This window comes from Burkholderia sp. Leaf177 (genome assembly GCF_001424345.1).
Taxonomy (GTDB): Bacteria; Pseudomonadota; Gammaproteobacteria; order Burkholderiales; family Burkholderiaceae; genus Caballeronia.
In genome coordinates, this window is sequence record NZ_LMPF01000010.1 from 1 (window position 1) to 57,671 (window position 57,671).

Genomic DNA, 57,671 nt, shown 5'->3' on the forward strand with positions numbered 1-57,671 from the left:
CCGACACATTGCATGCAACCGGAAGCTGCCTGAGCGCAGTCGCGGGAGACCTGCCGGACATCAACGCTTCGTCGGCTTTCAGGCCTCCTTCAAGCGCGATGGTGCCCGATCGGATAAGCCGGCCATTCGTGGCTTTGAACAGCGCTCGCATCTCGTTACCGTGGACACGTTGTAGAAGCGTGTCATTGGCACTTAAATTGGTGAAGCTCTCAAAGCTGAACCAGACATCGGGCTTGTCCGCGATAACAAAGGACGAGTTAATTTCCTCATCGCCGGATGCCTTTCCCTTCAAAAAGCCMCCGAAAAAGCATGCACCTGGCTCGCCTGGCACCACGTCATCGGGACGTCCTTGAAGCCGCGCTATCAGGTCGAATGCAATACGCGCCTTTTCAGGAAGATCGTTTTGAACCGGCAACTGCTCCAACGGCACAACGTCACGCACGAACGAATGAGTAAAGTCTAAAGCTTCAAGTCTCAACGTAAGCTGATATCCATCGTCCCACTTGTAAGCCTCGATTATTCGGGTAGCGTCGCTCGATGATCCATAGTCGCCTAGCGACACAAAATACTGCGTTCGTTTAACGTTCGGTACTTCTCCATAGTCATAGAGAAACCGAAATCCCATTACGCTTTTCGTACCCGTCATCTTGGCCGCGCGCTCTTCCACGGCGGTGTTGAATTCTTCCAATGTCATAGCCTGAGCTTGTACGCTCGCATCACCAAACTTGGCCGTCCCAGCGGGCAAAAAAACTGCGGGCATATCGATCACATACCGTCCTACGCAGCGCGTCTTCATATCCATGGTCATTTCATTCACCCGCTTCTTCTCCTGTTCCGTGAGAGGCGCAGCGCGTCCGCACGCGCTGGCTAACAAGACAAAGCCAACAATCAACGCAGTTACTTTCACGCCGTGTATTCCATGTTGGCCGTACCTTTGANGTCATTTCATTCACCCGCTTCTTCTCCTGTTCCGTGAGAGGCGCAGCGCGTCCGCACGCGCTGGCTAACAAGACAAAGCCAACAATCAACGCAGTTACTTTCACGCCGTGTATTCCATGTTGGCCGTACCTTTGACTTTGCTTACGAGTTTGGTAATGGCCCACAGTGTGAAGAGTTGCGGCGGACGCGGACGGGGCAAAGGGTTATATGCGCCTTCATGCTCCACGCCTTGAAAAGCAACACAGGCTTTCACATATGGCGCTGGCGCATAACCTGACCTTACCGGCACGGTTCCGTCGCCGCTTTCGCGCGCGGGCTGAATCTGGAATGATTTTTGAACTGAAACGACACCAAGCTTGCCTGCAGCCAGATCGATAATGCCGGTTCGAGTGTCGTTCAAAGGACGCGCACTCATCACGTTGTATTTGTGGTCATTCAAGTAGGCCGGATACTGCAAGCGTTTCCATACTACGTCGCCCCAAGTTTTGTACGTTTGATCGTCACCATAAAATGCATAAGAATCTGCGTGGTACTTGTTAGCGATGGCGTTATGAAACGGTATTACAGCGTTTGCGATCAATGCGGCGAACGATTTCCAATCTTGATCGACTGTTTTTTTAAGTGTGTCGAGCGGATTAATAATTTGTTCGTCTATCAATCCCCACCACTCCTCGCGTTTTAAGTAGATCTCCTGATAAGGATTGCCGTGTTGCGGCAGAGACACCAATTGATTGCCGTCGCTTATCCTGAGCCATCCATTGCCATAGTCGGCACTGGGCAACAATTGCAAGGCACCCGGCGATTGCGCAAACACAGCGGTGATTTCTTTAGCTGTTGCGCCGAGTACATGCCTTGCGATTTCGCCTACGACGGTGCCGTCAGATTCCCAACCCGCCTTGACGCGCTTGTAAGCGGTCGCAGACCCGGTTGCTGGCATCACGCCATGTACGATGCCAAAAATTTTGTCCTTGTATCCAAGCGCTTCCGAACAGTGACGCGCGACAAGTCCGCCCATGGAATGAGTAACGAGAATGACCTTTTCACAGTGATACGTTTCACGGTACTCGCCTATGATTCTGTCAATTTCGTTCGCCAGATGTTTAGACGCTTCTTCGTTCGACCTTAGCCAGTTGTAGCCGACCGCGTGAACCGGCATCTGATACCGGTACGACAAGCTGACCTCTTCTTCAGTCAGCGCGCTTAGGCCTGGCGCAACCGAACCCTGCTTGAGGCTACAGCGCAACCCGTCTCGGCCGTAACTGTTTTCTGCAGTGCAGTCGTCCAAAGCGTTTTGAAGCCACACAAGCCAGTTGCCGTAACTTTTTTTTGCGACTGTGCCCCAGCCGCGGGCTTTCTTTGTGGCGGTGGAAAGCGAGGTGCCGACAGGCAATTCCCCCCCGTCAAAGACCATCGTGCTTGCGGGGTTTAAGCTTCGCTTGCGATAAGTAGCGGATTTCGGGGCCCAACCCGCCATGGCTTCCGGGCTGTTTACGACCCAAACCGGGTCCTCTTGCAAGTTTTGCAAATTGCTCCCCATTATCCCGGGGACAAAGATCACTGGAATGATCCGGTCGGGAACCATATAGCAGACAGCGATGCTGTCATCGGACGGTGACGTGACAGAGGTGTAGTAGACCGATCCGTTGTCACGAACTACGCCCGGAATTCTTCGTTCAATAGTGGCCAAAAGACCACGCTCCAGAAAGCCCTACAGGTTTCGTTCAAAGGCTGGCGGCACTGACAAAGCTGCACTACCTGTCGGCGCCAGCATGGCTTTATTGGTTCGGATCACGGTATAGGTTCAGGAGCGTTTCAGGACATTGCCCTCGCGAACGTAGCGGGGCAAATGCCCCCGACGTTTCAGGCGGAACAATCGACTCGATCGTTGCAAAAACCTATGGAGTTGTGAATCATCGGCTAGCTTTGAGCGAAGGAGCAAGCAACGGGACGAGTGGGACACGATATTTCGGAGTTATCTGAGATGCTTGGCGCTGGGTCGGGACGGCTTATCGCTGACATTTAGGGGAGGATTGAAACGGATCAACCGCGGCGATTACCGCCTTCGACCTTGATCCGGGGACACACGTCGGACGATGTCCTGCCAGTGCGCACATTGCCAATTTTTGAATACATCGCCGGTCCTCATTCCCCGAATTACCCTACTTTCCCCACCCTGATCAGCCGATGGTCACGCGCCTCTTTTCGCAATAATCGCTTCACTGGATCAGATCGTCAGGTCTTCATCGAAGACCGGCTGGACCGGAGTGCAGCAACGTGGCCGAAGAAAGCGATCTCGAAAAGACCGAATCAGCAACTCCCAAGCGCCTCGAAAAGGCGCGGGAGGAAGGCCAGGTCGCGCGCTCGCGGGAATTGGCGTCGTTTGCGCTGTTGTCGGCGGGATTCTTCGGCATCTGGGGCATGTCCGGACCCATCAACCAACACCTGCAATCCATCCTGCGCGGCGCGTTCACGTTCAATCACAACACCGTTCTCGATACAAACCAGATGCTGATCGGCGCGGCCGCCGCGAGCAAAGAGGGTTTCTTTGCGCTGTTTCCAGTGCTTGCGTTGACTGGGCTCGCCGCCGTCATCGCGCCCATGGCTCTCGGCGGCTGGCTGCTCACTACCAAACCGCTCTCGCCGAATTTCGGCCGGCTCAATCCCATCAGCGGACTCGGCAAGATCTTTTCGTCGCAAGGGCCTATCGCGCTCGGCATGTCGATCCTGAAAACGCTCGTGGTCGGCGGTCTGGCCGGATGGGCGATCTGGCATCGCAAGGAAGAAGTGCTTGGCCTCGTGACGAAACCGCTGAGTCTCGCGCTCGCCGATGCCATGCATCTGATCGTGGTCTGCTGCGGCATGGCGATCGCGGGCTTGTTCCTGGTCGCCGCGCTCGATGTCCCCTATCAGCTCTGGACGCACGCTAAAAAGCTGCGCATGAGCAAAGAGGAAGTGAAGCGCGAACATCGTGAAAGCGACGGCGATCCGCACGTCAAGGGCCGCATCCGCGCGCAACAACGTGCAGCCGCGCGGCGCCGGATGATGACCGCGATCCCGACGGCCGATGTCATCGTTACGAACCCGACGCACTTTGCCGTCGCGCTCAAATATGCCGATGGCGAAATGCGCGCGCCAAAAGTTGTCGCGAAGGGTGTGAACCTGGTCGCCGCACGCATCCGCGAACTCGGGCGCGAGCACAACATTCCGCTGCTCGAAGCGCCGCCGCTCGCACGGGCGCTTTATCACAACGTCGAGATCAATCGCGAGATTCCGGGCGCGCTCTACGGCGCGGTCGCGCAAGTGCTGGCGTGGGTTTATCAGCTGCGCAAATTCAAGGAAGACGGCGGCGAACGGCCGGAAGAACCGGACAACCTCGACGTCCCGCCGGAACTCGATAAAGGCAGTGTCCCCGAATCCGAAGCCGATCAGGAAGCCGCAGAAGCGCTGGCCGACGAAGCCGCTAAAAACGAATCAGCAAAAGGAAGCAAAGCATGAACGCGCGCGCCGGATTTTTCTCGAAGCGCCCTGAGGCGTTGGGAACGCAGAATCTGAGAGCACTGGCCGGACCGGTGCTGATCTGCATGATTCTCGGCATGATGATCTTGCCGTTGCCGGCATTTTTGCTCGACCTGTTGTTCACGTTCAACATCGCGCTCTCCGTGATGGTGCTGCTTGTCAGCATGTACACGCAAAAGCCGCTCGATTTCGCCGCGTTCCCCGCCGTGCTGCTGTTCTCCACGTTGCTGCGTTTGTCGCTGAACGTGGCATCGACGCGAATCGTCTTACTCGAAGGCCATACCGGTCCCGACGCCGCCGGCCAGGTCATCGAATCGTTCGGCCACTTTCTCGTCGGCGGCAACTTCGCGGTCGGGATCGTAGTGTTCGTGATCCTGATGATCATCAACTTCATGGTGATCACGAAGGGCGCGGGGCGGATCGCGGAAGTCGGCGCGCGCTTTACGCTCGATGCAATGCCAGGCAAGCAGATGGCAATCGATGCCGACCTGAACGCCGGTCTTATCAACGAAGATCAGGCAAGAAAACGCCGCGTGCAGGTTGCGCAGGAAGCCGAGTTCTACGGCTCGATGGACGGCGCGAGCAAGTTCGTGCGCGGCGATGCGATCGCCGGTTTGCTGATCATGGTGATCAACATCGTGGGCGGGTTGATTGTCGGGATGTTGCAGCACGACATGGACTTCGCGCACGCGGCCACGAACTACACGTTGCTGACCATCGGCGATGGTCTCGTGGCGCAGATTCCGTCGCTGATCATTTCGACGGCAGCCGGCGTGATCGTGTCGCGTGTGGCGACCGAAGAGGACATTGGCACGCAGTTGACCGGGCAGTTGTTCAGCAATCCGCGCGTGTTGATGATCACGGGCGTGATCATCGGCATCATGGGTTTGATTCCGGGCATGCCGCACTTCGCGTTCCTGTTGCTTGGCGGCGGCCTCGTCTACGCAGCGCGCACGATGAACCAGCGCGCGCAGGCGAAGAAGAAAGCGGCGGCCGTGACCGATCTCGTCGCGCCGACGGCCACGCCCGTCGAAAACAGCGAAGCAAGCTGGGACGACGTCGCGATGATCGATCCGCTCGGGCTTGAAGTGGGATATCGGCTGATTCCGCTCGTCGATCGCAATACCGATGGCGAGCTGCTCAAGCGCATCAAGGGCATCCGGAAGAAGTTCGCGCAGGAGATCGGTTTCCTGCCGCCGGTAATTCATATTCGCGACAACCTCGAATTGCGGCCGAATGGCTACCGGATCGCGCTGAAGGGCGTGGAAGTCGGCGTGGGCGAGGCGTTTCCGGGGCAATGGCTCGCGATCAATCCCGGGCAAGTCACCGCGACGTTGCCGGGCAGTCCGACGCAAGATCCGGCGTTTGGTTTGCCGGCTGTTTGGATCGATACGAATTTGCGCGAGCAGGCGCAGGTTTATGGTTATACGGTCGTTGACGCCAGCACGGTTGTCGCGACGCATTTGAATCATCTGGTCGTGACGCACGCCGCCGAATTGCTTGGGCGGCAGGAAGTTCAGGCGTTGCTGGAACGCGTTGGCAAGGACACGCCGACGTTGATCGATGATCTGGTGCCGAAGGTCATGGCGCTGACCACGCTGCAAAAGGTGCTGCAGAACTTGCTGGAAGAAGGCGTGCCTATTCGCGATATGCGCACGATTATCGATGCGTTGCAGGAGCATGCACCCAAGATCTCCGATGCCCACGATCTGACCGCGGCCGTTCGTTTGGCGCTTGGCCGCGCGATTACGCAGCAGTGGTATCCGGGGAGTGGCGAATTGCAGGTGATGGGGCTGGATCCATCGCTTGAGCGGGTGTTGTCGCAGGCTTTATCGACGGGGGCGAATCCCGGGCTCGAGCCGGGGTTGGCGCAGACGCTTTTGAACTCGACGCAGAACGCGATCATGCGTCAGCAGAATATTGGTCTTCCGCCGGTTTTGCTTGTGCAGCATTCGTTGCGGGCGATGCTGGCGAGGTTTCTGCGCAGGAGTTTGCCGCAGTTGAAGGTGTTGTCGTATGCCGAGGTTCCGGATACGCGTGGGATCAAGGTGGTGAATTTGATTGGAGGGTAGGTTTGGCTAGCGCCGAGGGGGGCGATGGCGATTGGGGGTTCGTAGCGGTCGGGGTCGGTGATGGGTTGTTGCTGTTTAGGTCTTCGCGAGGTCTGTCTTAGCTGTTCTCTTTATCACTATTAGCCACTGTGCGTGGCGAGCTTCATTTCACATGGTTTGACGCTGACGCTCGGGCGAGTGTCTTGTGGCGGTCGGGGTTTTATGCCGGGTTGTTGCTGCCTGGGCCTTCGCGGGTTCTGTCCTAGCTAATTTCTCTATCACCGTTAGCCACTGTCCGTGGCGGGACTTCATTTCTTTGTCCAACGGCGACAAAGAAACGAAGCAAAGAAAACGCCTCTCAACCGCTAATTCTTAAGTGTCAAGCACCCTCAGCGCATAACCACGTCCTCCTGAAACCCTCCCCTTCCGGCAACAGATACCCACACGCTTCGCCGCCAGTGTCGGAATCCATCAATACGGGAACCCGTCCAACGCATAACGAAGGGGCGGCCCCATAACAGGCCAAAGCATTTTGAACTGCAGACTTCGCCACCGGTACTCGCGGCCTTCCATTTGGGCGCCAGCGCGCAGCGCGGAGGCTTGGTTAGTGGATTCCCACACTGGTGGCGAAGCGTGTGGGTATCCGCGAACGGAGGGGGAGGGTTTCAAGTGTTCGGGGTTATGCGCTGAGGGTGCTTCTTGCGTGCCACACAGTTGAAACCGCACGCTGTGGACACTTAAGAATTAGCGGTTGGGAGGCGTTTTCTTTGCTTCGTTTCTTTGTCGCCGTTGGACAAAGAAATGAAGTCCCGCCACGGACGTGGACACTTAAGAATTAGCGGTTGGGAGGCGTTTTCTTTGCTTCGTTTCTTTGTCGCCGTTGGACAAAGAAATGAAGTCCCGCCACGGACAGTGGCTAATAGTGATAAAGAGAACCGCCAAGACAGAACCTGCGAAGGCCTAAAGAGCAGCAACCCAGCCCAAACCCCGACCACAAAACCCAAAACCCCCGACCAAGCGCCAGCGCGAAAACCCCGCCTAGCGTCAGCACCCCGCCCAAGCGTAAGCTACGAGATCAAAACCTCGCTCGCGAACCTTCCGGGAGATCCCATCGAATGGCTTCTGCTGTCACCGCTTCCCATCCCCTGCCCACAACCGGCGCGCGGCTCGTCGTCGACGCCCTGCTGACCCACGGCGTCGATCGCGTCTTCTGCGTCCCGGGCGAAAGCTTCCTCGCCATCCTCGATTCCCTCCACGATGAAACCAGCCACATCCAGACCATCGTCTGCCGCCACGAAGCCGCCGCGGCAAACATGGCCGAAGCCGTCGGCAAACTGACCGGCCGCCCCGGCATCGCACTCGTCACTCGCGGTCCGGGCGCCACGCACGCGTCCATCGGCGTCCATACGGCCTTCCAGGACTCCACGCCGATGATCCTGCTCATCGGCCAGTGCGCGCGCGAACACATGGATCGAGAGGCATTCCAGGAGATCGACTACCGGCGCATGTTCGGGCAAATGGCGAAATGGGTCGCGCAAATCGATGACCCCAGGCGCATTCCCGAATACCTCAGCCACGCATTTCACACGGCGACGTCCGGCCGTCCAGGTCCGGTCGTGCTTGCGTTGCCCGAAGACGTGCTCAGCGACGCATGCGAAGCCGTTCCCGGCGCGCCGCGTTATCAGCGCGTTGCCGCAGCGCCCGCGCCCGCACAGATCGAGCGCGTGCGCGAGCTGCTGGCGGCATCGAAGAAACCATTCGTGATTGCCGGCGGCAGCGGTTGGACCGAAGAAGCCACGGCCGATTTCGCGCGCTTCGCCGAGACGTGGCAATTGCCGGTCGGCTGCGCGTTCCGCTTCCAGGACACGCTCGATAACAACCATCCGAACTACGCGGGCGACGTCGGCCTCGGCATCAATCCGGCGCTCGCCGCGCGCATCCGCGACGCCGATCTGCTGCTCGTGCTCGGACCGCGAATGGGTGAATCGACGACAGGCGGCTACACGCTCCTCGATATCCCGAAGACAAAGCAGACGCTGATCCACGTTCATCAAGGCGCAGAGGAACTCGGGCGCGTGTATTCGGCGGATTTGCCGATCGTATCGGGCATGCCGGAAATGGCGGCGGCGCTGGCCGCGTTGCAACCGCCGGCGAACGTGGCGTGGAGTGGCGCAATCGAAGAAGCGCACGATGCCTATCTCGCGTGGCGAGAACCCCGTCCCATGCTCGGCGATGTCCAGCTCGGCGAGATCATGGAGCAACTCAGCGCGCGCCTTCCCGCCGATTCCATCGTGACGAACGGTGCGGGAAATTACGCGACTTGGCTGCACAGGCACTACGCGTATCGCCATTTCAGGTCGCAAGTTGCGCCGACCAGCGGCGCGATGGGTTACGGCGTGCCCGCAGCGATTGCGGCGAAGTCGTTGTACCCGGAGCGCGTGGTCGTGGCGTTCGCCGGCGACGGCTGTTTCATGATGTCGAGCCAGGAACTGGCGACGGCCATGCAATACCAGCTCGCGGTGATATTCGTGGTCGTGAACAACCAGCAATACGGCACGATCCGCATGCATCAGGAACGGCATTATCCGAATCGCGTGCATGGAACCGCGCTCACGAATCCCGACTTCGCGGCCTACGCGCGCGCGTTCGGCGCACATGGCGAGCTCGTCGAAACCACCGCGCAATTCATGCCGGCATTCGAGCGCGCCTTGAAAAGCGGGCTGCCATCGGTGATAGAAATCAGGATTCCGCAAGATGCGAGCACGCCTGCCGCGACGCTCGATCAAGTCCGTCAGCAAGGAGAAAAGTTGCGGCAGAAGTGAAAAACCAAACAAGACTGAAGGAGACAAAAAATCATGGCATCGCAAGCATTTTTGCAGGCACGAGACTTCCTGCTGCGTCATCGCGACGACTACGAAACCGCGTACAGGGACTTTGCGTGGCCGGAACTCGCGGAGTTCAACTGGGCGCTCGACTGGTTCGATGAATACGCGCGCAGCAACCTGAACCCGGCGCTCTGGGTCGTGGAAGAAAACGGCGACGAGACCAAGCTGTCGTACGCGGAGTTATCGGCGAGATCGAATCAGCTTGCGAACTGGCTGAGGCAGCAAGGCGTAGCGCGCGGCGACCGGATCTTGCTGATGCTGCCGAACCAGCCCGCGCTCTGGGAAACCATGCTCGCGGCCATGAAACTCGGCGCCGTCACCATTCCCGCGACCATGTTGCTGACGCCGGCGGACATAGCCGATCGCATCACGCGCGGCGATGTGAAGCACGTGATCGTGGCGTCGAATGAAACGTCGAAATTCGATGCCATCGATAAAACCAAAACCCGCATCGCGGTTGCGATTCCAACGAGCGCGCCGTTGCCCGAAGGCTGGCTGAATTTCGCCGATGCCTTCAACGAAAGTCCATCGTTCGAACCCGAAGGCCGGACGCTCGCAACCGATCCGCTTCTGCTGTATTTCACGAGCGGCACCACAAGCCGGCCGAAGCTCGTCTTGCATAGCCATCAAAGTTATCCGGTCGGACATCTCTCGACCATGTACTGGATCGGTTTGAAACCCGGCGACGTTCACCTGAACATCAGCTCGCCCGGCTGGGCGAAACACGCGTGGAGCTGCGTGTTCGCGCCATGGAACGCGGGCGCGACGGTGTTCATCCACAACACGCCGCGCTTCAGCGCAAAGTCCACGCTCGAGGCGCTGGTCAAGCATCAGATCACGACGCTCTGCGCGCCGCCGACCGTCTGGCGAATGATGATCCAGGAGGATTTATCGGCGTATAAGGTCCATTTGCGCGAGGTCGTGGGCGCGGGCGAACCGCTGAATCCGGAGATCATCGACCGCGTCAAGAAGGCCTGGAATCTCCCGTTACGCGATGGTTTCGGCCAGACCGAAACCACGGCACAAATTGCAAATTCACCCGGCCAGCCGATGAAACCCGGATCGATGGGACGTCCATTGCCAGGTTACAAGATCACACTCCTCGATCACGACGACAACCCCGCGCCGGAAGGCGAGCTCGCGCTGATCCTCGACCCGAAACCGCTCGGCTTGATGGACGGCTACGTGGACGACCCGTCGAAGACGCAGGACGCCATGCGCGGCGGGCATTATCGAACGGGCGATGTTGCCTCCATCGACTCCGATGGTTACTTCACTTACGTTGGCCGTGCCGACGACGTTTTCAAAGCCGCCGATTACCGCATCAGCCCGTTTGAACTGGAAAGCGTGTTGATTGAACATCCGGCGGTGGGCGAAGCGGCCGTGGTGCCGAGCCCTGATCCGCTGCGGTTGTCGGTACCGAAGGCGTTCGTCGCATTGCGCAATGGCTACGAACCGACGAAGGAAACCGCTGGCGAGATACTCAAGTTCGCGGCGCAAAAACTCGCGGCCTACAAGCGCATCCGACGCATCGAGTTCTACGAATTGCCGAAAACCATCTCGGGAAAAATTCGTCGCGTGGAACTCAGGAAAACTGAAGAAGCGCGCGGCAGCGACGCACGTCGAGACAACGAATATTGGGAAGACGATTTCGGCGCGTAGCCATTAAAAAACCCCGCAACGCATGACGCGTGCGGGGTTTATCGGAGCACAGAAAACTTACTTTCCGCCCACGCTTTGCAGCGTCGTCCACTTGCCGCCGACGACCTTGTACAGCGTGATGCCGCCGTTCTTCAGGTCGCCCTTCGCGTCGTACGCGAGTTGCTTCGACGTCACGCCAGGCATGTCGGTTTTAGCAAGCATCGGCAGGTACTTGGCCGGATCGGTGGAATTCGCCGTCTTCATTGCCGTGAACATGGCCATTGCGCCGTCGTACGCGTACGGCGAGTACGTTTGCACGTCTTCGTTGAAACGCTTCTTGTACTTCGCAACGTACGCCGCGCCGCCCGGCATTTCGTCCAGCGGCAAGCCAGCCAGCGAGGCCACCGTGCCGTCGGCTGCATCGCCGGCGATCTTCAGGAACGTGTCCGTCTTGACCATCTCGCCTGCCATCAACGGCGCGCGCAGACCCAGCGTCTTCATCTGCTTGACCATTGGGCCGGCTTGCGAATCGGCGCCGCCGTAATACACGAGGTCGGGGTTCATCGACTTGATCTTGGTCAGGATGGCCTTGAAGTCGACGGCTTTGTCGTTGCCATATTCACGATCCACAATCGTCGCGCCGGCAGCTTTCGCGGCCTTTTCGAACTGATCGGCGAGACCTTGGCCGTAAGCCGTGCGGTCATCGACGATCGCGATCTTCTTCACCTTCAGCGTCTTCACCGCGAACTCGCCGGCAACCGATCCTTGCTGCGTGTCGGACGTCATCATGCGGAACGTGGTCTTGTAGCCTTGCGTGGTGTATTCCGGAGCGGTCGCCATCGCGATTTCGGGAATGCCGGCGTTCGCGTAGATGCGCGAAGCGGGAATGGTCGTGCCCGAGTTGAAGTGGCCGAGCATGCCTTTGATGTTGTCATCCACCAGCTTTTGCGCGACGGTCGTGCCGGTGCGCGGGTCGGCCTGGTCATCGGCGGAATCGAGCACGATGCGAACCGGCTTGCCGCCAATCACGGGCTTCGTTGCGTTGAAGTCTTCGACCGCGAGCACGATGCCGTTCTGGAAATCCTTGCCGTAGTGCGCCTGCGCGCCGGTCATCGGACCTGCGAAACCTACTTTTACGTCTTCAGCCGTTTGCGCCTGAGCCGTTGCAGCGACCGACAAACCCGTCACCAACATTGCTGCTGCCAGCTTCTTCATCGTGTAATCCATAAACTCTCCTGATTCCCATGTGAGTGGCAGCGCGTGCCGGTGTCGCCGTGCCCGCTGCCGTTTGTTTGAGCCGATCTGCCGCTCTGAATTGTGTTCAGCCGATCGTCATCAAATTCGCATTGCCGCCCGCGGCCGCCGTGTTCACGCTCACCGAGCGTTCCGTCAGCAACCGTTCGAGCGCATATTCCTGCTCGCCGTCGTGGGCTTCGTCGGCAAACGCTCCCGCCGATACACCCTGCACCGAGACAATCGGTCCCGGGCGTTTTGCAACGTCCTTCACCAGCGCCATCAGTTCGTCGCTGTCGCCTTCGAACAGAACGGCGTCGAAAAGGACGTCCTGATTCTTGCGCACCGAAGCCCGCGCTTTAAGCGATGCCGGCAGCGCCGCCACGAGCTGCTCGCCGGCCGCGCCCGAGAACAGCGCCTTGTTGCCCGTCGCGAGCACCGCGGCGAATTGCGCGCGCGCGCCGCTTGCCGTCGATGCCACGCACAAGACCGTGCCGCGTGCGCCGAGCGTGTACGTGTTGCGCTCGCCGGTCGGGCCGGGCAGCACGGCGGTCGCGCCGGCCATGACGTGCTGCAAGTGGCCGTCGCAACGTGCTGCCGTTTGCGGGTCGCGCTCGGCGATGGCCCAGTCGCGCAATGCGGTGAGCGCGGCGGGTGTATCGTTCGATGCCGTCTGGTCAGCGATCAACGCGCTCTCCAGCGACTTCGGCAACCCTGTAGGACGCTTCGCGAGAAGGCGTTGCAAGTACAGCGCGCCGCCCGCTTTCGGCCCCGTGCCCGACAAACCTTCGCCGCCGAACGGTTGCACGCCGACCACGGCGCCAATCACGTTCCGGTTCACGTAGATGTTGCCAACATGCGCGCGGCTGACCACGTGCGCGATGGTTTCGTCGATACGCGTATGGATTCCCAGCGTCAGCCCGTAACCCGTCGCCTTGATTTGGTCGAGCAGTTTATCAAGTTGCGCGCGCCGATACCGAACCACATGCAGCACCGGGCCGAACACTTCGCGCTTGAGTTCATCGATTGAATCCAGTTCGATCAACGTCGGCGGCACGAACGTGCCTTGCGCGCAACTATCGGGCGTTGGCAATTGCACGACGTTGCGGCCTTTTTCTCGCATCGATGCCACGTGGCCGTCAATGCTTTGCTTGGCCTCGGCATCGATCACCGGACCCACATCCGTGGACAAACGGTCGGGGTTGCCCATTGCGAGTTGCTGCATGGCGCCCGTCAGCATTTCGAGCGTGCGATCGGCGACATCGTCTTGCAGGCACAGCACGCGCAGCGCGGAACAGCGTTGACCGGCGGAATCGAAGGACGATTGCAACACGTCCGCGACCACTTGCTCGGCGAGCGCCGACGAATCGACGATCATCGCGTTCTGTCCACCCGTTTCCGCGATGAGCGGGATCGGCCGGCCATCCGGATCGAGACGTTCGGACAAGGTCTTGTTGATGAGGCGCGCGACGTCCGTGGAACCGGTGAACATCACGGCGCGTGTGCGCGGATCGGCGACAAGCGCCGCGCCCACGGTTTCACCGTTGCCCGGCAAGAGTTGCACCGCGCCCGCCGGCACGCCGGCTTCGCGCAAGATTCGCACGGCTTGGGCCGCGATCAGCGGCGTTTGTTCGGCGGGTTTCGCGAGCACGGGATTGCCGGCGGCGAGCGCGGCGGCAACTTGTCCCATGAAGATTGCGAGCGGGAAATTCCACGGGCTGATACAGACGACCGGACCGAGCGGACGATGGGTATCGTTGGAAAATTCGCCGCGAATCTGCGTCGAGTAATAACGCAGGAAATCGATTGCTTCACGAATTTCCGATACCGCGTTCGCAAGCGACTTTCCTGCTTCGCGCACGACCAAACCCATCAGCGTATGCATTTGCGCTTCGAGCAGATCGGCGGCACGGGCGAGACAATCGGCGCGTTCATCGACAGGCGTCGATTGCCAGATCGGCGCGGCGGCGACCGCGTTGTTCATCGCCAAGGCGACCTGTTCCGGCGATGCATCCGTCACCGTTCCAACGAGATCGCGCAGATCGGCGGGGTTGCGTACGTCGCGTGCGACGCCTTCGACCACGTCTGTGGATTCGAGCATCGGCGCCGCGCGCCACGGATGATTCGCGCTTGCAAGCAAAGCCGACGACAACGACGCCAGCCGATGCTCGTTCGACAAATCGAAGCCCATCGAATTGAGGCGTTCGCCGCCGTACAACTGACGCGGCAACGGGATCTTTGCGTGCGGCAAACCGAGCGGCGTGAGCTTCGACGCTTCTTCAATTGGATCCTGCACGAGTTCGCTGACCGGAATGTTTTTATCCGCGATGCGATTCACGAACGACGTGTTCGCGCCGTTCTCGAGCAAGCGCCGCACGAGATACGCGAGCAACGTTTCGTGCGTGCCGACGGGCGCATACACGCGGCACGGCCGGTTGAGCTTGTCGCGGCCGGTAACCTCTTCGTACAACGGTTCGCCCATGCCGTGCAGGCACTGGAATTCGTACTGCCCGGGATAATAATTTCCCCCGGCCAGGTGATAAATCGCCGACAGCGTGAACGCGTTGTGCGTAGCGAATTGCGGATAAACGGCATCGGGCGCGCCGAGCAGTTTCTTCGCGCACGCCACGTACGAGATGTCCGTGTAGATCTTGCGCGTATAGACGGGATACCCTTCGAGGCCATCGACTTGAGCGCGCTTGATTTCCGAATCCCAGTACGCGCCTTTCACCAGCCGAACCATGATCCGATGCCGGCTGCGACGCGCCAGATCAATCAAATAGTCGATGACAAACGGGCAGCGCTTTTGATAAGCCTGCACCACGAAGCCAATGCCATTCCATCCGGCCAGTTCAGGATCGAAGCAAAGCGCTTCGAGCAGATCGAGCGAAATTTCGAGCCGATCGGCTTCTTCCGCGTCGATGTTCAAGCCAATGTCGTAACGCCGCGCGAGCAACGCCAACGCCTTCACGCGCGGCAACAACTCGGTCATCGTGCGCTCTTGTTGCGAGCGCGAATATCGCGGATGCAACGCCGAGAGCTTGATCGAAATGCCCGGGCCTTCATAAATGCCGCGCGATCCCGCCGCCTTGCCGATTGCGTGAATCGCCTGTTCGTACGACGCGTAATAGCGCAGCGCGTCTTCTTCTGTCGTCGCGGCTTCGCCGAGCATGTCGTACGAGTAGCGGAAACCGCGCGCTTCGAACTTGCGGCTGTTCGCAAGCGCTTCCGAGATTGTCTCGCCCGTGACGAACTGCTCGCCCATCAGACGCATGGCCATATCCACGCCTTTTCTGATCAGCGGTTCGCCGCCGCGTCCGATCAAGCGCGTCAACGCCGACGACAATCCGGCTTCGCTGTTCGTGGTCACGAGCTTGCCGGTGATCATCAAGCCCCACGTCGCCGCGTTCACGAACAGCGACGGCGCCTGGCCCATATGCGAGCGCCAGTCGCCCTTGCTGATCTTGTCGCGGATAAGCGCGTCGCGCGTTGCACGATCGGGAATGCGCAACAACGCTTCGGCGAGGCACATCAGCGCGACGCCTTCTTGGCTCGACAACGAAAATTCATGGATCAAGCCTTCAACGCCGCCGCCCGTCTGCTTTTTACGCAGCGCTTCGACGAGCTTTGTCGCCATTGCGTTGGTCTCGTTGGCAACACTCGCAGGCAAACGCGCTTGGCCGATCAGGAACGGCACGCATTCCGGCTCTGGCCGCCGATAAGCCGCCGTGATCGCCGCGCGCAACACGGATTGCGGCTGCACGTTCTGCGCGAAATCAAGGAAGGGATGCGGTACGCCGTCTTCGTCGGAATCGACGTGTGCGGAGGATTCGAGCGAATCGGCGGCGCCAAGTGCACCGGAAAGTTCCGGCGGCAATTGTCCATGTTCGATACGTTCCAGGTACGCGAAGATCGCCTGCTTGATAAGCCAGTGCGGCGTGCGTTCGAGGCGCGTGGCGGCGTCTCTCAGGCGGCTGCGCAGCAGATCATCGACTTTGACGCCCAGGGTGGTGCTCGCCATATCTCGTTCCTTGCCGACGCGGAAAGCCGGCGATAGCTTAAAAGTGGCCGAATCGTAACTCGCACATAAAAAAGGTGCAACCAACATTTAGAGATGGGTTGCACCTGTGGAAACCCTTATACGCCAAGGGATTAGGGGTAATTGAGGATGGCGGCGTTGGCGGCCGATGCCTACGATTCTCGCGACTGGTGATTTTTTCAGCACCACCCTAATTAATTCCTCTGCTCTGCCGATAACTGGGGTACGGCCAAAGTTACGACGAATCCAGTAGCGGCCGAACTTCAATCAGCCGCGGTTTCGGGGAGCAGGGGAAATGAGCAACTGGATGGTTTTCATGATCGTATGGGCGATGGTTGCAATGTGCGTGGTCTTGTTCATCCGGGGAGCACACCCGCACGTAGAACGTCCGGACGGTGAAAACCGTGGCGGGAATCGCGATCGGAAAGCGGGCGGGTTTGCGGCCAGCGCGGACGCGGCACGTTAAACCGGCGTTAAAGCGGTAAGCAGGAGAAGGCCTAGATATCCAGTGGATCGACTTCAACGTTCCATCGGATCAGGCCTTTGACCTTTATCGCTCGCAACATGGGCTGCCAGGCCCTGAGCGCATTTTGCAGGACCGCTCGCGAAGCGCATTCGAGCAGCAATTGCGCGCGATGCACATTGAATACTTTCACGATGGTCAGCGGCACCGCGTCGTACACCGTCACCCTCTCGGCCCCGGCCACCGTAGCAAACTCCGCCGCAGCAGCGCCTAAAAAGTCCAGCGCGACTTCGAGCGTGCGCCCTTCCGCACGCAACATCGCTTGATAAACGAATGGCGGCAAATGCGCGTCGCGCCGTTCAGCCAAAGTCGAATTCGCAAAACCAACGTAATCGTGGCGCGCCAGCGCGTGATAAAGCGCGTGCCGTGCATAACGCGTCTGGATCATCACTTCGCCAGGCAATCCCGCGCGGCCCGCGCGTCCGCTCACTTGCATCAGTTGCGCGAACAGCCGCTCGCTCGCGCGGAAATCGTGCGAGAACAGCGCGGTATCGGCGTTCAGAACACCGACCAGCGTCACGCGCTGAAAATCGTGTCCCTTCGCGATCATCTGCGTGCCGACGAGGATATCGACTTCGCCCGCGTGGACATCGGAGAAAAGCGCCTGCGCGCTGCCTTTGCGCCGCGTGCTGTCGGCATCGATACGTAACACTCGCGCGCCGGGCACCGCCGTCGCCAGCGTTTCCTCGACGCGTTGCGTGCCGCGGCCCATCGGTGCAATGTCCACGTTGCCGCAATCCGGGCAGGACTTCGGGATGCGCGATTCCCAGCCGCAATGGTGGCAGCGCAATGCGCGCTCGGGCTTGTGGAGCACCACGTATGCGCTGCATCGCGGACAGCCGGCGACCCAACCGCAGGCGTCGCAGGAAAGAATCGGCGCGTAGCCGCGGCGGTTGAGGAACACGAGGCTTTGCTCGCCGCGCTCAAGGCGTGTTTTCATCGCGGCAATCAAAGGCCCGCACAAGCCTTCCACGGACGCCCGCCCGCGTTGCCTTTCCTCTTCCAGATCGATCAGCCGCACGCTCGGCAGAACAGCCGTCGCCACTGCCCGGCGCGTCAGCGTGAGCTTGGTGTATCGGCCCTGCTCGGCTTGCCACCAGCTTTCCAGCGATGGCGTGGCCGACCCGAGCACGACCGGAATCTCGATTTCCTTCGCCCGATACACCGCCAGATCCCGCGCCGAATACCGCAAACCTTCCTGCTGCTTGTACGCGGGATCGTGTTCTTCATCGACCACGATCAACGCCAGTTTCGGCATCGACGCCAATATCGCCAATCGCGTCCCGAGCACGAGCCGCGCGCGGCCGGTATGCGCCGCGAGCCAGTTGCGCGCGCGTTCGCCTTCGGCCAGGCCGCTGTGCATCGTGACGATCGCGCCTTCCGGCAACGCCGCGAAGCGCGTGCGGAACGCGGCTTCGAATTGCGGCGTGAGGTTGATTTCGGGAACGAGCACGAGCGCTTGCGCATCCGGGCGCGCGGCGAGCAAATCCGCCAACGCGTGCAGATAAACCTCCGTCTTGCCGCTGCCGGTGACGCCGTGCAGCAGGAACGCGGCGAAACCTTGCGCGTGGCGGATGGCATCGACGGCTTCAGCTTGTTCGGCGGTGAGCTGCGGCAAAAGCGCATCGCCGGCGTGGAGCAATGCCGCCTTTTCCAACGATGGTTCGAGCGCGACGTCCACGGCAGGAACATCGCCTGTTTCCATCGATACCCATCCGAGCGCTTGCCATTCATCGAGCGTCGCGCGGGCTTTCGGATGCAGCGCACGGGTTGCGGCGGCGGGAAGCGTTGGATGTGCGGCGAGAGCATCGGCGAGGCGGCGCAGCGCGGTTGCGCGCGCGGGCAAGCCATCGGGCAAATTCGCGCGGCCTTCGGCGGTCAACCTGTAACGCTCTTCTGGCGCGAGCAACTTCGCCCAGCGCGAGCTATCGCGCAAAACCTGCGGCAACGCGGGCAACGCGACTTCGCCTAAACCGCGCTGATAATAATCGGCTGCGAACAGCGTCAGCGCCCGCCATTCTTGTGCGAGCGGCGCGAGCGTGCTGCAAATCGCGGTTACGTCGCGCAACTTGTCCACAGGAACATCGCTGTGATCCGTGACTTCGCAAATCATGCCAACGGCATCACGCCGTCCGAACGGAATCTGCACCAGCATGCCGGGTAGCGGCGTGGGCGCGAGGTTGTATCGATAATCGAAAAGTGTCGCCAGCGGATGATCCAGCGCGACCCGAACGAATAGGCTCAATTGCCGCACCGCCCGCGAACCGCATCGCCGCAATGCTTCCACCTGACGGTCAGGCGGAGCGCGACGAAGTTAAAGTGAAACATCACAATCGCTGCTAAGCCGTGGATTATTTTTGAGATTTCTCAGCTTTCCACAGCCCTGTGGATAACTTTGTTGAGAACTTTGGTTGACAGGGGCAAAAACTCGCGATCTCGCTGCTTGTGTGCGGTAACCCACATAGCGGGCGAATTCTGAATTTCTCTTATTAATCATGCATTTGAGTGGACAATTCGCAGGTCTGAAAGGCGCTTTTGGTCTGAGTTGAGGATTGCGCGCCGCAACGTACAAAATGTGCATAAGTCAACTCTTGACATTGGCGAAATGGCCGAAGCACGGGCATCTCAAGGCAACATTGCCACTCCACGAAACGGCTCGCGTAAGCTTTTCATGACGCAAAGCAGCAATCTTTTTTGACCAAACGTCAGCTTTTTAACCGTATTGCGCGACTGTGCCGATGCACTTCATCGACCAGTTCGGCGACGTTTTCCGGCCGCGTGAATTGCGAGATTCCATGGCCGAGATTGAAAACGTGACCGGGATGATTGCCGAAGCTGTCGAGCACGGCGCGCGCTTCGGTGCGAATCACCGCCGGCGACGCAAACAGCACAGTTGGATCGATATTCCCCTGCAACGCGACTTTATCGCCCACCTTCTCGCGCGCCTGGCCGAGATTCACGGTCCAGTCGAGACCAACCGCGTCCACGCCAATCGATGCAATCTGTTCCAGCCACAAGCCGCCGCCCTTCGTGAACGTGATGACCGGCACTTTGACGCCATCGTGCTCGCGCTTCAGACCCGCGACGACCTTCGCGATGTATGCCAGCGAGAAGCGCTGATACGCGCCGTCTGCAAGAGCGCCGCCCCACGTATCGAAAATCATCACGGCTTGCGCGCCCGCTTCAATCTGCGCGTTCAGGTACGCAGTCACGGCTTGAGCGTTGATATCGAGAATCCGATGCATCAGGTCCGGCCGCGTATAAGCCATGGCCTTGACCGTATGGTGATCGGGCGATCCGCCGCCTTCCACCATGTAGCAGGCGAGCGTCCACGGGCTGCCCGAAAAGCCGATCAGCGGCACTTTCTGGCGGCCTTGAGCGTCGGTCAGTGCGCGGCGAATCTGCGATACCGCGTCGGTCACGTAACGCAAGGTGGCATCGATATCCGGCACAGCGAGCTTCGCCACGTCTTCTTCGGTGCGTACGGTGCGCTCGAACTTGGGACCTTCGCCCTGCACGAAATTCAGGCCGAGCCCCATGGCGTCGGGGATGGTCAGGATGTCCGAGAAGAGAATGGCGGCGTCGAGCGGAAAGCGTTCAAGCGGTTGCAGCGTGACTTCCGTGGCGTAATCCGGATTCGTCGCGAGGCCGAGGAAACTGCCGGCGCGCGAACGCGTGGCGTTGTACTCGGGCAAGTAGCGGCCCGCCTGACGCATCAGCCAGATCGGCGTGTAGTCGGTCGGCTGGCGCTGGAGCGCGCGCAGGAAGGTATCGTTCAGAAGTGTGGAAGGCACGTGATTCGAGCTTTAGCGTTAGGCAAAAAGGCATTCTACCGGACGCAGCCACGGGATTTCGGCGGGCTTCTCACGTGCTGCAAGCCCGGGGCATCGCCAATATCCAACCCGTCGTTGCACCGATATGATCGGCCGCTCAAAACGTACAACAAGGATCACTGATGAAAGCCTTCGCCTTCTGCGCCGCCGTATTCGCCTTGTCGATAGGCTTTGCCACCAGCGCAAATGCGCAGACTGTGCAGGCCGGCAGCATCACCGGCAAGGCCACGCCCGTGGCGAGCGCGCCTTTGGCGGCGGCGTCGTCCACCTCCCGGCTCGATGAAATCCTCGCGCGCGGCACCTTGCGCATCTGCACGACGGGCGACTACAAGCCGCACTCGTTCCTGCGGCCGGACGGACAGTTCGAAGGCATCGATATCGACATGGTGCAAAACCTTGCGCGCTCGCTGAACGTGAAACCGGAGTTCGTGAAGACATCGTGGTCGAACCTGATGAGCGATTTCACGGCGAAGTGCGACATTGCCGTCGGCGGGGTTTCCGTGACGCTCGAGCGCCAAAAGCGTGCGTTTTTCACGCAGCCGTATATGGTCGATGGCAAGACGCCAATCGTGCGTTGCGCCGACGCCGATAAATACCAGACCGTCGAACAAATCGATCAACCCGGCGTGCGCACCATCGTGAATCCGGGCGGCACGAACGAGAAGTACGCGAAGCAGTTCCTCACGCATTCACATTTGATCGAGTACCCGGACAACGTGACGATCTTCAAAGAGATCCTCGATGGCCGCGCCGATGTCATGGTCACCGACGCATCCGAGACGCTGCTCCAGCAAAAACTCAATCCCGGCTTATGTTCGGTGCATCCGGACAAGCCGTTTCAGTTCGCCGAAAAAGCGTATTTGCTGCCGCGCGGCGACGTGGTGTTCCAGCAGTACGTGGATCAATGGCTGCATTTGTCGCAATCGACAGGCGAGTACCAGTCGATCTTCGACAAATGGCTTAAATGAACCGCCGTGGACGCTTCAAAATAAGCGCGTAAGCGCCGCGTAATCCAATGGCGCTGGCCACTCAAAAGTCAACGCGGTGCGTGTAACAATTCACCAAGCCGCTTCGACGTTTTTTCCATCCATGCTTCCGCGGATTTCGAGTGCGCCTGAATTCGTCCGAAGCCGTGCGTCATGTCTTTTGCATCGATAACTTCAACGCGGCCGCCATTAGCTTCCAGAAAGCGAGCGAATTCGTGGGCATCGTCGTAAAGCGGATCGTAGGCCGCGCCCACAATCAACGCCCGCGCCGGCGTCCGGTCGTACGACTCGGCGAGCGGAAACGCGCGGACGTCGTCGTCGGCAGGCGGTTCGGTAGTCAGGAATTGCGCCCAGTACCACTTCATCTCTTCGGTGGAAAGGCCCGGCCCTTCGGCGTTTGCGGTGAAACTGCCGCCCTCGAAGCGGCATCGCGCAACCGGATAAATCAGCAATTGCACGCTGACCAAGCCCGCCACGCGATCGTTCGCCGCGCGCGCAGCCACGGCTGCCAGATGTCCACCGGCGCTGTCTCCCGCCACGCCGAGACGGTTCGTGGCGAAACCCAACCTCGACCGATGTTCGGCGAGCCACAACAGCGCATCGAGCGCATCGTCCACGGGCGCGGGAAACGCAAACTCGGGCGCAAGCCGATAATCCACGCTGACCACCGCGCAATGCGAGTCGAGCGCGAGCCGCGCCACCATCAGATCGTGCGTATCCAGGTCGCCGAGAACCCAGCCGCCGCCATGAAAATAAACGACGAGCGGCAATGGGCCGCTGGCTGCATCCGGCCGATAAACCCGCGCGCGCAGATCGCGTCCTTCCAGCGGTAACTGGATTTCCTCGACCTTGACTTCGCTTGAGCGCGGCGTTGCGAACGCACGCGACACATCCTGGAAGTGTTGCCGCATGGCTTGTGCGCTGGCGTCGGCGGGGAGTTTGGGAAAAGCTTCAGCGACCTTGGCGTAATACGCGAGCAGGTCTGCGTCGATGGTCATGCGTTTTGTCTCCGTTCAATGCGCCGTTTGATCAAGCCGGCTGGGGATCCGATTGTGCTCAATATTATGAGAATGCGCTTGAGCCCGGTTGTCGTTAAGACGACGCAAACATCGCTTAAATGGACAAATTTTTGACAGAATTTGACGCAAATCCTTGTGCTTCAAGGGTTACAACCTGAAACACTTTGTTACGGTGACGCCCGGATTATTCGCCCACAATCACTTCAACGGTCTCAACACATATGTGACTCGGTTCAACGTGGGAAAAGAGCAACAGTACCCACTTGCGCTGGTCGGTCGGAACGGTTCCGAAACCCATTTTCTGGGACATGTCTGTTGGGCTCGTTGGTCGATAAAACAGGTAATCGACCCTTTCCCACCTTTGGTCTCCTCGCGCTAACCCCGTAGCGTGTGGTTTTTAGCGGGCTCCAGGCCCGCTTTTTTTTCGTCTGGACAAACGTTTGCGTAAGATTGAAATGGTCGCCGTGATTATTCCGGCGACCATTTTTTACTTCCGGATTAAGCATTTCAAGCAGTTTTCGCTTCCGGCAGCTTTAGCTCGTCAATCATCTTCGCCCGCATGATGAACTTCTGAACCTTGCCGGTGACGGTCATTGGAAGTTCATCGACAAAGCGGATATGCCGCGGGATCTTGTAGTGCGCGATCTGCCCTTGGCAAAACTCGCGGATCTCTTCGGGCGTTGCGAGCTCTCCTTGCCGCAAAACGATCCACGCGCAAACTTCCTCGCCGTACTTACTGTCTGGAACGCCGAAAACTTGCGCGGATTGGATCTTCGGATGGCGAAACAGGAATTCCTCGATCTCACGCGGATAAATGTTTTCGCCGCCGCGAATCAGCATGTCCTTCAGGCGTCCGACAATGTTGCAATATCCTTCTGCGTCGAGCGTGGCGAGATCGCCGGTATGCATCCAGCCATCGACAATCGCTTCCCGCGTCTTCGCGTCGTCGCCCCAATAGCCTTTCATGACCGAATAGCCACGCGTGCAAAGCTCGCCCGTCTCGCCGACCGGGACAATCGCGCCCAGCGGATCGACCAGTTTTACTTCTAGATGCGGCTGGATCTGGCCGACGGTCGTCGTGCGTTTATCTAGAGGATCGGTGGTCGAGCTTTGGAAAGACACGGGACTCGTCTCCGTCATTCCATACGCAATCGTGATCTCGCGCAGGTTCATCTTCGCGACCACGCGTTTCATGGTTTCAATAGGACACGGCGAGCCCGCCATGATCCCGGTGCGCAATCGGCTCAGGTCGTATTTATCGAAGTCGGGAAGATCCAGCTCGGCGATGAACATCGTCGGAACGCCGTGCAGCGCGGTGCAACGTTCAGCATCGACGGCGGTGAGCGTCGCGGCCGGATCGAAGGCTTCGCCAGGAAACACCATTGTCGTTCCCGCTGATACGCACGCCAGCACCGCCAGCACCATGCCGAAACAGTGATACAGCGGCACCGGAATGCACAGCGAGTCCTGCTCGGTGAGCAACATGCAATGCGCGATGTAGCGCCCGTTGTTCAGCACGTTGTGATGCGTGAGCGTGGCGCCTTTCGGATTACCCGTGGTTCCGCTCGTGAACTGGATGTTGATGGGATCGAACGCGCTGAGGTTGGATTCCAGTGCGTCGAGCTGGGCTGTGTCCAGGCGATCGCGGCCGCGAGACATGACATCGGGGAAACGCAGCATGCCAGGCGTCGTGCCTTCGCCCATGCGGATCACCGCTTTCAACTCCGGAAAACGCGCCGCGCTTAGTTCGCCGGGCTCGGACGTCGCAAGTTCGGGCGCGAGCGTTTGCAGCATCTCGAGATACTTCGACGACTTGAACTGTTCCGCCGCGATCACCGCCTTGCAGCCGACCTTGTTCAATGCATATTCGAGTTCAGCCAGCCGATACGCCGGGTTGATGTTCACCAGAATTGCGCCGATGCGCGCGGTCGCGAATTGCGTCAACAACCACTCCGCGCGGTTCGGCGACCAGATACCCACGCGATCGCCTTTTACGACGCCAAGCGCTTGCAATCCGGACGCCAATACATCGACTTCATCGGTGAATTCACGCCACGTCCAGCGGATGTTCTGCTCGCGGAAAATCACTGCGGGACGGGCGGGAAACCGCGCGACGGTATCGAGGAGAAAGCGTGAAACGGTGGCGTCGCTGAGCGGAATCTCTGTCGAGCCGCGAACGTAGGACAGGCCGTCGAGTGGTTCGATCTGTGGCCCGGCGTGCGTCGATGGGGTAGCCATATCGAAGATCTCTTCCATGTAGTGTGGAATGCTGCACGGCGCAGCGCCGTGAAAGCCATTCGGAAGGCTAATTGTGCATCGACGGAACGAGGCGCGGCATTGAGTGTTACCCGCAACCGGCAGCGAAAGCGCGCTTGTTGGATGTGCAGAAATGCACGGAAGCTTGCCTCGCGGCAGCAATAAAAAAAGCAGCCCGAAGGCTGCTTTTTCCTGAAGCTAAAGCTAAAGCTGAAACGAGTGAACCGCTTAGTGCTGACCGCGAATTTTCCGCAGCCGCTGAATCGCCGCGATCTGAGCCGTCGCATACGCCAGTTCCGCTTGCGCGGTTGCGTACTCGAGGTTCGAACCCGTGTTCTGCAGCGCCTCTTCCGCGCGCTTCTTGGCTTCCACTGCCTTCGCCTCATCGAGATCCTGACCACGGATCGCGGTATCGGCGAGAACCGTCACCACGCCCGGCTGAATCTCGAGAATCCCGCCCGCGACGAACACGAACTCTTCCTCGCCGTTCTCCGCTTCAATGCGCACCGCACCCGGACGAATCCGCGTAATCAGCGGCGTGTGCCCCGGCAAAATGCCGAGTTCACCCGCTTCGCCCGGCAGCGCAACGAACTTCGCCCGGCCCGAGAAGATCTGCTCTTCCGCGCTGACGACGTCTACTTGAATTGTTGCCATATCGACTCCGGTCCCATGCGTATCAAGAGGCGCGGTTTTCTTTCAAAATTCCGCGCCCACCCAGACCCTTACTGGATCTTCTTGGCTTTCTCGAACGCTTCGTCGATCGTGCCGACCATGTAGAACGCCTGCTCCGGCAGATGATCGCACTCACCTTCAACGATCATCTTGAAGCCGCGGATGGTTTCCTTCAGCGGCACGTACTTGCCCGGCGAGCCCGTGAAGACTTCCGCGACGTGGAACGGCTGCGACAGGAAACGCTGAATCTTACGAGCGCGCGCAACGGCGAGCTTGTCTTCCGGCGCGAGTTCGTCCATGCCCAGAATCGCGATGATGTCGCGCAATTCCTTGTAGCGCTGCAGCGTTTGCTGCACGCCGCGCGTGATGGCGTAATGCTCTTCGCCAATCACGTTCGGGTCGATCTGACGCGAGGTCGAATCGAGCGGATCCACAGCCGGATAAATACCCAACGAAGCAATATCACGCGACAACACGACGGTTGCGTCCAAGTGACCAAACGTGGTCGCCGGCGACGGGTCGGTCAAGTCATCGGCAGGAACGTACACGGCTTGCACCGAGGTGATCGAGCCGGTTTTCGTCGATGTAATCCGTTCTTGCAGACGGCCCATTTCTTCAGCCAGCGTAGGCTGATAACCCACTGCCGAAGGCATACGTCCCAAGAGAGCCGACACTTCCGTACCAGCCAGCGTGAAACGGTAGATGTTGTCCACGAAGAACAGCACGTCCAGACCTTCGTCGCGGAAATGCTCGGCCATGGTCAGGCCGGTCAGCGCCACGCGCAGACGGTTGCCCGGCGGCTCGTTCATCTGGCCGTACACCAGCGCAACCTTGTCCAGAACGTTCGAATCCTTCATTTCATGATAGAAGTCGTTCCCTTCGCGGGTACGCTCGCCGACACCGGCGAACACGGAATAACCGCCGTGCTCCTTCGCGATGTTGTTGATCAATTCCATCATGTTCACGGTCTTGCCCACGCCGGCGCCGCCGAACAGGCCAACCTTGCCGCCCTTTGCAAACGGGCAGATCAGGTCAATAACCTTGATGCCGGTTTCGAGCAGTTCCGTTGAAGGCGACAGTTCGTCGAACTTCGGCGCCTTTTGGTGAATCCCGCGCGTGACGTCCGTGTTGATCGGGCCGGCTTCGTCGATAGGACGACCCAGCACGTCCATGATGCGGCCAAGCGTCGGCTTGCCGACCGGCACGCTGATGGGCTTGCCCGTGTTCTTCACGATCGTGCCGCGGCGCAATCCGTCCGATGCACCCAGACAAATGGTCCGGACCACGCCGTCGCCCAGCTGTTGCTGGACTTCAAGCGTCAGTTCCGAGCCTTCCAAAACGAGCGCGTCGTAAATCCTCGGCATGTCGGAACGCGGGAATTCCACGTCGATAACTGCGCCGATGCACTGTACGATCTTGCCTTCTACCAAAGCAGTAGTACTCATCGCATTTCCTTTAGATACTTGATTCTTCACGCGCGCGACAGGCGCAGTTCGATTCGACGCCGACGATCAACCGACCGCTGCAGCGCCACCGACGATCTCTGACAATTCCTTCGTAATCGCTGCTTGCCGGCTCTTGTTGTACACGAGCTGCAATTCGCCGATCACAGTCTTCGCGTTATCCGACGCGGCCTTCATGGCGACCATGCGAGCCGATTGCTCCGATGCCATGTTTTCCGCCACTGCCTGATACACGAGCGCTTCGACATAACGCACGAGCAGTTCGTCGACAACAGTCTGCGCATCCGGCTCGTAGATGTAATCCCACGAGCTCTTCGGCGTGACCGCTTCGCTGTTTTTATCGAGGCCGTCCTTGCGCGCGAAATCGCTTGCCGACAACGGCAGCAATTGTTCGATCACGGCTTCCTGCTTCATCGTGTTGACGAAGCGGGTGAACGCCAGATAAACCGCGCTGATCTTGCCTTCCGAATACAGGTCGAGCTGAACCTTGATCGCGCCGATCAGCTTTTCCAGATGCGGCGTGTCACCCAGATGCGTGACTTGCGACACGGTCTTGGCCTTCAGCCGGTTCAGGAAGCCCAAACCTTTGCTGCCGATCGCGGAAGCTTCGATAGTCTGGCCTTGCTGCTCGAACTCCTTGAACTTCAGGAGCGCGGCGCGAAGGATGTTCGTGTTCATGCCGCCGCACAGACCTTTATCGGTCGTGACGAGGATCATGCCGGCCGCTTTCGCGCCCTTGTTCTCGACCATGAACGGATGGCGATACTCAGGCGTCGCAGCGCTCATGTGCGCGGCGACTTCGCGGATCTTGTCGGCATACGGGCGAGCGGAACGCATGCGTTCCTGCGCGCGGCGCATTTTCGACGCAGCCACCATTTCCATAGCCTTGGTGATCTTGCGCGTGTTTTGCACGCTCTTGATCTTGCCGCGGATTTCCTTCATTCCAGCCATTGCTTACTCCTCGATCGAAGTGGCGCGGGATGCTTCGTTTGTTCCAGAAGCGGCCCGCGCCGCTTCAAATTTCGACCAAATCCGAAGATCAGAACCGAAATCAATAAGCGCCCGACTTCTTGAAGTCCTTGAGCGCGGCATGCAATGCGCCTTCGTCGTCCTTCGACAAGTCCTTGTTATCTTCGATGCGCTTGATCATGTCCGCTTGCTTCGTCTTCAAGTAGTCGCGAAGACCCTTTTCGAACGGCAGGACCTGAGCAACTTCGAGATCGTCGAGGTAGCCGTTGTTGGCCGCGAACAGCGAAATCGCCAGTTCCCACACTTGCAGCGGCTGATATTGCGGCTGCTTGAGCAGTTCCGTCACGCGGCGGCCGCGTTCCAGCTGCTTGCGGGTCGCTTCGTCGAGGTCGGATGCGAACTGCGAGAACGCCGCCAATTCACGATACTGCGCCAAGTCGGTACGAATACCGCCCGACAGCTTCTTGATGACCTTGGTCTGCGCTGCACCGCCCACTCGCGACACCGACACGCCCGCGTTAATAGCAGGACGGATACCGGCGTTGAACAGGTCGGTTTCCAGGAAGATCTGGCCGTCGGTAATCGAGATCACGTTCGTCGGAACGAATGCGGTCACGTCGCCGGCTTGCGTTTCAATGACCGGCAATGCCGTCAGCGATCCGCTCTTGCCCTTCACTTCGCCGTTCGTGAACTTCTCGACGTAGTCTTCCGACACGCGAGCAGCACGTTCCAGCAGACGCGAGTGCAGATAAAACACGTCGCCCGGATACGCTTCGCGGCCCGGCGGACGGCGCAGCAGCAACGAAATCTGGCGGTACGCCCAAGCTTGCTTGGTCAAATCGTCATAGACGATCAGCGCATCCTGACCGCGATCGCGGAAATATTCGCCCATCGTGCAGCCGGCGTACGGTGCCAGATATTGCATGGCTGCCGATTCCGAAGCCGAAGCCGCGACCACGATCGTGTATTCCAGCGCGCCGGTTTCTTCCAGCTTGCGGACCACGTTCATGATCGACGAAGCCTTCTGGCCGATCGCAACGTAGATACAGAAGAGGTTCTTGCCCTTCTGGTTGATGATCGCGTCAATGGCCACAGCGGTCTTGCCGCACTGACGGTCGCCAATGATCAGCTCGCGCTGGCCACGGCCAACCGGCACCATTGCGTCGATGGATTTCAGACCCGTTTGAACTGGCTCCGAAACCGACTTACGCCAGATCACGCCCGGCGCGATCTTTTCGACAGCGTCGGTCATCTTTGCGTTGACCGGACCCTTGCCGTCGATCGGGTTGCCCAGAGCGTCGACCACGCGGCCGAGCAGTTCCGGACCCACCGGCACTTCGAGAATGCGGCCCGTCGTCTTGACGATGTCGCCTTCCGAAATGTGTTCGTATTCGCCCAGAATCACGGCGCCAACCGAATCGCGCTCGAGGTTCAGCGCGAGGCCGAAGGTGTTGCCCGGGAATTCGAGCATTTCGCCCTGCATCACGTCCGACAAACCGTGAATACGCACGATACCGTCGGTCACGGAAATCACAGTGCCTTGGTTGCGAACATCGGAGCTCGCTTCCAGGCCCTGGATCCGGCTCTTGATCAGCTCGCTGATCTCAGAGGGATTGAGTTGCATTAGTCACTCCAGATAGTCAATTCTTAACCGCGCCGGCGCATGAAGCGTCAGGCGGACAGCGCCGTCTGCATGCTCGCGAGGCGCGCGCGGACCGAGGTATCGAGTACTTCGTCGCCTACCGTCACGCGAACGCCGCCAATCAGCGACTTGTCGACTTCAACAGTAGGTTTCAGCTTGCAGTGGAACTTGCGTTCGAGATTCGCGATCAGGTCGGTCAACTGTGCGCCTTCCAGCGGAAATGCGCTGACAATCAGCGCATCGGCCGCACCTTCGCGGGAATTCTTCAGCTCGTCGAACTGCACGGCAATTTCCGGCATCAGCGTCAGCCGGTGGTTATCCACCAGCATCTGCACAAAGTTCTTCGCTTCAGGCTGCTTTGCCAGCGGCGATTTGACCGCCGACAACAACAGCTCGCCGACCTGGTCGCGGCTCACTTTCGGGCTCGTCGCGATGGACAGCACTTCAGGCAAACGCGCAACCTGAGCCAGCTCCTCGACGAAGTCAGACCAGGCGGCGAGCTCACCCGCTTCGGCCACGCGGAACAAAGCTTCAGCGTACGGTCGGGCGATGGTTGCAAGTTCGGCCATGATCAGAGCTCGGTTTTGAGTTGATTCAGCATCTCGGCGTGAGCCGATTGATCGACTTCGCGCTTCAGGATCTGCTCGGCGCCCTTCACGGCCAATGCCGCGACTTCGCCGCGCAATGCTTCGCGCGCTTTCACGATTTGCTGTTCTGCGTCGGCCTTCGCTTGCGCAATGATGCGCGCAGCTTCGGCTTGAGCGTTAGCCTTGATTTCGTCGGCGACAGCCACTGCGCGCTTTTCGGCGTCCGCAATGCGCTGCTGGCCGTCGTTACGGGCTTGCGCGAGTTCCTGGTCGACGCGCTTATGTGCGGCTTCGAGTTCGGCCTTGCCCTTTTCGGCGGCTGACAAGCCGTCGGCGATCTTCTTCGAGCGCTCATCCAGGGCGTTGATCAACGGCGGCCACACGAATTTCATCGTGAACCACGCGAGGATCAGAAACACGACCATTTGCGCAAACAGGGTTGCGTTGAGATTCACGGTGTTTCCTTAAACGTTGCTAATCCGGAGAGTGAAACGGCAAGGCGCTTGATCGAGGGTTGCATCGATTAAGCGCCGTCACCCGTTCCGTCCTGCACTTGTCGCCAGAGGCTCAAGCGCACACTTCCGAGGAAACTCAGCCTGCGGCGAGCTTCGACAGCAGCGGGTTTGCGAACGCAAACAGCATTGCCACACCAACGCCGATCAGGAACGCCGCGTCAATCAGACCAGCCAAGAGAAACATCTTGGTTTGCAGCGGGTTCATCAGTTCCGGCTGGCGAGCACATGCTTCGATGTACTTGCCGCCCATCAGGCCGATACCGATACAGGCGCCGATTGCACCCAGGCCGATGATGATGCCGATACCGATGGCGGTCAGACCCTGGATGTTGGCGATGAAAGCGTTCATGACTACTCCTATGTGAAAAGACTTTGGAACTTAGATTTATAAAAAATTGAAACTCGATACGATTCTGCTGATTCTTGGTTTGCCGCTGCGCTGTTCCGCAGCGTTTTACCGAACTACTGTGCGTCTTCCTGCTTAGTGCGAGTCATGCGCCTGGCCGAGATACACCAGCGTCAGCATCATGAAAATAAACGCCTGCAGCAGCACGATCAGAATGTGGAAGATCGCCCAGACCGTTCCTGCAACCACGTGGCCCAGGAAGCCGAGGACAGAAGCGTCCGCGCCGAAGTGCCACATGCTGCCGAGCAGGGCGATCAGCAGGAACAACAGTTCGCCTGCGTACATGTTGCCGAACAGCCGCATGCCGAGGGAAACCGTCTTGGCGACGAACTCGATGATGTTGAGTGCAAGGTTCGGAATCCACAGCAACGGATGCGCGCCGAACGGAGCCGACAGCAGTTCATGCACGAAGCCGCCTGCGCCCTTGATCTTGAAGTTGTAGTAAATCATCAGTACGAACACGCCGATCGCGATACCCAGCGTGCCGTTCAGGTCGGCCGTCGGAACCACGCGCATATGCGGGAACGTTTCGGTCAGGCCGAGCCAGCCGATCACGCGCGTAGGCAGGTCCACCGGGATGAAGTCGAGCGAGTTCATGAGCGCGACCCACACGAAAACCGTGAGCGCGAGCGGTGCGATGAAGCGGCGATTGCCGTGGATCATCGACTTGGACTGGTCTTCGACCATCTCGACCAGCATCTCGATGGCGCACTGGAAACGTCCCGGTACGCCAGACGTAGCCTTGCGTGCTGCCAGACCGAGAATGATGATCGTGACGATGCCGCAGAGAATCGACCAGAACAGCGTGTCGAGATTCCAGACGTGGATATCGAAAATCGACGTCTGCGACGAAGTGGAGAGATTCTGCAAATGGTGCGCGATGTACTCCGACGGATCCATCGCGTGCGTTCCTTCGCTAGCTGCCATAACTTTAAAGCCACCCAAATTGTCGAAAATCTTCCGCCGCCCGTGTGATCCTCGAACCGCCATTCATGGGCGATCAGCAGGGCACGGACCCGCGTGCAGGAGATGATGCATTCCGCACGTATTAATCTGCTCTATTGCTGCTAGTAAGTCACTTACCTGGCACGTCATGGTCGTCAGTCGCGCAACGCTCCGCGCCTCTACTTCCACGCCATTGCAATCCAGTACGTCTTTAATGCGATCAGGTACGTCACCAGCAGCGGTATCCAAAGAACGCCTTTGAATCCGTAGGCAATGCCGACGAACATCGCAATCGTCGCGCCCATCTTCATGGCTTCGCCGATCACCCAGCTCGCGATGGTCTCAGCGCCGCTTTTTGCCTTCAGCCGTGCTGCGAACAACGCGCTCGGCACCCAGCAAATGGCGCCCCCGAGGAACGCCGATAACGCCACATCTCCCGGCACAGCAGTACCCGGCGGGCTGTAAAACAGCCACCAGACCAACGTCGCAACCAGGGACAAAACCATTTGCGCCGCCACGACCTTAAACGGCGTGACACGCGATGACCGACTCACCTCGGGACCAAACAGCGTCTCCGCCTCTGCCCGCGTCAGCGGAACAGTATTGTTATCTTTCGCTTCAGCGTCCCACGAATCATCGAAAGGATGATTCGACGTCTGGCGTTCCTGACCCGGAGAAACGGCTGTGGGATTCGAACCGGCTGGACCTCGGCTAGTCAAATCTGCGGCAGGGCCTGAAACGTGCCCGACTTTTCCGCCTTCCGGCGCTCGATCCTGCTCTCGCACCGCCATCACACATCTCACTAAAGTCAGTCACAACCGGCGCATTAACCGTCAGTTTGCCGCTGGATTCAGCAACATCTTACGCCGCGCTTTCGGTGTCGCTAAGCTGTTAAATCCGGGCGATTGTAAGCGATTGTTGTCACGGATTCAATAGCTTAGGGTCATCAAAAAACAACCGGCGACGCCTTAAAAAGACGTCTCAAATCAGAGATTTCGCTTGTACCGACAACGACCGTCGGCACGACTGAAAGGTAGTACGCCATGCCGAGTTTTTAAGGCTATACGAGCCACGCGCCGACGGCGCCTGCGACGATCCAGAATAGGATCGAGATGAGATGGAATGGACCCCACATGCCGCGTTCGCCCGATAAACGCACCGCGATCAGATTCGCGAGCGAACCGATCGCGATGCCAAATCCGCCGACGCTCACGCCGAATGCCAACGCGCGCCAGTCCTTCGAGAACTCGGCGAGCATGATCGCGGCGGGCACGTTGCTGATCCCCTGCGATAACACCGCGCCAGCGGCGTAGGCTTTAAGCGGCGTATCGAGGCCGAGACTTGCGATTGCGTGATGAACCCACGGAAGCGCAGCCACGCTGCGCAGCACGATGAACATCAGCACGAAGATCAGCAGCAGCAACCAGTCGATTTTCAGCACGACTTGACGACGCCACAAAAGAAACCCGATTGCAACGGCGGCGAGGCCCGGGCCGGCGTGATGGGCATCGGCGAGAACAACGAACGCCACGAAAGCAACGCCCGCAACCGCGCACAAGGGGATATCGATTCCGTGGGCTTCTTTATCGGCGGAAAGATCCAGCGGCCGGTTGCGAAACATCACGGCGGCGAGCGCGTACAGCATGACCATGAGCGCCGCGCACAGCGGCAGCAGCGCCGACACGAATGCGCCAAATGAAACGCCGCTCGTTTGCCAGAGAAACAGGTTTTGGGGATTGCCGAGCGGCGTCAGGATCGAGCCGGCGTTCACCGCGATCGCGATGAAAATGATCAGGCGCTTGATAGGAAGCGGTGCGAGTTTATGCAGCGACAACGTCAGCGGAACGACGGCGAAGAGCGCGACATCGTTGGTGAGTAAGGTCGAGAGCGCTGCGGCCAGGCCGATAAGCAGGAAAGCCAGCCCGCGCTCGCCATGTATCCGATGCACGACGCGGTGCGCCATCCACATCAAAAACCCCGAAAGCTCGACGGCTTTCGTGAGCATCAGCAAACCGGCGAGCGTCAACACGGTCTGCCAGTCGATCAACGCCGGCAACTGCGCCCAAGGCTTCGGATGCAGAACCTGAAGCGCGATCAACGCCACGACGAGGATGGCCAGGACGGGCTCCTTGGCAACGGACGCCCACGCTTTTGCTGCCAAATTCAGCCGCGCTGGCTTGGCTTCCGCCGGCAAACTCACGGCTTACGCCTGCGTGGCGGACGCGCTGTCCGTAGCCGGCGCTTTGTCAGTTACGACGCCCGTGCGCAAGCGGCCCAGGATGCCTTCAAGTGCATCGAGATCGCCGAAATCGATCTGCAGCTTGCCGCGCCCGCGTCCGCCCATCTTGATTTTGACGTTCGCTGACAACAGGTCCGACAATTCTTCTTCGAGACGGCGTGTATCGCGGCCGCCATCGTTAGCGACGCGCGCTTTCGTGGCAGGCGTCTCTTTCGTCGTCGATGAAACCAGCTTCTCGGTTTCACGCACCGACATGCGCTTGTTCACGACTTGGTTCGCGAGCTGGATCTGCGTGGCGGCATCGACGGCGAGAAGCGCGCGCGCGTGGCCCATGTCGAGGTCACCGGCGAGCAGCATGGTTTGAACCGGCGTCGCGAGGTTCAGCAAACGCAGCAAATTCGACACCGCGCTACGCGAACGCCCAACCGACTCGGCAGCCTGTTCGTGCGTGAAGTTGAAATCATCGAGCAAACGCTGGATGCCCTGCGCCTCTTCCAGCGGGTTCAGATCTTCGCGCTGAATGTTCTCGATCAGCGCCATTGCCGCGGCGGCCTGATCTGGCACGTTTTTCACGAGCACCGGGACTTCCTCGAGGCCAGCCAGCTTCGCCGCGCGGAATCGTCTTTCACCCGCGATGATTTCATACCGGTCATCGCCAATGGAACGCACGAGAATTGGCTGCATCACGCCCTGCGAGCGAATGCTCGACGCAAGTTCCTGCAGCGCGCCCTCGTCCATGCGGGTACGCGGCTGATACTTGCCGGCCTGCATGGAATCGAGGCGCAGCACGCTCGGCAATCCCTCGCTGCGCACGGCTTCCGTAATGTCCGAACTACCGCCCAGCAGAGCTTCGAGCCCGCGCCCAAGACCCTTCTTCTTCATTGTCGCGTTCATCTTGCTTCCTCGTTCTGCCATCTTGCCAATCCGTCCATTAAAGCGCGCGCACGCGCTCGATCATTTCAGTGCCGAACTGGATATACGCCTGCGCGCCGCGCGACGCCCGATCGAACACGACACCTGGCAGTCCATAGCTCGGCGCTTCGGCCAGACGGACGTTTCGCGGAATGACCACATCGAAAAGTTTGTCGCCGAAATGCTGTTTCAGTTGATCCGATACCTGTTGTTGCAACGTGATCCGCGGATCGAACATTACCCGCAACAATCCGATGACCTTCAAGTCGCGGTTCAGATTTGCGTGAACCTGCTTGATGGTGTTGACCAGGTCCGACAACCCTTCGAGCGCAAAGTATTCGCATTGCATCGGGATGACGACGCCATGCGCGGCGCACAAACCGTTGAGCGTCAGCAAGGACAAAGCCGGCGGGCAATCGATCAGGATAAAGTCGTAATCAGCTTCGACTTCAGCCAACGCGTGGCGCAGCACACGCTCGCGGTTTTCGACGCCAACCAGTTCGACTTCCGCACCCGCCAGTTCGCGATTTGCGGGCAGAACATCGTATTTGACGGCATCGGTGCGTGTCCGGGCTTCCCGCACGGTCACGCCGTTCACCAGCACTTCGTAGACTGTGTTTTCCACGGCGGCTTTGTCGATACCGCTTCCCATGGTGGCGTTACCTTGCGGATCGAGGTCGATCAACAAAACCCGTTGATCGAGCGCCGCGAGGCTAGCTGCAAGGTTGACCGCCGTGGTGGTCTTTCCAACGCCGCCCTTCTGATTCGCGACGCAGAAGATCTTCGCCATCGTGATATGTCCCTTCTTTTCGGGCCGGATTTCAGGCGCGCTTGAGATGTCGACAACAGTGTTCAATGTTGGGCCGCTCCGATTTCAATTTCGATCAGGTGGCGCTCGGCGTCGAGCATGGGCACGCGCAGGCGTTGAATACAATGGACTTTGGCATCGGCTGGAAGGCGCTCGATTTCGCCGTCGGGCCGGATGCCTTTCATCGCCCAGATGCGACCGTCGGCAGCAACCAGATGACGCGCAAGTGTAACGAAGTCGGAGAGCTCTGCGAACGCGCGCGACACGATTACATCGAAAAGACCGGGGACTTCGACTCCAGGACGGATATTTTCCACGCGCCCAGTCACCACCGACAGATTGTTGAGTCCGAGTTGCAGCTTGGCTTGCGATTGGAACGCAGTTTTTTTGTGGACGATATCGTTCAGCGTGACTTGCCAGTCGGGAAGCACGATCGCCATCACGATGCCCGGCAATCCACCGCCCGAACCAACGTCCAACGCCGTCTGCGGCGAACCGCGTTGCGTGATGTGCGGAATGATCGCGAGCGAATCTAGAATGTGCTGAATCAGCATCTGGCGCGGATCGCGGATAGCAGTGAGGTTGTACACCGCGTTCCATTTGCCGAGCAGCACCACGTAATCGAGCAGCTTCTGGCGTTGCGCTGCAGTGACACTGATTGCAAGCTGTTCGATACCTTCGTTTAAAAGCGTGCTGAGCCCGGCTTCGCCGGTGTCTCGATTCATCACGACAACGAGCGAGCGTCGCCGCGCCCTGCCCTATTGTTTCCCGTGGAATCATCGCGCCGTCCGAACGTGCGTTTCAAATGCACCATCAGCAGAGAAATGGTCGCCGGCGTGATGCCAGAAATCCGCGATGCCTGACCAATCGTCTCTGGCCGATGTTGGATCAGCTTTTGACGCGCCTCGAATGAAAGCCCACGGACTTCGGCATAGTCAAAGTCTTCTGGAAGGCGCGTGTTTTCATGTGATCCGTTGCGCTCGATCTCGTCGGCCTGGCGATCGATATACCCCTGATACTTCACTGCGATCTCGATTTGCTCTTCGATCTGACCGAGGAGGATTGGGTCTTCGGCTAACGGGGTTTCCGGACCGGAAGTGTTTCCACGCAGCGAACACACGTCCGCATACGAGACACCCGGACGACGCAACAACTCTGCAAGGCTGTACTCGTGATCGATGGCTTTGCCAAGCAAAGCCGTGGCTTCATCCACGGGCAATGTCTTTGGCGTAACCCATGTCGTCTTCAGGCGCTGTGTTTCACGTGAAACAGCATCGCGCTTGGCATTGAAAACATTCCAGCGACGGTCATCGACAACACCAAGCGTCCGGCCAATCTCCGTCAAACGCATATCAGCATTGTCTTCCCGCAGCGAAAGGCGATACTCTGCGCGGCTTGTAAACATACGATAAGGCTCGGACACGCCTTGCGTCACGAGGTCATCGACCAGCACGCCAAGATACGCCTCGTCGCGACGCGGGCACCATGCGTCGCGACCGCTAACCTGCAAAGCTGCGTTCATGCCCGCCAACAAACCCTGCGCGCCAGCTTCTTCATAGCCTGTCGTGCCGTTGATTTGCCCGGCGAAAAACAAGCCGCCTATCACCTTCGTTTCCAGCGATGCCTTCAGCCCACGCGGATCGAAGTAATCGTACTCAATGGCGTAACCCGGACGCAGGATATGCGCGTGTTCGAGGCCTTTCATCGAGCGAACGAGCTCAAGCTGCACGTCGAACGGCAAGCTTGTCGAAATTCCATTTGGATAGAACTCGTTTGTCGTCAACCCTTCGGGTTCGAGGAAGATCTGATGAGAATCCTTCGATGCAAACCGGTGAATCTTGTCCTCGATCGATGGGCAATATCGCGGACCGACGCCTTCAATTACACCTGTGTACATTGGCGAACGGTCGAGTCCGGAACGAATGATGTCGTGCGTACGTTCGTTGGTATGCGTTACCCAGCAAGGAACTTGGCGCGGATGCTGTTCCACCCGACCGAGGAACGAAAATACCGGAATCGGATCGAGATCGCCCGGTTGTTCTTCGAGCTTCGAATAATCGATCGTGCGGCCGTCGATACGCGGCGGCGTTCCCGTCTTCAACCGTCCTTGCGGGAGCTTGAGTTCCTTCAAGCGCGCAGATAACGAAACGGCGGCGGGATCGCCTGCCCGTCCGCCCTTGTAGTTGTTCAGTCCCACGTGGATCTTTCCATCGAGGAAAGTACCGGCCGTCAGCACCACCGCTTTCGCCCGAAACCTCACGCCAACTTGGGTCACAGCGCCGACAACGCGGTCGCCTTCGACCAGCAGATCCTCGACCGCTTGCTGGAACAGCCATAGATTTGGCTGATTCTCCAACCGATGCCGGATCGCTTGCTTGTACAGAATTCGATCGGCCTGCGCCCGTGTTGCGCGAACGGCTGGGCCTTTCGACGAATTCAATATCCGGAACTGAATGCCCGCCTCATCTGTTGCTGCGGCCATTGCGCCGCCCAGCGCATCAATTTCCTTGACCAGATGGCCTTTACCGATCCCGCCAATCGACGGATTGCAGCTCATCTGGCCGAGCGTTTCGATGTTATGAGTGAGCAAAAGCGTGCTCGCGCCCATTCGGGCCGAGGCCAATGCGGCTTCAGTTCCAGCGTGACCGCCGCCAACGACGATCACATCGAATTCAGTTGGATAAAGCATGGATTCCCGCGCGAGGTGGCGGACCTTCGAAAGAGATATCGAAGAATTATACCGGTTAGCTTTTGCTGCGATTCGGCCCTGAATCGTATCGGCGAAAAAAATGGCGTGTTTCACGTGGAACACGCCACCTATCCAATACGCGCAGAGAGATTAGGCCGCTTTCTTTGCCAAACCCAAGTAGGTCTCGATCACTTTAGGATCGTGAGCCAACGCGGTCGCCTCACCTTCCATTGCGAATTCACCAGTTTCCAGTACGTATCCATAATCGGAGATTTGAAGCGCGGCGCGTGCATTTTGCTCGATCAGCAAGGTTGCCACCCCCGTCTGACGGAGCGCGCTGATGATGTGGAAAATCTCCTTCACTATCAGCGGCGCCAACCCAAGACTGGGTTCATCGAGCATAAGCAGATCGGGCTTGCCCATCAGCGCGCGCCCAACTGCGAGCATTTGCCGTTCGCCGCCAGACAACGTTCCAGCTGCCTGTTTGCGCCTTTCCTTTAGTCGTGGGAACAGATCGAATACGTGATCGAGTTGATCGAGGTAGTTACGCTCGCCCGCCCGCTTCCGGCGGTACGCTCCCAGCACGAGATTGTCTTCAACCGTCATGCTGGCAAAGAGTTCGCGCTTCTCTGGGACCAGACACATTCCACGTGAAACACGTTTTTCGATGGCAAGCCCGGCAACATCTTCACCACGATAAAGAACCGTGCCGCTGGCGTAACCCGTCGATGGCAACGCACCCATGATTGCGTTGAGCAACGTTGACTTACCGGCGCCATTCGGTCCGATCACCGAAACGATCTGCCCAGCGCCGACGGTGAGCTTTCCATCGTGCAGCGCTTCGACTTTGCCGTATCGGACGGAAAGCGCTTTTACTTCGAGAATTGCGTCGGCCATTAATCCACTCCGCCCAAATAAGCTTCCAATACCGCTGGGTCCTTCTGTACGTCCTGCGGCAAACCTTCCGCGATTCGCGTGCCGAATTCCATCACTACGAGACGATCAGTCAGTTTCATCACAAAATCCATATCGTGCTCAACAAGCAAGACGCTCATACCCTCGCCTTTCAATCGACGCAGAAGCTCAGCCAGTTGCTGCTTCTCCTGATAGCGCAAACCGGCCGCCGGTTCATCGAGCAATAGCAAATTCGGATCGCAACATAAGGCGCGTGCAATTTCCAGAATCCGTTGCTGACCAAGCGCCAGGCTTCCGGCTTCATCGTAGAGATGCTTTTCCAGGCCAACCCGTTTGATCTGCTTCGCCGCTTCGGCCATTAGCCGCGCCTCCTCCGCAGCGTTCAACCGGACCACGCTGCGCCACACGCCCGTCTTTCCCCGCAAATGCGCACCGATCGCAACGTTCTCCAAAACCGTCATGCCTGATAGCAATCTCACATGTTGAAACGTGCGCCCGATGCCCCGTTTCACGATTTCACGTGAAGTCAGGGTATCGATGCGTTCGCCCTGGAACGTAATCGATCCGCTCGTGGCTTGCAGCACACCGGTTACAAGATTAAATGTCGTCGATTTCCCGGCGCCGTTCGGCCCGATCAAACCGATGATCTCGCCTGCCTTCACCTGAAAACTGACATCGTTGACGGCGACGAGGCCACCGAACTGCTTGCGCGCTTTATCGACGATAAGCAGCGCCTCGCCCGCCACTGGCCTTGCGCGTTGAGGCAAAGCATCGGCGTGATCAGGAACGCGGGCGCGCGGACCGCTGGGAAATAGCCGCGCCACGAACGGCCACACGCCTTGCCGCGCATATTGCAGCAACAAAACCATCAACACGCCGAACACGATGATCTCGAAGTTTCCGTTCGATCCCAGCAGTTTCGGCAGCAACGTCTGCAAATAGTCCTGCAGAACGGTGAGGATCGTCGCGCCCAAAACCGCACCCCAGACGTGCGATACGCCACCCACTACGGCCATGAACAGGAATTCAATGCCGTGATTCAGGCCGAACGGAGTCGGGTTCACCGCGCGCTGCAAATGCGCATAGAGAAAACCGGAGATGGCCGCGAGCACCGCGGCATAGACGAAGATCACCACGCGCATCCATGCCGTGTTCACGCCCATGGCTTCGGCCATCGTGCCACCGCCGCGCAACGCGCGTATGGCCCGACCCGGCCGGCTATTGAGCAGGTTTTGAACCGATACAACCGCCAGCAGCACCACGACCCAGATCAGGTAATAGATCGATCGACCCGATTCGAGATGCCAGCCGAACAGGTTGAGGATGGGAATCCCGTTGATGCCATCGTACTTGCCGAGAAATTCCAGATTGCCGAACAAGAAGAACAGCGACAAACCCCACGCAATGGTTCCAAGCGGCAAGAAATGTCCGGAGAGCCGCATGGTCACCATGCCGAGCAGCAACGCGATCAACGCCGTCAACACCACGCCCACGATCAACGCCAGCCACGGCGAGACACCGAACTGCGTGGTGAGATAGGCCGTCGAGTACGCGCCTACTCCCACGAACGCGGCCTGCCCGAAGCTCGTCATGCCGCCAATGCCGGTCAGCAACACGAGCCCGATAGCCACAATCGAATACAAGCCGATGTAATTCAGCAGCGTAATCCAATACTCAGGCATGCGAATCGGCTGCGGCAAAACAGGCAACGCAAACACCAGCACCAGGAACACGACGAACACTTTTTTCTGCATCAGGAATTTCATCGTGTCACTCCTCCTCTTCATCCGAATGCGGGCTTGCGAGACTCCGCCACAACAGCACCGGAATGATCAGCGTGAACACGATCACCTCTTTATAAGCGCTCGCCCAGAACGACGAATACGATTCCAGCAATCCGACCAGCAGCGACCCGGCCGCCGCGAGCGGATAACTGACCAGGCCGCCCACGATCGCGCCCACGAATCCCTTCAGGCCGATAAGAAACCCCGAGTCGTAATAGATGGTCGTGATCGGCGCGACGAGGATGCCGCAGAGCGCGCCCAGGCCGGCTGCGAGCGTAAAGGCAAGCCGTCCAGCCTGCGTTGTGCCGATGCCCACCAGACGCGCGCCAAGCCGGTTCACGGAGGTTGCGCGCAACGCTTTGCCGGAGATGGTTTTATCGAAGTAAAAGTACAGCGCGACGATCAGCACGACCGCCGTAGCGACCACCCAGATGCTCTGCCCGGAGATGGAAACGCTGCCGAGGTTGAAGGTGGCATCGGAGAAAGCGGTCGTGCGCGATCCTTCCGCGCCGAACATGACGAGGCCCAGGCCGACCATCGCGAAATGCACGGCGACCGCCACGATCAACAGCAACAACGTGCTGGCTTCAGCGATCGGCTCATACGCCAGCCGATACACAAACGGTCCCATCGGAATCACGATCAGCAAGGTCAATGCGATTTGCGCCAGCATGGGCAACGGCTGGGCCGCGACGCTGCGCGTGAGCGCATATACGGCGACCGGAAACAGCACATATTTGCCCGCCAGAATCGCAAGCGTCCGCGCGATCTGCCGGTGCCGGGAAGGATGCCGCGCGATCCCCGCAATCTCCGCTACAAAGCATCCCAACCCCATCGCGATAAGCAGCCAGCACGTCGCCGGCAGCTTCTGCGTTTGCAGCGCGGCGAGTGTCAACGCGCCGTACGCCACGAACTCGCCTTGCGGGATGAAGATGACACGCGTCACCGAAAACACCAGGACCAGCGCGAGCGCGAGCAACGCGTAGATTGCGCCTGTGGTGATGCCGTCTTGCGCGAGGATCGCCGCAATCGATAAGTCCATACTTCCTCTTTGAGAACATTCTGAAAAATGGGCCACCGGAATGCCGGCCACCGGATTGCCGGCCACTGGCTCGACCCATCGAAACGTAAAAACTCCGGAACGCTAACGCGCCAAATTACGGCCGCGCTAGCCTTCGACAAGGTCAGTCGTTCTGCACTTTCCACTTGCCATCGACGATCTGCACCATCACGCGCGCGCGATTGTCGAGGCCGTTGTGATCGGCGGGCGTGGTGTTCATCACGCCATGCGCGAGCGGCAAGTCCTTGAGGTTTTCAAGCGCGTTGCGCAGCGCCACGCGGAACGCCTCAGTGCCGGGTTGAGCGGTCTTGAGCGCTTCGCCAATGGCCCGTTGAAGCATCTGTCCAGCGTCCCATGAGTGGCCGCCAAACGTCGATACCGAACCCACGCCATAAGCCTTCTCATACGCCGCCTTGTACGCGAGCGCGGACTTCTTCACGGGATTGCTATCCGGTAACTGATCAGCCACGAGAATGGGACCGGCTGGCAGCAATTCGCCATCGCAATCCTTGCCGCAAACGCGCAGGAAGTCGTTGTTCGCCACGCCGTGCGTCTGATAAACCTTGCCCTTGTAGCCGCGCTCCTTCAGCGCCTTTGCCGGCAAAGCCGATGGCGTTCCCGCGCCCGCGATCAACACCGCATCCGGATTCGCGCTCAGCGTCTTGAGCACCTGACCCGTGACGGAAGTATCGGTGCGCGCGAAACGCTCGTTCGCGACGATCTTCAATTTATGCGCGGCCGCGGCGGTGTTGAACACGCTATACCAGCCGTCACCATAAGCATCCGCGAAGCCGATGAAACCCACCGTCTTCACGCCATGCTTCTCCATATAGTCGGCGATGGCATCGGCCATCAAGCTATCGTTTTGCGGCGTCTTGAATGCCCACGTGCGCTTGGCGTCCATCGGCGAAATGATTGCAGCCGATGCCGCCATGGAGATCATCGGCGTCTTGCTCTGGCTCGCGGGATCGAGCATGGCGAGCGAGTTCGGCGTGACCGTGGAACCGACGATGGCATCGACATGATCTTCATCGATCAGCTTGCGCGTGTTTTGCACGGCGCGGCTGGTATCCGATCCGTCATCGAGAACGATGTACTCCACCGATTTGCCGCCAATCTCCTTCGGCCACAACGCGACGGTGTTTTTCTCCGGAATGCCAAGCGATGCCGCCGGCCCCGTCGCCGATAACGTCACGCCAATCTTCACCTGCGCCGCCGCCCCAGTCGCGCCCAACGCGAGCGCAACGCCGAGCACTGCGCACGTGAGCTGCCCTTTGATCATTTTCATTGCATCGTCTCCAGACGCTATGCCGTCGCGCACGCCGTGTGCGTTCGGGCGAGTTGTTATAAATCGTTGAGCGATCTTTGGCTCATTGCCGCTCAATCCACAAAAAAAGGCGCGTTCGAAGCAACGCGCCTTTGATCGGTTCTTATAGTCGTGTTGGCTACCGTCAGTCTTTGACGAGCTTCCACTGACCACCGACGATCTCAACCATCACGCGCGCGCGTTGATCGAGTCCCGAGTGATCGGCTTCGCTCATGTTGAAGATACCGTGCGATCCAGCCAGATCCTTCGTGCTTTCTATAGCCGCGCGCAATGCTTCGCGGAAGGCTTGCGAACCCGGCTGCCCCGCTTTCAACGCAATAGGAATGGCCCGCTGCAACAACAGCCCGGCGTCCCACGCATGACCACCGAACGTGGATACAGAACCTGCGCCATAAGCGCCTTCATAAGCCTGCTTATAAGTCAGCGCGGACTTCTTGACGGGATTCGAATCGGGCAATTGCGATGCAACCAGCAAAGGCCCCGCCGGCAGGAACGTGCCCTCGCAATCCTTGCCGCACACACGCAGGAAGTCGTTGTTCGCCACGCCGTGCGTCTGATAAATCTTGCCCTTGTAGCCCCGCTCTTTCAGCGTTTTTTGCGGCAACGCGGCCGGCGTACCCGCGCCTGCGATCAACACCGCGTCCGGGTTCTGCGACATCGCCTTCAAAACCTGTCCTGTCACCGATGCGTCGTTACGAGCGAACCGCTCATTCGCCACGACCTTGATCTTGGCGAGATCGGCGGCCTTGGTGAACTCCTTGAACCAGCTTTCGCCATACGCGTCGCTAAAACCAATGAACGCTACCGATTTAACACCATGATTGGACATATGCGTGGCAATTGCCGTCGCCATCAATATGTCGTTCTGCGGCGTCTTGAATACCCAGGCGCGCTTTGCATCCATGGGTTCCACGATGGTCGCGGCAGCTGCCATCGATATCATTGGCGTGCTCGTTTCCGATGCAACGTCGATCATGGCCAGCGAATTAGGCACTACGGTAGAACCAATCAAAGCATCGACATGATCTTCACTTGTCAGCTTGCGTGCGTTCTTTACGGCTTGCGTGGAATCCGTGGCGTCATCGAGCACGATGTACTGCATCTTCTGCCCGGCGATCTCTTTCGGCAGTAATGCGATGGTGTTCTTTTCCGGAATTCCCAGCGATGCAGCCGGGCCGGTTGCGGACAGCGTCACCCCGATTTTTACGTCTGCGAAAGCTTGCGTGCTGATAGCTGCGGATGCGCTCGCGGCGAATAACGCCGCCGAGATCCAGCGTAAAGCCAACTTCATTGATATACCCCGTAATGTGATTATTCACTGCCCGCGATTTTACGGTTTTTATATCCCGACCACGCGGTCGGTTAATGCGAGTGTAGCGGACTGAGGCCGCATGGGGCAAGGGTTTTGAAGGGTTTGACGATTGCAAACGTGTGCTCTACCACGCTATAGAAAATGCGCGGGAAAACCCGAATGAAATCGAATGAATAAATGGAGAAACCGAGAATGGCTTCGGGCGAAAGACAAGTCGATATAAACGCGAAGCACAAATAAAAAGCGCTGTTGGAATCATCCAACAGCGCTTTCGGTCGGGCACTTGATGCCTCGTTGTCTCCTCGTTCTCCACCTCAAAAATTCGGGTGCTGCAGAACTGAAACGGATATTAGATTGCGCAACGAATACCGACAACCTAGCATTTACCCTAGTGGTGCACGAAAGCACCTTAATTGGGCGTTTATCGGTCCAAAGAAGGATTAGGCGCGCTAAAGCCGTTAATCGTTCGGATCGCCAACTAACGTCCATCACATCAAACTATCCGCGTAACGGACGAACCTTCGCGATTATCTCGCCCACAATTCCGCGCCTGAAGAGCAGCACGCACGCTATGAAGATCAGCCCGGTCACGATCGTCACCGACTCGCCCAGCGAATTGAACCAGTCGATGCCGGTAAGCCGCGTCAAACCGCTGCCGATATCGCCGAGACGATTTTCCAGCGCGACGATTATGAACGCGCCGAGCAACGGCCCGAACATGGTGCTCATGCCGCCGACCAGCGTCATCAACACTACGAGACCCGACATGGTCCAGTAGGCGTCGCCGAGTGTTTCGAAACCGAGTATCAGCGTTTGCAGCGCGCCGGCGAGTCCGGCAAGTCCCGCCGACAACACGAACGCCAGCAGCTTGAAACGCGACGTGTCATAACCCAGCGAGATGGCGCGCGGTTCGTTCTCCTTGATTGCAATCAACACCTGGCCAAACGGCGAATGCACGATCCGCACGATAAACCCGAACGCCAGCACCATTACCACCAGCACGATGTAATAGAGCGTCAGGTCGGAACTGAGGCTGACTGCGCCAAATAACTTGCCGCGCGGCACGCCTTGAAGACCGTCTTCACCATGCGTGAACGGCGCCTGCAGGAACACGAAGTAGACCATCTGCGCGAGAGCGAGCGTGACCATCGCGAAGTAGATGCCCTGGCGGCGGATCGCAAATAAACCGACGATCAAACCCAGCAGCGTCGCAATCGCCGTCCCCGCAATCACGCCGAGTTCCGGCGTGAAGCCGAGCGTCTGGATGGCGTAACCCGCCGTGTAACCGGCACTAGCCAGGAACATCGCGTGACCGAAAGAGAGCAAGCCCGTATAACCGATCAACAAGTTGAACGCCGCCGCGAACAACGCGAAGCACAGCACCTTCATCATGAAGACGGGATAAACGCCCAGGAACGGCGCCGCGATCAAGCCGGCCAGCAATACGCCGTAGAGTACTTTTCTCAACATCATTTTTCCTTGCCGAAAAGTCCCGCCGGGCGCACGAGCAGCACCAGCGCCATGATGACGAAGACGACCGTCGCGGACGCTTCCGGATAGAACACGCGCGTGAGGCCTTCGATCACGCCGAGGCCGAGGCCTGTGAGTATCGAGCCCATGATGGAACCCATCCCGCCGATAACCACGACCGCGAAAACGGTGATGATCATCGACTGGCCCATCAGCGGCGAGACCTGGATCACAGGCGCGGCAAGTACGCCGGCAAACGCCGCGAGCGCTACGCCGAAACCGTAGGTGAGTGTGACCATCAAGGGCACGTTGACGCCGAACGCCTCGACCATCTTCGGGTTCTCGGTGCCCGCGCGAAGATAGGCGCCGAGCCGCGTTTTCTCGATGACGAACCACGTCGCAAAACACACCACCAGCGACGCCACCACCACCCACGCGCGATAATTCGGCAAATACATGAAGCCGAGATTCGTGGCGCCAGCGAGCAACGAAGGGACATCGTAGGGCTGCCCCGATGATCCGTACACCGAACGAAACACGCCTTCAATCACGAGCGTCAGGCCGAACGTGAGCAAAAGACCATAAAGATGATCGAGCTTGTAAAGCCAGCGCAACATGGTGCGTTCAATCACGATACCGAACACGCCCACTATCACCGGCGCGAGCACGAGCATTGCCCAGTACGGCACATTGAAATACGAGAAACCCATCCACGTGAGCATTGCACCCAGCATGAACAACGCGCCGTGCGCAAAGTTGATCACGTTAAGCAGGCCGAAGATCACTGCGAGGCCCAGGCTCAGGATGGCGTAGAAAGAACCGTTCACCAGTCCGAGCAGCAACTGGCTCATCATCGCCGCGAGCGGAATGCCAAAAATTTCCATTGAACCTGCCGTCAAAGGTGTTTCGACGCATGCCGCCCCGCGGGACGCCATGCGTCGATCGATCATGCGGACTCACGCCAGGCGCAAATCCGCAAAGCGGTCATTGCCGGCCGCTTATTTCCACAACGCGCAGCGCGATTCAGCTTTGGTCGCGAACGCCTGGTCACCTGGAATGGTCGCGGTGATCTTGTAGTAATCCCACGGTTCCTTCGATTCCGACGGCTTCTTCACTTCCATCAGATACATGTCGTGAATCATGCTGCCGTCGGCGCGGATATAGCCGTTCTGTGTGTAGAAGTCGTTGATCTTCGCCTTGTGCAACTGGTCCATGACCTTGTCGCTATCCGTCGATCCCGCTGCCTGAACGGCCTTCAGGTACGTGGTCACCGCTGAGTAGTCCGCGGCGTGGAGACTCGTTGGCATCTTCTTCATCTTCGCAAAGTAACGCTGCGCCCATTTGCGCGTTTCGGCGTCCTTGTTCCAGTACCAGCTGTCCGTTGCCACCAGGCCTTGCGTGGTTTCGAGTCCCAGGCTGTGGATATCGGTCAGGAAGATCAGCAGCGCAGCGATCTTCATCTGCTTGGTGATCCCGAATTCCTTCGCGGCCTTGATCGAATTGATGGTGTCGCCGCCAGCGTTCGCCAGGCCAAGAACCTGCGCCTTCGACCCCTGCGCCTGCAACAAGAACGACGAGAAATCCGATGCCGACAACGGATGGCGCACCGTGCCGAGCACCTGGCCGCCATTCGCCTTCACCACGTCCGATGTGTTCTTTTCCAGCGCCTTGCCGAACGCGTAATCCGCCGTGAGGAAGTACCACGTCTTGCCGCCCTGCTTCGTCACCGCCGAACCGGTGCCCTTGGCAAGCGCCATGGTGTCGTATGCGTAGTGAACCGTGTACGGCGTGCATTGCTCGTTCGTGAGGTTATCGGCGCCTGCACCAATGTTGATGTACGGAATCTTCTTCTCGCCGGCGACCTGATTCGTCGATAACGCCGTCGCCGAATTCGTCCCGCCGATGATCGCATTCACACCATCGCGATCGATCCATTCACGCGCGCGCGACGCCGCAATGTCCGCCTTGTTCTGGTGATCCGCGTAGACCAGTTCGATGGGCTTGCCATTCACCTTGCCGCCGAAGTCCGCGATTGCCATGCGAATCGCCTCGAGGCCGCCTTGCCCGTCGATATCCGCATAAAGACCCGAAAGGTCCGTGATATAGCCGATCTTCACCGTGTCGCCGGCTGCGGCCTGAGCGTTGCCCGCCATCATCGATGCAGTTGCAGTAGCAACAGCCAAACAAATGCCCGAGAGGCGCGCGAGGGTCTTCTTCTTCATTACAGTCTCCGTTGAGTTGTTTTTCTTGCGGCTGCCGCGTGCCGAACGCGGGTCAAACCCCGAGCAATTCGTGCAGCACCGGCATTTTCGTTTCGAGTTCCCCGGCATTGAAGTGCTCGACAATCTTCCCGTGCTCCATGACATAAAAGCGATCGGCGAGCGGCGCTGCGAAGCGAAAATTCTGTTCGACCATCACGATCGTGTAACCCCGTCCCTTGAGCATCAGGATCATTCGCGCGAGCGTCTGCACAATCACAGGCGCGAGCCCTTCCGAAATCTCATCGAGCAAAAGGAGATTTGCGCCCGTGCGCAGAATGCGCGCCACGGCAAGCATCTGCTGTTCGCCGCCGGACAGACGCGTCCCCTGGCTATGACGGCGTTCCTTGAGATTGGGGAACATCGAATAGATTTCTTCGATGGACATGGCTTCCTTCGGATTCCCGACTACTGGCGGAAGCATCAGGTTTTCTTCGCATGACAAGCTCGAGAAAATGCCGCGTTCTTCCGGGCAATACCCCACGCCGTAATGCGCGATCTTGTGCGTCGACATGCCGACCGTCTCATGCCCGCCAATCCGAATCGATCCCGTGCGCCGTCCCGTCAGGCCCATGATCGCGCGCAACGTGGTCGTGCGGCCCGCGCCATTGCGCCCGAGCAGCGTCACGACTTCGCCACGGTTCACTTTCAGATCCACGCCGTGCAGGATATGCGACTCGCCGTACCACGCTTGCGCGCCCACAAGTTCGAGCGCAGGTTCGCCAGCCGATGCATCGCGCGGCTGTTGCGCCCGGCGTTCTTCCACGATCGTGCTCATGCGTGCGCTCCGGCGAGGGCGGCGTCGGCGCTGCCCATGTAGGCTTCCATCACGAGCGCATTCTTCGATACCTCCGCGTAGCTGCCCTCGGCCAGCACTTCGCCGCGTTGCAGGACCGTGATGGTGTCCGAGATCCCGGCGATCACGTTCATGTTGTGCTCGACCATCAAGATGGTGCGTCCCACCGATACTTTTTTGATCAGCGCCGTCACGCGGTCCACGTCTTCGTGACCCATGCCTTGCGTGGGTTCATCGAGGAGCATGAGTTCGGGTTCCATCGAAAGCGTGGTCGCTATTTCGAGCGCGCGTTTGCGGCCATATGAAAGCTCGACCGTGGTGGTATCGGCGAAATCGGTCAGGCCGACTTGCGTGAGAAGATCCATGGCGCGGTCGTTAAGTTCGTTGAGCACACGCTCGCTTTTCCAGAATTTGAACGATGTCCCAAGCGATCGCTGCAAACCAATACGTACGTTCTGCATGACCGTCAGATGCGGAAATACAGCAGAAATCTGAAACGACCGGATCACGCCGCGCCGCGCAATCTGCGCGGGACGTTCACGCGTGATGTCGGCGCCATTAAAGACGATCTGACCCGCAGTGGGTTCGAGAAACTTGGTGAGGAGGTTGAAGCACGTGGTTTTGCCGGCGCCATTGGGACCGATCAATGCGTGGATGGAACCGCGGCGCACACGCAGGTTCACGTCGTTCACGGCGGTGAAGCCTTTGAATTCTTTTGTCAGGCCGCGGGTTTCCAGAATCGTGTCGCCGAGAATCATGTCCCCTTCCGTGCTTGGTTTGAGCCTCTTTCGCCCGGGCTTGTTTCAGCTTCAACAGAGCACGCTTTTGGCGCATGCCATTGGTGCCCGATTCGTTCGCGCGGGTGCCTTAACCTGGATAAGTGCTGCAGTGCTGGCGTTGTGCCGGCTTGCATCTGCGGCGCTTTTTGCGTGCCGCACAACGCTCGTGCAGACGTGCGGCACATCAAAGACGTCCGGGGTATTGTCGCGCCAATGATGCAGCGCAATCATCGGGATTTGCACTTAGTTTGGCGCTTGTTTTCTCAGCAAAATTGCTCGATTGGTCGATCAATGCGCGTTACTGAACATATCGATGCCATGTTCAAGCCACGCCCGATATCAGCGTCCGAACCTGCGAGCCCAGGAAACGCCGGTCCGCGCGAATCATTTCGCTGGCCCGCTCGGCGATCATCAACGTAGGCGAGTTGGTATTGCCCGACGTAATGGTCGGCATGACGGACGCATCCACCACGCGCAATCCTTCAACGCCAATGACGCGCAGACGACTGTCGACGACCGCGGCTGGATCGTTATCGGTTCCCATCCTGCATGTGCCTACAGGATGAAAAATGGTCGTGCCGATTTTTCCCGCTGCCACGGCCAGCTCGGCATCGGTTTGAAACGATGCGCCCGGCAAGATCTCTTCGGGCGAATACTTCGCGAGCGCGGGCGCGGCCGCAATGCGCCGCGTCAACCGCAAAGCGTTGATGGCGACCTCGCGATCGCGATCCGTCGATAAATAATTGGGCGCGATCAGCGGCGCATCTTTTGCATCGGGCGATGCAATATGAACGCTGCCGCGCGACGTAGGCCGCAACGGACACACCGAAGCCGTGAACGCATTGAACGCGTGCAAGGGCTCGCCGAACCGGTCCAGCGACAAAGGCTGCACGTGATATTCCACGTCGGGCCGGGTGATGGTTGCGTCGTCGGGATTGGATTTGGCGAACGCGCCGAGTTGCGACGGCGCCATGGACATGGGCCCGCTGCGCAAGGCCGCGTACTGCAAACCGATCCACGCCTTGCCCCACCATTTCGCGGAAAGCGTGTTCAACGTGCGCACGCCGCGCACTTTGTAAGCCATCCTAAGCTGCAGATGATCCTGCAGATTCTCGCCAACGCCGCGCAGATCTTGGACTACATCGATACCCAATTTCTGCAGCCGCGCGCCATTGCCAATGCCGGACAATTCCAGCAATTGCGGCGAGTTCACCGCGCCCGCGCTGACGACCACTTCAAGGCGCGCCTTCGCGAGATAGTCCGTATCGCCGCCGCGATATTCCACGCCGACGCAGCGCTTGCCTTCCATCATCAGACGCTGCGTGTGCGCGCCCGTGATGATGGTGAGATTGGGACGCTTCATGGCCGGTCGCAAGAATGCCTTCGATGCGTTCCAGCGGATGCCGCTGCGCTGGTTGACATCGAAATATCCTACGCCGGTGTTGTCGCCGCGATTGAAGTCATCGGTGGCGGGAAGTCCTGTCTGCTGCGCTGCTTGCGAGAAGGTTTCCAGCACTTTCCACTTGAGACGCTGCTTTTCGACGCGCCATTCGCCGCCCGATCCATGCCACTGGTTTGCGCCGCCGTGATGATCTTCGCTGCGCTTGAATACGGGCAGAACCGAATCCCACGACCAGTCGCGGTCGCCGGTAATGGCCGCCCAGTCGTCGTAATCCTCGCGCTGGCCGCGCATGTAGATCATGCCGTTGATCGATGAACATCCGCCCAACACACGGCCGCGCGGATAGGAAAGCGAGCGGCCATCGAGCCCCGCTTCCGCCTGCGTTTTGTAGAGCCAGTCCGTGCGCGGATTGCCGATGCAATACAAATAACCGACCGGCACGTGGATCCAGTGGTAGTTGTCGCGTCCTCCCGCTTCGAGCAGAAGGACGTTTATATCGGCGTCTTCGGTCAGACGGTTGGCGAGCACGCAGCCCGCCGTTCCCGCGCCCACGATGATGTAGTCGAATTCACCCTCGAGCTTTCGTGCGTCCTGTTTCATCTGCGTCTCCTGCGCGGCTCGCCTTGGGGCCGTCGTTCTGATTCAGAGTTTTTATCCGCTATTTTTCAACACCCTACTGCGCTCGCAGTGCAGCAATCCAATCAGATATCTTCAATAGCTTTATAAGCCGCGCTAATATCAGGCATGGACCTGACTCTGCTGCGCGCCTTTGTCACCGTCGCCCGTGAGGGGAATCTCACGCGGGCGGCCGTGCTATTACATGTATCGCAACCTGCGGTCAGCTTGCAGATCAAGAATCTGCAAGAAGCGCTAGGCGTGACCGTGTTCGTGCGGACTTCGCATGGATTGGTCCTCACGCGCGACGGAGAAACGCTCCTGCCTCACGCCGAGCGCGCTCTGAACGCCGCCGGCGAGGTACGGCGCGTCGCCGCCGCGCTGCGTCATGAGATCGGCGGCAGGCTGACTATCGGCACGATTCTCGATCCCGAATTCTTGCGGCTCGGCGGTTTCCTGCGCGCGCTGGTGGAAACCTATCCGCGCATTGAGACGGCGCTCAGGCACGGCATGTCGGGCTGGGTGCTGGAACGCCTGAAGGCGCGCGATCTGGATGTGGGGTTTTACATCGGCGATCCGGCAATCGATGAACCCCGCGACACCACGCGATTTCATGTGGTGCAGCTCAAGCCGTATTTGTATCGCGTGCTGGCGCCGGCCGGATGGAAAGACCGCGTGAACCGCACGACACATCCAAAGACCGGCGCGCCCGACTGGACCGCGCTCGCCCGTTTGCCGTGGATCTGGACGCCGGCGGAATCGGCGCATAACCGTTTGCTGACTCGTCTCTTCGATGCCCACGGCGTCCAGCCCATGAAAGTCGCCGAAGTCGATCAGGAGCCGTCCATGCTCGATCTCGTCAAATCGGGCGTCGGACTGACGTTGGTCCGGGATTCGATTGCGCTCGCGGAGGCGCACGCGCATGCGCTGACTATTGTGGAAGGCGTCACGGTGCCGACGCAGTTGTCCTTCATCGTGTTGACGGAGCGCCGCAATGAGCCGGGCATTGCCGCGGCGTTACGTCTGATCGAAGACCAATGGGCGACCTGACCGCGAAGATCAATCGCGCGGCCGCCAAACTTTGTTAGTCTGAGGCTCGCGCTTCTCGCGCCCACGTGAACAGGAATTCGCAAACATGGCACGAAACATTGAAATCAAGGCCCGCGCGCATCAATTCGACCAGCTTCTGGCGCGCGCGGCTGCGCTCGCGACGGAACCGCCGATGATCTATCGCCAGCAGGATTTTTTCTACGATGTGCCGAACGGCCGCCTCAAATTGCGTCAATTCGATGACAACACGCCCGCCGAACTGATCTTCTATCAGCGCGATGACCGCGATGGCCCGAAGGTTTCCTATTACTCGCGCAGTCCCGTGACGAACCCCGAAGCCATGCACGCGCTGCTTGCCCAGGCGTTGAACACGCGCGGGATCGTGAACAAGGAGCGGCACGTCTATAACGTCGGGCGCACACGCATTCACCTGGATCGCGTGGATGGACTCGGCGATTTTATCGAGCTGGAAGTGCTGCTCGGTCAGGACGACGACGAAGCGAGCGGCGAGAAGGAAGCTGAAGAATTGTTCGCGAAGCTGGGTGTATCGAGTGCGGATCTGGTGCCGGTTGCATACGTCGATCTGCTCAGCGAACCGGCTTGATTGCGCTCGGCGTGAACACGCTCACTCCGGATCTTTCACCGCAAGATGTCCGAGCGGTAACGGTCCATTGCGCTTGAACGTGGTCAGCACAATGTTGGAGCGCACGCTGTCCACGCCCGGCACGCGCATCAGTTTCTTCATGACGAACGTGGAGAGCGCGTTCAGATCGGGCGCGACAATGCGCAGCAGATAATCGGCGTCGCCCACGGTTGCGTGGCATTCGAGTACTTCGGGCAAGGTTTCGATCTGCTGCTGAAACTGGTCGATGACGGTGTCCCCGTGATGCTTCAGCTTGAGGCTCGTGAACGCCGTCACTCCAAGCCCGAGCTTTTCAGGCCGCAGCACCACGCGATATCCATCGATCACGCCGGTCGCTTCGAGCCGCTGCAGCCGGCGTCCGATCTGCGATGGCGACAGCGGCACTTCCTCGCCGAGCTGCTGATGCGTTGCGCGGCCAAAACGCTGCAAAACGTCGAGCAGCGCGAGATCGAAGTGATCGAGGTCGATCATGGGAAAACCTGCGTTGGATCTGAAAGGACGCAAGCTTACCGCGCTCGGTACAAAATAACCGTTCGACCAAGGAGCACGAGATGATCGAAAAACTCACATCGGACGAACTGAAGGCGCTTCTTGCTGAACTGCCCGGCTGGAAAATCGACGCTTCGGCAACATCCATTCACCGCAGCTTCGAATTCGCCGATTTCAACGAAGCATTCGGCTTCATGACGCGTATTGCGATCAAGGCGCAGGAGATGGACCACCATCCTGAATGGTCGAATGTTTATAACAAGGTCGAAATAACGCTATCCACGCACGAGGCGAAAGGCCTGACTTCGCGTGACGCGACGCTGGCCAGGTTCATCGGTTCTATCGCGGGAAACTCGGGCAACGGTTGAAGACGGCATATAAATCGGATTCATTACGACAAACTCGTAACCTTCGTATTACAAACAATGACATCCGAAATCCGCAATATTGGATCGTAAAAAGCGGCTCTCTCCCTGATTCGAAAGCGAAAACAAAGCAAGTTGCAAGCCTCTGCTAACCGAGCCTTTCATTCGGAAAGTCGGAGCATAATCAATACGTAAGCTTTTGGAGCGACGCCGCGACTTCGGAAGCTTCACTTCGTTGGCAGCACAGAGCGACCCTGTACAATCACCACGCATACGGTTTTGGCACTGCATTCGGCTTTGCAAAGACGTCCGATCGGGCACTTCGTAAAGCACGAAAGCACGGCAAAACCCAAAGCGGCTTATTCAACGCAAATGGGAAACTGGCGAATGTCGAGCCGCAATTAAACCGCTGCAAGGCACTGCAATGCAGCATTTGGCGTAATAAGAAAGGATTGCTGAACTGCCCCGGACGGCGCTGCCGTTGCAACCAAGGCATCAATGCGAATTCCGGCTGGCGGCTGCAGCGTGCAATCGAGCCTAACCCATATCGTATAAGAGCGACTTCCATGCGAATCCTTCTGATTGAAGATGACCGCCCTATCGCACGCGGCATTCAAAGCAGTCTCGAACAAGCCGGTTTTACCGTCGATATGGTTCACGACGGCATTTTCGCCGAGCAAGCACTGACGCAAAACCGGCATGAACTGGTGATTCTCGATCTCGGCTTGCCCGGTATCGACGGAATGACGCTGTTGTCGCGTTTCCGCCAGGGCAATCGTCACACGCCGGTGATCATCCTGACCGCGCGCGATGAGCTGCATGACCGCGTGCAAGGCCTGAACAGCGGCGCCGACGACTACATGCTCAAGCCGTTTGAACCGGCTGAACTCGAAGCGCGTATTCGCGCCGTGATGCGCCGTAGTGGCCCGCACGGCGATGTGCCGCGTCCGGAAGTATCGCTGGGTGGTTTGCGTTTGTCGGGCGTGGATCGCCGCATTTTCAACGACGAGAAGCCACTTGAATTATCGCCGCGCGAATTCGCCGTGCTGGAAATGCTGTTGCTGCGCCATGGCCGCGTGGTGAGCAAGGCCCAGTTGCAGGATCACCTGACGCATTTCGGCGGTGATCTCGGCGATACAGCCATTGAAGTCTACGTGCACCGGGTTCGCAAAAAGCTTGAAAACTGCCGCGTGGAAATCGTGACGGTGCGTGGTTTCGGCTATTTGCTGCAGGAAATCCGGCCAGCCGCGTAAGCGGATTGTCCGTGGCCAACCAGCCAGACGAGTAAAGACTCCGCACCTTGCGATTCCCTCCCCGGCGCACCGCCGACGAACGTTTCGACCGCGCCGACTGGCTGCATCTGGCGCAGTCGAAAACCACATCCTCGAGCCAGCCGCCAAGCCTGCGGCGCTCGCTGTTGCGCCGCCTCGCCGCGCCGCTGTCCCTGCTCGCGCTGATGAGCGGCCTGATGGCGTATTGGCTCGCGTGGCAATACACGCAACATGTGGTCGACCGTTCGTTGGCGGATCTCGCGACGGCTATCTCGAAGCAAATCCAGCTTGCCGGCGTCGATGCTCCCTTGACGGTGCCGCCGCTCGCCCGCGCCATGTTCTCCGATCCCGTGGAACAGCTGATCTACCGGATCAGCGACGGCGAAAACGAAATCGCCGGCGAAACCGATCTGCCGCTGACCGGCACGAACGTGCGCCGCATTCACTACGCGTACGTGTTCGAGACGACTTATCAAGGAACGAGCGTGCGCGCGGCGCAGGTGCGCGTCGACCAGACGCACGGCAATCCGATCGTGGTGGAAGTCGCCCAACGCGTGGGTTCGCGCTACCGGATCGCCGTCGAGTTCATGGTCGCGATCATGATGCCGCTGCTGCTCCTGCTGCTGGCCGGCTGGGTGATCGTCTGGCGGGTCGTGAACCAGCAGCTCAACCCGTTGACCGATCTCGCCGATACCCTCAACCGGCAGACGCATACATCGCTGGAACCGGTCGATGAATCGTTCGTACCTATCGAAATTCGGCCGCTGACAAGCGCCATGAACGGCTTGCTCGATCGTCTGAAAACGGCGCTCGACGCACAACGCAAATTTATCGCCGATGCCGCCCATCAGCTGCGCACGCCGTTGACCGCCGTGAAGTTGCACGCCGAGCAAGCCGCGATCGCGAAGGACCCCGCCAAGGTGCTGGAAGCGGTGAAGGAACTGCGGGCGTCGGCGGATCGCGCTGTGCGGTTATCGAATCAATTGCTTTCGTTGGCGCGCGCCGAGCCGGGCGAACAAGCCGCACGTTTCACCGACTTCGACTACGCCGCGCTCGCGTTCGAAACCGGCGCCGAATGGGTGCCGCGCGCTTTGACCGCGCATGTCGACCTGGGCTTCCAGCGTCTCGATGACCCCGAAAACGAGCATCCGCTGACCGTGCGCGGCAACCTTGTGCTGGTACGCGAGGTGATCGCCAACCTGATCGATAACGCATTGAAATACGTGCCCACGTCTCGCGTTGAAGGCGCCCGTGTGACGGTTACGGTGACGCAAAATATCGATGAAAAAGGTCAGAAAGTTGGTGAAATCGTGGTGGAAGACAACGGCCCAGGCGTTCCTTTGGAACAGCAGCCGGATCTTTTCAAG

44 protein-coding genes and 1 pseudogene (1 of these 45 running past the window's edge) are annotated in these 57,671 nt (G+C 59.0%); 11 read left to right on the forward strand and 34 right to left on the reverse strand.

Annotated features, from left to right (window positions below; translation table 11 throughout):
• A partial coding sequence (locus ASG35_RS10385; RefSeq protein ID WP_056356257.1) for a T6SS immunity protein Tli4 family protein occupies positions 1 to 907 on the reverse strand: 907 nt, incomplete at its 3' end.
• Between the two features lie 132 nt (positions 908 to 1,039).
• Complete coding sequence (locus ASG35_RS10390; protein WP_156393089.1) at positions 1,040 to 2,626, reverse strand: lipase/acyltransferase domain-containing protein; 1,587 nt, start codon at positions 2,624 to 2,626, stop codon at positions 1,040 to 1,042.
• A gap of 587 nt (positions 2,627 to 3,213) precedes the next feature.
• Between ASG35_RS10390 and flhB the strand changes: the two genes are divergently transcribed.
• The 4 genes from flhB (at position 3,214) to ASG35_RS10410 (ending at position 11,053) form a co-directional block, all read left to right on the forward strand.
• Positions 3,214 to 4,434 (forward strand): flagellar biosynthesis protein FlhB, encoded by a 1,221-nt coding sequence (gene flhB, locus ASG35_RS10395; protein WP_056356261.1) that lies wholly within the window; start codon positions 3,214 to 3,216, stop codon positions 4,432 to 4,434.
• Positions 4,431 to 6,527 carry a flagellar biosynthesis protein FlhA gene (gene flhA / locus ASG35_RS10400; RefSeq protein ID WP_056356263.1) on the forward strand — a complete coding sequence of 699 codons (2,097 nt, stop codon included), beginning with the start codon at positions 4,431 to 4,433 and terminating at the stop codon, positions 6,525 to 6,527. Before flhB ends, flhA begins: the two co-directional genes overlap by 4 nt.
• 1,094 nt (positions 6,528 to 7,621) lie before the next feature.
• Positions 7,622 to 9,328 carry a thiamine pyrophosphate-binding protein gene (locus tag ASG35_RS10405; protein ID WP_056356265.1) on the forward strand — a complete coding sequence of 569 codons (1,707 nt, stop codon included), beginning with the start codon at positions 7,622 to 7,624 and terminating at the stop codon, positions 9,326 to 9,328.
• A gap of 30 nt (positions 9,329 to 9,358) precedes the next feature.
• On the forward strand, positions 9,359 to 11,053 hold the full coding sequence (locus tag ASG35_RS10410) for an AMP-binding protein (RefSeq protein WP_327019643.1): 1,695 nt from the start codon (positions 9,359 to 9,361) through the stop codon (positions 11,051 to 11,053).
• 57 nt (positions 11,054 to 11,110) lie between these two features.
• Here the strand turns inward: ASG35_RS10410 and ASG35_RS10415 are convergent, their stop codons facing one another.
• Together ASG35_RS10415 and putA are read right to left on the reverse strand one after the other, a co-directional pair.
• Positions 11,111 to 12,259 carry a branched-chain amino acid ABC transporter substrate-binding protein gene (locus ASG35_RS10415; RefSeq protein WP_056356270.1) on the reverse strand — a complete coding sequence of 383 codons (1,149 nt, stop codon included), beginning with the start codon at positions 12,257 to 12,259 and terminating at the stop codon, positions 11,111 to 11,113.
• A 94-nt stretch (positions 12,260 to 12,353) separates the two neighbouring features.
• Positions 12,354 to 16,286, reverse strand: a complete 3,933-nt coding sequence (putA, locus tag ASG35_RS10420) for a trifunctional transcriptional regulator/proline dehydrogenase/L-glutamate gamma-semialdehyde dehydrogenase (RefSeq protein WP_056356333.1) — start codon at positions 16,284 to 16,286, stop codon at positions 12,354 to 12,356.
• Positions 16,287 to 16,599: 313 nt separating this feature from the next.
• Here putA and ASG35_RS31285 point away from each other — a divergent pair, with 313 nt between their 5' ends.
• Positions 16,600 to 16,770, forward strand: a complete 171-nt coding sequence (locus tag ASG35_RS31285) for a hypothetical protein (RefSeq protein ID WP_156393091.1) — start codon at positions 16,600 to 16,602, stop codon at positions 16,768 to 16,770.
• Between the two features lie 31 nt (positions 16,771 to 16,801).
• On the opposite strand, the gene ASG35_RS10425 is transcribed toward ASG35_RS31285, so the two are convergent.
• Both ASG35_RS10425 and hemE read right to left on the reverse strand, forming a co-directional pair.
• The gene (locus ASG35_RS10425; RefSeq protein ID WP_442854825.1) at positions 16,802 to 19,081 is read right to left on the reverse strand and encodes a primosomal protein N'; all 2,280 of its coding nucleotides are present in this window, start codon (positions 19,079 to 19,081) and stop codon (positions 16,802 to 16,804) included.
• A 451-nt stretch (positions 19,082 to 19,532) separates the two neighbouring features.
• Positions 19,533 to 20,621: a uroporphyrinogen decarboxylase gene (gene hemE / locus ASG35_RS10430; protein ID WP_056356273.1), complete on the reverse strand. Its 1,089-nt coding sequence runs from the start codon at positions 20,619 to 20,621 to the stop codon at positions 19,533 to 19,535.
• Positions 20,622 to 20,782: 161 nt separating this feature from the next.
• On the opposite strand from hemE, the gene ASG35_RS10435 reads away from it, so the two are divergent.
• Positions 20,783 to 21,628 carry a transporter substrate-binding domain-containing protein gene (locus ASG35_RS10435; protein WP_056356275.1) on the forward strand — a complete coding sequence of 282 codons (846 nt, stop codon included), beginning with the start codon at positions 20,783 to 20,785 and terminating at the stop codon, positions 21,626 to 21,628.
• Between the two features lie 68 nt (positions 21,629 to 21,696).
• Here the strand turns inward: ASG35_RS10435 and ASG35_RS10440 are convergent, their stop codons facing one another.
• From ASG35_RS10440 to ASG35_RS10575, 27 genes are all read right to left on the reverse strand, one after another.
• Positions 21,697 to 22,644 carry an alpha/beta hydrolase gene (locus tag ASG35_RS10440; RefSeq protein ID WP_056356277.1) on the reverse strand — a complete coding sequence of 316 codons (948 nt, stop codon included), beginning with the start codon at positions 22,642 to 22,644 and terminating at the stop codon, positions 21,697 to 21,699.
• A gap of 528 nt (positions 22,645 to 23,172) precedes the next feature.
• The gene (locus tag ASG35_RS10445; RefSeq protein ID WP_056356337.1) at positions 23,173 to 24,903 is read right to left on the reverse strand and encodes an AMP-binding protein; all 1,731 of its coding nucleotides are present in this window, start codon (positions 24,901 to 24,903) and stop codon (positions 23,173 to 23,175) included.
• Between the two features lie 246 nt (positions 24,904 to 25,149).
• Positions 25,150 to 25,575, reverse strand: a complete 426-nt coding sequence (locus tag ASG35_RS10450; protein ID WP_056356279.1) for a F0F1 ATP synthase subunit epsilon — start codon at positions 25,573 to 25,575, stop codon at positions 25,150 to 25,152.
• 68 nt (positions 25,576 to 25,643) lie between these two features.
• A complete protein-coding gene (atpD, locus tag ASG35_RS10455; protein ID WP_056356281.1) occupies positions 25,644 to 27,038 on the reverse strand; it encodes a F0F1 ATP synthase subunit beta in 1,395 nt (464 codons plus the stop codon).
• 66 nt (positions 27,039 to 27,104) lie between these two features.
• Positions 27,105 to 28,007, reverse strand: coding sequence for a F0F1 ATP synthase subunit gamma (gene atpG / locus ASG35_RS10460; RefSeq protein WP_056356283.1), 903 nt, complete (start codon positions 28,005 to 28,007; stop codon positions 27,105 to 27,107).
• 100 nt (positions 28,008 to 28,107) lie between these two features.
• Positions 28,108 to 29,649 carry a F0F1 ATP synthase subunit alpha gene (atpA, locus tag ASG35_RS10465; RefSeq protein WP_056356285.1) on the reverse strand — a complete coding sequence of 514 codons (1,542 nt, stop codon included), beginning with the start codon at positions 29,647 to 29,649 and terminating at the stop codon, positions 28,108 to 28,110.
• Between the two features lie 47 nt (positions 29,650 to 29,696).
• On the reverse strand, positions 29,697 to 30,236 hold the full coding sequence (locus tag ASG35_RS10470; protein WP_056356287.1) for a F0F1 ATP synthase subunit delta: 540 nt from the start codon (positions 30,234 to 30,236) through the stop codon (positions 29,697 to 29,699).
• A 2-nt stretch (positions 30,237 to 30,238) separates the two neighbouring features.
• Positions 30,239 to 30,709: a F0F1 ATP synthase subunit B gene (locus ASG35_RS10475; RefSeq protein WP_056356289.1), complete on the reverse strand. Its 471-nt coding sequence runs from the start codon at positions 30,707 to 30,709 to the stop codon at positions 30,239 to 30,241.
• Positions 30,710 to 30,845: 136 nt separating this feature from the next.
• Positions 30,846 to 31,118, reverse strand: coding sequence for a F0F1 ATP synthase subunit C (atpE, locus tag ASG35_RS10480; protein WP_047895197.1), 273 nt, complete (start codon positions 31,116 to 31,118; stop codon positions 30,846 to 30,848).
• 132 nt (positions 31,119 to 31,250) lie between these two features.
• The gene (gene atpB, locus ASG35_RS10485; protein ID WP_056356291.1) at positions 31,251 to 32,102 is read right to left on the reverse strand and encodes a F0F1 ATP synthase subunit A; all 852 of its coding nucleotides are present in this window, start codon (positions 32,100 to 32,102) and stop codon (positions 31,251 to 31,253) included.
• 197 nt (positions 32,103 to 32,299) lie between these two features.
• Complete coding sequence (locus tag ASG35_RS10490) at positions 32,300 to 32,911, reverse strand: ATP synthase subunit I (RefSeq protein ID WP_056356293.1); 612 nt, start codon at positions 32,909 to 32,911, stop codon at positions 32,300 to 32,302.
• Positions 32,912 to 33,180: 269 nt separating this feature from the next.
• Positions 33,181 to 34,287, reverse strand: coding sequence for an SLC13 family permease (locus tag ASG35_RS10495; protein WP_056356339.1), 1,107 nt, complete (start codon positions 34,285 to 34,287; stop codon positions 33,181 to 33,183).
• A 36-nt stretch (positions 34,288 to 34,323) separates the two neighbouring features.
• On the reverse strand, positions 34,324 to 35,253 hold the full coding sequence (locus ASG35_RS10500; protein ID WP_056356341.1) for a ParB/RepB/Spo0J family partition protein: 930 nt from the start codon (positions 35,251 to 35,253) through the stop codon (positions 34,324 to 34,326).
• Positions 35,254 to 35,290: 37 nt separating this feature from the next.
• Positions 35,291 to 36,061, reverse strand: coding sequence for a ParA family protein (locus ASG35_RS10505; RefSeq protein WP_056356343.1), 771 nt, complete (start codon positions 36,059 to 36,061; stop codon positions 35,291 to 35,293).
• 62 nt (positions 36,062 to 36,123) lie between these two features.
• The gene (gene rsmG / locus ASG35_RS10510; RefSeq protein ID WP_056356295.1) at positions 36,124 to 36,804 is read right to left on the reverse strand and encodes a 16S rRNA (guanine(527)-N(7))-methyltransferase RsmG; all 681 of its coding nucleotides are present in this window, start codon (positions 36,802 to 36,804) and stop codon (positions 36,124 to 36,126) included.
• A complete protein-coding gene (gene mnmG / locus ASG35_RS10515; RefSeq protein ID WP_056356297.1) occupies positions 36,804 to 38,768 on the reverse strand; it encodes a tRNA uridine-5-carboxymethylaminomethyl(34) synthesis enzyme MnmG in 1,965 nt (654 codons plus the stop codon). The genes rsmG and mnmG overlap by 1 nt, the downstream gene beginning before the upstream one ends.
• A gap of 150 nt (positions 38,769 to 38,918) precedes the next feature.
• Positions 38,919 to 39,665 carry an ABC transporter ATP-binding protein gene (locus ASG35_RS10520; protein WP_056356300.1) on the reverse strand — a complete coding sequence of 249 codons (747 nt, stop codon included), beginning with the start codon at positions 39,663 to 39,665 and terminating at the stop codon, positions 38,919 to 38,921.
• Positions 39,665 to 41,449: a branched-chain amino acid ABC transporter ATP-binding protein/permease gene (locus ASG35_RS10525; RefSeq protein ID WP_056356301.1), complete on the reverse strand. Its 1,785-nt coding sequence runs from the start codon at positions 41,447 to 41,449 to the stop codon at positions 39,665 to 39,667. Before ASG35_RS10525 ends, ASG35_RS10520 begins: the two co-directional genes overlap by 1 nt.
• 4 nt (positions 41,450 to 41,453) lie before the next feature.
• Positions 41,454 to 42,509, reverse strand: a complete 1,056-nt coding sequence (locus ASG35_RS10530; protein WP_056356303.1) for a branched-chain amino acid ABC transporter permease — start codon at positions 42,507 to 42,509, stop codon at positions 41,454 to 41,456.
• Between the two features lie 142 nt (positions 42,510 to 42,651).
• Positions 42,652 to 43,809 (reverse strand): ABC transporter substrate-binding protein, encoded by a 1,158-nt coding sequence (locus ASG35_RS10535; protein ID WP_156393095.1) that lies wholly within the window; start codon positions 43,807 to 43,809, stop codon positions 42,652 to 42,654.
• 169 nt (positions 43,810 to 43,978) lie between these two features.
• On the reverse strand, positions 43,979 to 45,145 hold the full coding sequence (locus ASG35_RS10540; protein WP_056356306.1) for an ABC transporter substrate-binding protein: 1,167 nt from the start codon (positions 45,143 to 45,145) through the stop codon (positions 43,979 to 43,981).
• Positions 45,146 to 45,664: 519 nt separating this feature from the next.
• Positions 45,665 to 46,636: a branched-chain amino acid ABC transporter permease gene (locus ASG35_RS10545; RefSeq protein WP_056356308.1), complete on the reverse strand. Its 972-nt coding sequence runs from the start codon at positions 46,634 to 46,636 to the stop codon at positions 45,665 to 45,667.
• Entirely contained in the window at positions 46,636 to 47,520 is an 885-nt protein-coding gene (locus ASG35_RS10550) for a branched-chain amino acid ABC transporter permease (RefSeq protein ID WP_056356347.1), read from the reverse strand. The genes ASG35_RS10545 and ASG35_RS10550 overlap by 1 nt, the downstream gene beginning before the upstream one ends.
• Before the next feature lie 114 nt (positions 47,521 to 47,634).
• Positions 47,635 to 48,858: an ABC transporter substrate-binding protein gene (locus ASG35_RS10555; RefSeq protein ID WP_056356310.1), complete on the reverse strand. Its 1,224-nt coding sequence runs from the start codon at positions 48,856 to 48,858 to the stop codon at positions 47,635 to 47,637.
• Positions 48,859 to 48,910: 52 nt separating this feature from the next.
• On the reverse strand, positions 48,911 to 49,672 hold the full coding sequence (locus ASG35_RS10560) for an ABC transporter ATP-binding protein (RefSeq protein ID WP_056356312.1): 762 nt from the start codon (positions 49,670 to 49,672) through the stop codon (positions 48,911 to 48,913).
• Positions 49,669 to 50,448, reverse strand: a complete 780-nt coding sequence (locus ASG35_RS10565; protein WP_056356314.1) for an ABC transporter ATP-binding protein — start codon at positions 50,446 to 50,448, stop codon at positions 49,669 to 49,671. Before ASG35_RS10565 ends, ASG35_RS10560 begins: the two co-directional genes overlap by 4 nt.
• Positions 50,449 to 50,791: 343 nt before the next feature.
• Positions 50,792 to 52,471: a GMC family oxidoreductase gene (locus ASG35_RS10575; RefSeq protein ID WP_056356318.1), complete on the reverse strand. Its 1,680-nt coding sequence runs from the start codon at positions 52,469 to 52,471 to the stop codon at positions 50,792 to 50,794.
• Between the two features lie 144 nt (positions 52,472 to 52,615).
• Between ASG35_RS10575 and ASG35_RS10580 the strand changes: the two genes are divergently transcribed.
• Positions 52,616 to 53,536 (forward strand): LysR family transcriptional regulator, encoded by a 921-nt coding sequence (locus tag ASG35_RS10580; RefSeq protein ID WP_056356320.1) that lies wholly within the window; start codon positions 52,616 to 52,618, stop codon positions 53,534 to 53,536.
• Positions 53,537 to 53,621: 85 nt separating this feature from the next.
• Positions 53,622 to 54,140, forward strand: a complete 519-nt coding sequence (locus ASG35_RS10585; protein WP_056356322.1) for a class IV adenylate cyclase — start codon at positions 53,622 to 53,624, stop codon at positions 54,138 to 54,140.
• A gap of 21 nt (positions 54,141 to 54,161) precedes the next feature.
• Here ASG35_RS10585 and ASG35_RS10590 read toward each other — a convergent pair whose 3' ends face one another.
• Complete coding sequence (locus ASG35_RS10590; protein WP_056356324.1) at positions 54,162 to 54,650, reverse strand: Lrp/AsnC family transcriptional regulator; 489 nt, start codon at positions 54,648 to 54,650, stop codon at positions 54,162 to 54,164.
• A gap of 74 nt (positions 54,651 to 54,724) precedes the next feature.
• Between ASG35_RS10590 and ASG35_RS10595 the strand changes: the two are divergent.
• The 3 genes and pseudogenes from ASG35_RS10595 to ASG35_RS10605 form a co-directional block, all read left to right on the forward strand.
• Positions 54,725 to 55,036 (forward strand): annotated as a pseudogene (locus ASG35_RS10595) (4a-hydroxytetrahydrobiopterin dehydratase); the annotation flags it as partial.
• A gap of 563 nt (positions 55,037 to 55,599) precedes the next feature.
• Positions 55,600 to 56,286: a response regulator transcription factor gene (locus ASG35_RS10600; protein WP_056356328.1), complete on the forward strand. Its 687-nt coding sequence runs from the start codon at positions 55,600 to 55,602 to the stop codon at positions 56,284 to 56,286.
• 107 nt (positions 56,287 to 56,393) lie between these two features.
• Positions 56,394 to 57,671 carry the 5' portion of a sensor histidine kinase gene (locus ASG35_RS10605; protein ID WP_056356350.1) on the forward strand. Its footprint extends 168 nt past the window's final position, so the window shows 1,278 of its 1,446 coding nt (coding positions 1-1,278); it begins with the start codon at positions 56,394 to 56,396; its stop codon lies beyond the right edge, outside the window.

Bases quoted from the DNA above. Each gene is read 5' to 3' on its own strand.
- flhA (WP_056356263.1), top strand. From the start codon at position 4,431: ATGAACGCGCGCGCCGGATTTTTCTCGAAGCGCCCTGAGGCGTTGGGA.
- ASG35_RS10405 (WP_056356265.1), top strand. From the start codon at position 7,622: ATGGCTTCTGCTGTCACCGCTTCCCATCCCCTGCCCACAACCGGCGCG.
- ASG35_RS10415 (WP_056356270.1), bottom strand. From the start codon at position 12,259: ATGGATTACACGATGAAGAAGCTGGCAGCAGCAATGTTGGTGACGGGT.
- putA (WP_056356333.1), bottom strand. From the start codon at position 16,286: ATGGCGAGCACCACCCTGGGCGTCAAAGTCGATGATCTGCTGCGCAGC.
- ASG35_RS31285 (WP_156393091.1), top strand. From the start codon at position 16,600: ATGAGCAACTGGATGGTTTTCATGATCGTATGGGCGATGGTTGCAATG.
- ASG35_RS10435 (WP_056356275.1), top strand. From the start codon at position 20,783: ATGAAAGCCTTCGCCTTCTGCGCCGCCGTATTCGCCTTGTCGATAGGC.
- ASG35_RS10440 (WP_056356277.1), bottom strand. From the start codon at position 22,644: ATGACCATCGACGCAGACCTGCTCGCGTATTACGCCAAGGTCGCTGAA.
- ASG35_RS10445 (WP_056356337.1), bottom strand. From the start codon at position 24,903: ATGGCTACCCCATCGACGCACGCCGGGCCACAGATCGAACCACTCGAC.
- ASG35_RS10450 (WP_056356279.1), bottom strand. From the start codon at position 25,575: ATGGCAACAATTCAAGTAGACGTCGTCAGCGCGGAAGAGCAGATCTTC.
- atpD (WP_056356281.1), bottom strand. From the start codon at position 27,038: ATGAGTACTACTGCTTTGGTAGAAGGCAAGATCGTACAGTGCATCGGC.
- atpG (WP_056356283.1), bottom strand. From the start codon at position 28,007: ATGGCTGGAATGAAGGAAATCCGCGGCAAGATCAAGAGCGTGCAAAAC.
- atpA (WP_056356285.1), bottom strand. From the start codon at position 29,649: ATGCAACTCAATCCCTCTGAGATCAGCGAGCTGATCAAGAGCCGGATC.
- ASG35_RS10470 (WP_056356287.1), bottom strand. From the start codon at position 30,236: ATGGCCGAACTTGCAACCATCGCCCGACCGTACGCTGAAGCTTTGTTC.
- atpE (WP_047895197.1), bottom strand. From the start codon at position 31,118: ATGAACGCTTTCATCGCCAACATCCAGGGTCTGACCGCCATCGGTATC.
- atpB (WP_056356291.1), bottom strand. From the start codon at position 32,102: ATGGCAGCTAGCGAAGGAACGCACGCGATGGATCCGTCGGAGTACATC.
- ASG35_RS10490 (WP_056356293.1), bottom strand. From the start codon at position 32,911: ATGGCGGTGCGAGAGCAGGATCGAGCGCCGGAAGGCGGAAAAGTCGGG.
- ASG35_RS10500 (WP_056356341.1), bottom strand. From the start codon at position 35,253: ATGAACGCGACAATGAAGAAGAAGGGTCTTGGGCGCGGGCTCGAAGCT.
- ASG35_RS10505 (WP_056356343.1), bottom strand. From the start codon at position 36,061: ATGGCGAAGATCTTCTGCGTCGCGAATCAGAAGGGCGGCGTTGGAAAG.
- rsmG (WP_056356295.1), bottom strand. From the start codon at position 36,804: ATGAATCGAGACACCGGCGAAGCCGGGCTCAGCACGCTTTTAAACGAA.
- mnmG (WP_056356297.1), bottom strand. From the start codon at position 38,768: ATGCTTTATCCAACTGAATTCGATGTGATCGTCGTTGGCGGCGGTCAC.
- ASG35_RS10520 (WP_056356300.1), bottom strand. From the start codon at position 39,665: ATGGCCGACGCAATTCTCGAAGTAAAAGCGCTTTCCGTCCGATACGGC.
- ASG35_RS10525 (WP_056356301.1), bottom strand. From the start codon at position 41,449: ATGAAATTCCTGATGCAGAAAAAAGTGTTCGTCGTGTTCCTGGTGCTG.
- ASG35_RS10530 (WP_056356303.1), bottom strand. From the start codon at position 42,509: ATGGACTTATCGATTGCGGCGATCCTCGCGCAAGACGGCATCACCACA.
- ASG35_RS10535 (WP_156393095.1), bottom strand. From the start codon at position 43,809: ATGATCAAAGGGCAGCTCACGTGCGCAGTGCTCGGCGTTGCGCTCGCG.
- ASG35_RS10540 (WP_056356306.1), bottom strand. From the start codon at position 45,145: ATGAAGTTGGCTTTACGCTGGATCTCGGCGGCGTTATTCGCCGCGAGC.
- ASG35_RS10545 (WP_056356308.1), bottom strand. From the start codon at position 46,636: ATGTTGAGAAAAGTACTCTACGGCGTATTGCTGGCCGGCTTGATCGCG.
- ASG35_RS10550 (WP_056356347.1), bottom strand. From the start codon at position 47,520: ATGGAAATTTTTGGCATTCCGCTCGCGGCGATGATGAGCCAGTTGCTG.
- ASG35_RS10555 (WP_056356310.1), bottom strand. From the start codon at position 48,858: ATGAAGAAGAAGACCCTCGCGCGCCTCTCGGGCATTTGTTTGGCTGTT.
- ASG35_RS10560 (WP_056356312.1), bottom strand. From the start codon at position 49,672: ATGAGCACGATCGTGGAAGAACGCCGGGCGCAACAGCCGCGCGATGCA.
- ASG35_RS10565 (WP_056356314.1), bottom strand. From the start codon at position 50,448: ATGATTCTCGGCGACACGATTCTGGAAACCCGCGGCCTGACAAAAGAA.
- ASG35_RS10575 (WP_056356318.1), bottom strand. From the start codon at position 52,471: ATGAAACAGGACGCACGAAAGCTCGAGGGTGAATTCGACTACATCATC.
- ASG35_RS10580 (WP_056356320.1), top strand. From the start codon at position 52,616: ATGGACCTGACTCTGCTGCGCGCCTTTGTCACCGTCGCCCGTGAGGGG.
- ASG35_RS10585 (WP_056356322.1), top strand. From the start codon at position 53,622: ATGGCACGAAACATTGAAATCAAGGCCCGCGCGCATCAATTCGACCAG.
- ASG35_RS10590 (WP_056356324.1), bottom strand. From the start codon at position 54,650: ATGATCGACCTCGATCACTTCGATCTCGCGCTGCTCGACGTTTTGCAG.
- ASG35_RS10600 (WP_056356328.1), top strand. From the start codon at position 55,600: ATGCGAATCCTTCTGATTGAAGATGACCGCCCTATCGCACGCGGCATT.